The sequence below is a fragment of the Vagococcus fluvialis bH819 genome, assembly GCF_900163795.1.
GTDB lineage: Bacteria > Bacillota > Bacilli > Lactobacillales > Vagococcaceae > Vagococcus > Vagococcus fluvialis_A.
Genome location: NZ_FWFD01000009.1, coordinates 230,687 through 288,357, shown reverse-complemented (window position 1 = coordinate 288,357; position 57,671 = coordinate 230,687). Strand labels below are relative to the sequence as shown.

Genomic DNA, 57,671 nt, shown 5'->3' with positions numbered 1-57,671 from the left:
ATTGAAAAATGTAAAGCAGCGATTTTGTATCCTCCAATTGGCTTACCTTTATTATTGTGTGGTCCAAGTGGTGTGGGGAAAAGTTTTTTAGCCAAAATTATTTTTGATTACTTGAAGGAGCACAGAAAAGAGGAAGCAAAGACTTTTATTACATTTAACTGTGCAGACTACGCGAATAATCCAGAGTTATTATCGTCAATTTTATTTGGACACACAAAAGGTGCTTTTACAGGAGCCGAAAATGATAAAAAAGGCTTATTACTTCAAGCAAATGGCGGCGTCTTATTTTTAGATGAAGTTCATCGATTATCAAAAGAAAATCAAGAAAAATTGTTTCAATTTATGGATAGTGGGAAATTTAGACCCATGGGTGAAGAAAGCAAAGTTGTTTCTAGTCAAGTTCGTCTACTATTTGCTACAACGGAAGAACCAAAAGAAGTCTTATTGCCCACTTTTTACCGGCGGATTTCAGTTGTTGTTAAGCTACCTGCGCTTCATGAACGGTCTATTTTGGAGCGGATTTCTTTAGTCAATCATTTATTTATGCGGGAATCATTGCGTTTAAATTGTGATTTGAAAATTGAGAGTAAAATCTTTAAACAGTTACTGGATCAACAAATTCCAGGAAATGTTGGGAGTTTGATTAATGAAATTCAAATGTACTGTGCGAATGCTTTAAGAAAAAGTACCACACCAGAAGTCTTAGAAATAAGTGAAGGTAAACAAACAGAATTTACAATGATTTCTTATCAGACACATCAATGTAGCGATAAAATAGATTATATTAGTCAATTAAACGAGGCCTTTACCTCATTAATAAGTAGTGAGACAGCTATCATTGATTTAAAGGAAGAACTCTTACAGTTTGATACTCATTTTTTAGAAGGTAATTTTCATGTGGAAAATGATGTCTTAGGTAATCAACTAATGCTTCAAATAGATGAGAATAATCAACAAATAATTAACGACCTACAGTTAACTTGTCGTTGTGTTAAAAGTATTATTCGATTTCTCCAAATTAATAAAAATTCCTTATCGATCAAAACTCTTGAAGACCTTAAAAGAAAAGTCGCCAAAGAATATCCTCGGACAGCTTTATTTGCTCATTATGTGACAGAAAAAGTATCGTCTGAAATAAAGTTATTTGTGGAAGTTATGTTAAGTGTTTTGCTTATTGATAAGATTTCAGAGGATATTAGATACCATGCCTTGCTGGTCGCTCATGGAGATACGACAGCGTCAAGTATTCGTGGAGTGGCTAATAAGTTGTGTGGCGAGTATATTTTTGATGCAATCAATATGCCCTTAACTTCGTCTATTAGAGATGTTGTGGCTCAGGTGAAAATTTGGCTATCAGAAAGAGACACATCAGAAGGGGTTATTATGCTTGTTGATATGGGTTCCTTGACTCATTTATACAAAAGTCTCAAACCTCAAATATTAGGGGAATTACTTGTGATAAATAACCTAACAACGTCCTACGCACTTGAAATTGGACAGCAATTAGTCAACGGTCAGATGTTTTATGACGTCGCTAAACACGCAGAAAAAACATTTCAAACCAATGTTCAATATTTTGAAGGTTTTTCGGTTGAAAAAAATATTATTATTGCTAGTATCTCTGGTCATGATATTTCTAAGAAACTAAAAGAAATTTGCGAAAAAAACTTTAATCCTGATATAAAAATAATTACGTTAAATTTTAATGAATTAAGAAATATTTTAGATCGGGCCAGTAATGAGCAGGATTATTTGAAAGAAACCTCTCTCATCCTAACTACATCTTATTTAGATAATCAAACAGACGTTCCAAGTGTCAATTTACTTGATGTTTTAGATGAGGACGCAGAAAAACAATTGGATATAACCTTTAAAAATTTGATTCATCCAAATAATGTGGCAAATATTTTAAATGAGTTTATTCATTTTTTTTCAAAAGAAGGCTTGTCTGAAAAATTAGAGTTTTTAAACCCAGATGTGATTATTAAGCAAGTTGAAAATACCACTGAAAAATGTGAGAAACGCTTTAACTTGCAATTAAGTGCTAAAATGAAATTCAATTTTACGATGCATTTGGCTTTAATGATTGAACGAATGATGTTAGGAGATACTGATTATCCTGTTCCAAGTAATTTGTCGGAACTTAAATTAAATAATAAGTTTTTTTATCAGAATATGAAAGACATCCTCTATAATTTAGAACAATTTTACCGAATTCAAATTTCAGATTGGGAATTATTCGTTTTATATGAAATATTAAATGCTTAACAGAGAATGACAGGAGAGTAAAAAAAGCTCTTGCTGTCATTTTTTTTTATACCAATTTTTTAGTAGATACAGCGTTGTATCTATACCAATATATTTAAAAAAACATTTTTTTAATGGTTTTTATTGACTAAACGTTGAAATAGAGATAAGATATTCTTGTTTCTGTTATAAATATCACGAGGAGGATAGTGTACCAATTAATTGGATAGCGCCAGACCTGCTTTAGACAGGTGACGAGGAAGAACTTATCGAAGATTTCGGCGGGTAGTTCTAGGAAACTGCATCCTAAAGATGAACAGTAAAATTAGGCAGTAATGTCTTTGACAAAGTGTTGATCACGCAGAGCAGAAAACAATTAAATTTAAAATGAAAGTTGGATAATATAGTATGTGTGGAATCGTTGGAGTCGTAGGAAGTCAAAATACAAAGAATATTTTATTAAATGGATTACATAAATTAGAGTATCGAGGTTATGATTCAGCAGGAATTATGCTAAGTAATGAACAGGGCATGTATGTGTCAAAAACACCAGGACGCGTGGCTGAATTAGAAGCTTTAGTCTCAGATCAAAAAGATGCTGGAACAGGAATTGGGCATACTCGTTGGGCAACTCATGGTCAACCAACTGAAAATAACGCTCATCCTCATTTAGCAAAAAGTGGTCGTTTTGGTTTAGTTCATAATGGCGTGATTGAAAACTATGAAACTTTAAGAGATACATATTTAACAGATATTACATTAGCAGGCGACACTGATAGCGAAATTATCGTTGAAGTGGTTGATTATTTTTCAAGACAAGGTTTATCAACTTTAGATGCCTTTACAAAAATGTTAGGTGAAGTGAAAGGTTCATATGCCTTAGCCTTAATCGATGTGGAAGATGATCAAAAAATTTATTTGGCTAAAAATAAAAGTCCATTATTAATTGGTTTAGCAGATGGTTATAACTTAGTAGGTAGTGATGCTTTAGCAATGATTGCTGAAACAGATCGCTTTGTTGAAATTATGGATGGGGAAAGAATTATTTTAACAGCAACTCAAGTAACAATTTTAGATGTAAACAATCAAGAAGTCTCAAGAGACTTTTATGTAGCTGAAATTGATGCAAATGATGCAGAAAAAGGGTTGTATCCTCATTACATGGCCAAAGAAATTGATGAGCAACCAGCAGTTATGAGAACATTAATTCAAGAATATATGACAATAGATGGTAAGAGTACCATTGATTCAGCAATTTTAGATGAAATGACAGCAAGTGACCGTATTTATATTGTTGGTTGTGGAACAAGCTGGCATGCAGGGATTGTTGGTAAAAAAATTATTGAAGAGTTAACTGGTATTCCAGTTGAGATTCATTTAGCAAGTGAGATGGGATATGATATGCCGATTCTTTCTAAAAAACCTTACTTCATTTTCTTAACTCAAAGTGGAGAAACAGCTGATAGCCGTCAAGTATTGGTAAAAGTTAATGCTATGAAATTACCATCATTAACCATCACTAACGTAAAAGGGTCAACACTATCACGTGAAGCAACCCACACATTATTATTACATGCTGGACCTGAAATTGCCGTTGCCTCAACTAAAGCATACACATCACAAATTGCTGTTATGGCCTTTTTAGCCAAAGCAATGGGAGAAAAATTAAGTAACGCTTACGCACAAGCATTAGACTTAGTTCATGAGTTAGGGATAGTTGCTGCAGGTATGGAAACGTTGGTTGATATGAAAGAAGATTTCGCTAAATTGAGTGAAGATTTCTTTTTTGAAACAAGAAATGCTTTCTACATTGGACGTGGTTTAGATTACGCAGTTTCACTAGAAGGATCTTTAAAACTAAAAGAAATTTCTTACATTCAAGCAGAAGGATTTGCAGCTGGAGAATTAAAACATGGAACCATAGCATTAATCGAAGATAATACACCGGTTGTTGCGATTATTTCAAATGAAGAAATGGGAAGCCATACACGTGGTAACGTTAAAGAAGTAGAGTCACGTGGAGCTAAAACCTTAGTTATCGCTGTTGAAGGATTTGAAAAAGACACGGATGCGATTGTATTACCACATGTCCATGGCTTAATCAGTCCATTATTAACGGTGATTCCATTACAATTCTTAGCATACTATGCTAGTTTACAACGTGATTTAGATGTTGATAAACCAAGAAATCTTGCTAAGAGTGTAACAGTTGAATAAGTTTCATTTGCCTATGGGTTATGCTATACTGAATAAATAAAAAATGAAAGAGGTGATCATTCAATGGTTTGCATAGACAAGTTAAATAACAAAACTGAATTAAAGTTCTTGTACCTTTGTCGTGCAATTATTTCCGTATTTTTAATAAATTGGATTAGTGTGTCTAAATTTAATAAAAATATATGAAAACGGCCATTTTATGAGAAGCTTTTTATCAAGTTAAATAACGAGGTCGTAGATTTTGATTATCTACGGTCTCTTTTTTTCTCAGTGGTTAAGAAAGAGGAAAATAATATGTTGCAAATAAATCAAGTAACTAAAACGATGTTTGGAAATTTGTTATTCAACGATGTAACAGAACAAATAAATGATGGTCAAAAAATAGCGTTAGTTGGGGCAAATGGAAGTGGTAAGTCCACACTACTAAAGATTATTGCTGGAATAGAAGGAGTAGATAGTGGGTCTATTTCAATCTCTAAAAATCAGCAAATAAGTTACTTAGAACAGCATAGCATTGTTACTGCAGAAGAAACAGTTTACGATTACATTTATAATGGTCAAAAAGAAATTAAAGAGATGGCAATTCAACTAACAACTTTAGAAAAAAGATTATCAGATCCAGAAGAAACTAACTTTGAGAAAATTATGAACCGCTATGGTGAAATTCAAGAGAAATTCATGGAAAAAGATGGTTATGTTATTGAAGAGATGATTAAAAGTATAGCTACAGGATTAAGAATTGAATCGCTATTATATCATGGGATTTCTGAACTGAGTGGCGGACAGCAAACATTAGCTAAGTTAGCTCGTTGTTTACTAGAAAACAACGAAATTTTATTGCTAGATGAACCGACTAATCATTTGGATGAGGAAGGTCTTAATTGGTTAGAAAATCATTTGAAATATTGTAAACAAACAGTTATTATTGTTTCTCATGATCGTTATTTTCTAGATAAAGTTGCTGATTGCGTATTATTGATTGATCAGAAAAAAATAACGAATTATATTGGAAACTATACAAAATTTAAAGAACTTAGAGAATTAGAATTAATTGAGCAACAAAAAAATTATTTGATTCAACAAAAAGAAATTAAACAAACAGAAGAGGCTATTAGAAGATTTAGGCATTGGGGAGCAATTAGCGATGATGAGAAACATTTTAAAAAAGCTAAACGATTAGAATCACAATTAGAAAAAATGGACAAAGTAGACTCTCCTCAAAAGACAAATAATATTTCTTCAAGTCAAGGATTCAAAGAAAGAAGACGCTCAGGAAAAGAAGTCATTCAGTTAGTTGGTGTGAGTAAATCTTTTGAAGAAAAAGTAGTGCTTAGAAATATTAACATGATAGTTTATCGTCAAGATCGCTTGGTGATTACAGGTGTTAATGGTTCTGGAAAATCAACGTTGATAAAATCAATAATCGGTGCCGAGAAAATTAGTTCGGGGGAAATAAAAAGAGGTAATAGCGTTGAAATAGGTTATTTGTCACAAGTTATTTTGTATAATGAGGAAAATCAAACAGTACTTGACTATTTTAAAAATCATGTGGAGGTTTTTGAAGAAGATGCTAGAAGAATCTTGTCTTATTTCAAATTTTTCAAAGACGATGTTTTTAAAAAGGTAGTTAATTTAAGTGGTGGTGAAAAAGTGAGGTTGGAACTGGCGTGCCTAATGAATCAGCCAATCAACTGTTTGATTTTAGATGAACCGACTAATCATTTAGATATTGAGACACGTGAATGGTTAGAAGAACAGTTAATAAGCTTTAATGGCACTTTAATCCTAGTTAGTCATGATCGTTATTTTGTTCAGAAGTTGTCAAACAGAGAATTTAAAATAGAAAAAATGGAAGCAAAAAAATAGCTGTACCCTTGTTTTTGATGAATAAAGGATGTATAATTGGACTATACCAAAAATACGGAGGGTATCCTTATGAAAATAATAACTGTAAAGAATGAAGCTGAAGGTGGAAAAGTTGCTTTTGATATCATTAAGAATGAAATGATGACTGGAAATGTAAAAACCTTTGGATTAGCAACAGGTAGTACTCCAGAAACGTTATATCAGGAAATCGTAGCAAGTGATTTAGATTTCACTGAGATGAATTCAGTAAATTTGGATGAGTATGTTGGTTTAGTATCTGATAACGATCAAAGCTATCATTATTTTATGAAGAAACATTTATTTGAGGCAAAACCTTTTAAAACTAATTATTTACCAGACGGCACAGTAACAGATGCAAAAAAAGAATGTGAACGTTATGATCGAGTAATAGCAGAAAATCCAATTGATATCCAAATTTTAGGGATTGGTGAAAATGCTCATATTGGTTTTAATGAGCCAGGGTCTTCATTTGAAGGAACAACGAGTAAAGTAAAATTAACTGAATCAACAATTGCTGCGAACAGCCGTAATTTTGCTAAAAAAGAAGATGTGCCAACACATGCCTACTCTATGGGAATTAAATCAATTATGCAATCTAAGAAAATTATCTTACTTGCTTATGGTACTAAAAAAGCAGAAGCTATTTTTAATAGTTTACAAGGACCTGTGACAGAAAATGTTCCAGGTAGTGCATTGCAAAATCATTCTGATGTGATAGTTATTGTGGATGAAGCAGCTGCTAAATTATTGAAATAATTATGAAAGACTCTACAATCAAAATGATTGGGAGTCTTTTTTTGCAATTAAAGAATACTTTTGTAAGAAATAACAATTTTACCTTTATATGTCTGTTTTTCATAATAACTTAAATCAGGATTTGAAGTTATATCGATTAAACAACTATGAGTGTATTTTTTTAGAATAGTTCCCGTAAAAATACGTGGATCATTAGGATAACTAAAAGAAATAGTCTCGTTGGTATCGTACATGATATTGTAATTATTTTCTTTTATCTCGATATTTAAAGAATAGGGTTTGTTATTGTAAGCCATTATTTTTTCCTCCTAATAGATAAAAACCTAATAAGTTAATTATATCCTATGGGAATAATGAGTAAGCGATAATCTTAAGAAAAAATTAATTTTTATATTTTTTTATAAATGATCAAATTAATAAAAAGTGATGGATTATTAGGGGGTTATGTATCTATTATTTATTAATAAAAAATATTAGTTTTTTTTGTTTTTAAATTGACACTTACAGCTCTCAATGATACGTTTAACTAGTGTTTTATTGATCAAACAAATAAGAAGGAGATACATTTATTATTTAAATGATAATAAAGTGTTAGAAAACTATTCTAATTCAATTGATTGTATGGACATCAATAAGTAACTAAATAATGTGAACTGTTATTAAGATTAAAAAAATGGAGGAAAATTAAAATGAAAAAATTTAAAATGTTGGTGGTACCAGTAGTCTTAGGGATGATTTTAGTTGGATGTGGTGACAAAAAAAAGGACGAGTCAGGTTCGACAAAAACTTCAAAAAGCGATGTCGCAAATGTTGAAGTCAAAGAAGGAAATTACATTAAGCTTCCAAGTGATAAAGGAAAAGAAAGTATTGAATTAAATGTTAATGTGAAAAATAACTCAAAGTCAAAATTTTATGTAGCAGAAGATTCTTTTTATTTAATTGAAAAAGGTAAAGATGAAAAAATCTCAGCAAAAGAAATGATGGGATCGGATATGGGATCACTTGATATCTATAAAAGTATTATTAATGGGGATTTGTCTCCTGATAAAAGTTTAAGTGGAAAAATTTTCTTTGAAATAGAAGAGGGAAAAGAATACGTCTTGAATTTTTCTAGCCATGGTTTTGATGAAAAATCTGGTAAAGAATTAGAAGAAATTGAAGTACCATTAGATTTAAAGAAAATGGAAGACTCTAAAAAAACATTAGACGAGCCTGTTAAAGCTTTTGAAGCATATCTTGATGTAGTGTTTCTAAATAAAGAAAATGAAAATTACAAAAAATTAGTGAGTAACGATAAAGAGAAAGATCAAGAAATTCTAAAAAAAGAATTTTCAAAAGCAATGAAAGGTATGATTTTCTCATCTAACACAAGTGATGAAAAAATTAGTAAAGCATATGAACAATTTTATAGAGAGCAAGCTTCAAAATTTAAAGTTGAGACTGATTTGGAAACGAGATTAAGTGATGTCGCAATTATTGATGCTAAAATATCAGGAATCAACGACCAGTCTATTACGTCAGCAGCATCAAAAATTAAAGAGGAGTACTATGATAAAACAGGTGATTTTGATATGGAAAAAGAAAGTGAATATTTAGTTAATAATTTTGAAAAAGCGTTAAAAGAAGGTCAAGTGAATCATTTACAAGATACTAAAGTAACCATGATAAAAAAAGACAAAAAATGGAATTTAGAGCTTAATTCAGATAATTATTATGAAAATAAAAAAATGGTAAGTAGCTTCTTAGGGAATAACTATTAGTTAATCATTAGGAGGAAATACAATGAAAAAGAGATTAGGTTGGCCAATCGTTATTATATGGACATGTCTATTATTAGTTGGTTGTAGCAGTTCTTCTAAAAATAAATTTGTTAAATTCATTAAAACTAGTAGTGAAGGAAATGAATTTAATTATGATTTTAATTTAAAAATATCAGATTTGGAATTAGTTGATATGTCTGGTAGCAGAACACCGAATCCAATTATCAAAATAACGGAAACTCAAATTAAAGATTTTTCTATAAAAGGAAACTTACAAAGTAATATAAAAAATAAAAAATGCCAATTTGAAATAGATTCAAAAACGAAAATTTTAGGAACTGAAATACCTATAGAACTAGTCGGGAATATAGGCAAAAATAATGAAATTTATATGAGTACTAATTCATATTTTAGTGTTATCGACATGCTAAACTCGATGTTTGATGAACATATTATGGGAATGAAAATCGATAAAAAACAATTTGAAGGAAAATATATTGATTATACAAGCACTATTTCTGATACGGCTAAAAAAGAGATGACAGAAAATATGGAACCTTTCCTAGAGTCTCCAAAAAAGTTTAATCAAAATCTTGCCTTATGGTTATCAACTTTAGAGTCTGAAAATTTTCAGCAAAAAGAAGATGAAGTTACTTTATCACTTGAAAAAAAAGATTTAATTGAATTGATAAAGAAATCTGAAACAGATGACAATAAAAAAGAGGTCTATGACTTAATTGATATGTATGAAAATGAATTTAATCGTTTTGCCATCAAACATCATGTGAACTTAAAAACGAAACAGCAAAAAATGGAAATTATTATGGAAATTAAGGATAATAAAGCAATTGAAGCTGGATTCAAAAAAATGACAATCAATTTGGAATACAAAAATAAGGATAAAAAAGTTACTATTAAACAACCAGATAAACTTGATATTCTAGCAGTGGATGAATTATTTGATCAAGTTTTATCACAAGCGGATAGCTTGGATGATTTGTTAGGTGAGCGTGAGGATAATTCAAAAGAAGCTTTAAAAAGTGAGGTAGCTAAAAAAGATATTAACCTAAATATTTTTACTCCTAATCCTACTGACGATGAAGAAGTGCGTTATGAGTCTGATGGGGATAGAATAGTAGCGTGTGTTCCAGATTATGAGCACTATTCGGAAGATGAAGTGAAGGCGCTGTTAGGAGAGCCAAGCGTTATTTTAGATGATTCAAAAATTATTTCAGAGATGTTATCAGGAAAAGAGTTCGATTTAATTACTGAAGAATTTCAATTGGATAAATTAACAGAATCACAAGCAAAGGCCTTTGCTTTTTCGGCCAAAGATCTATCCATTGCTGTTGATATGGGGACAGAAGTAAAAGTATGGGTCTACGAAGATGATAAGCCAAACGTCTATTTTAAAGAGGGGCAAGTGGTCTTTATCACACCTAAAACAGAGTATATAAATTTTAAAGGAAAAATTGAAAATAAAAAAATTTAAGAAAAGCTTAATCCAAATAGTTGATATGTCCCTATTTTTAAAATAAAATTGTTTCAATACTAAAAAGAACGGGTGGAATTTAATTTTCAGCCGTTCTTTTGTCTTTTTTCAAAATGTCCGATAATCTTTTGATTTGTTGTCTCATGATTAAGTAAATGATGAACAGCTTTTTTACCGACTTCTTTTAAGTGGAAATCAAGACTATCTATCGAAAATATTTCACTAAATAGCTGATTATCTTCGCTGATTAAATAAAAATCTCGATTCATCTTATAATTCGTTTCTAAACTAGCTTTAAAAATACCAGCAGTAACCTCATCACCATTGCCATAAAGAATAAAAGGTTCTTTAAATTGATTAAATAATTGTTTTCCTAATTTGTAACCATCTTCAAAATTAGTTAAACCATCAAGAAAAGCATCCCCTTCTTTTTTTTCTGGGAAATACTCAGAAAAAATAGCCATTTTTCGCTCGGTACTATAGCTTTCAGATTTTGGACGGTGAACTGTAACGAAAATATCATTATATTGAGTTAACTGAGATAAATATTTAAAAGCAAGGTGAAACATGGCGACACGATCTGGATAGACAGAAGGCACACTACTAAACTTCGTCTTTTCTGTCGTCACGATTGGGCCGTATTGGCTTAGCTCAGATAAAAAAGTGTCATCTTGTGTCTTTGAAGTAACGATTATGCCATCTACTGTTTTATCACGAAGTAAAGTATAGTACGTTTTTTCTAGATCTTGATCAAAATATGTGGGCAATATCATTACTTTTTGATGTTGTTTTGTGGCCTCTTCAAGAACACTTTCAACTAATTGATCATAACAAGAATTTCTAATATAAGGAACGACTAATCCGATGACATTATTTTTTCCATTACTAAGATTAATAGCATTTTGATTAGGGACATAATCAATTTCTGCCATCACATCTAGCACACGTTGACGTTTATCTTCTTTAACGTAAGGATGTTGATTGATAACTCGAGAAACAGTGCTAGTTGATACACCAGCAAGTTTTGCAATTTTTCTGATACTCATGTGAACCTCCCATTAGCAAGCTAACAAATTTAATCTTTCATCTAATAGTTTACCAAAATATTTGATGGTGTGATTTCCATATTCAACAAATTTATATTGAAGCCCTTGATAGTAAAATGAAATTTCCTCTGTAGCAAAAATCGTTTGTGTTTTGAATTTTGTTATATCATTTAAAGGTATACTTAAGTTTAAAGGTTTTTTCCCATTTGAACGATCACTTAAGACAATATCATTTTCTACAATATCAATTGTAACAAAGTAAAAAGCAAGTGTGTTCCTATTTTCAATTTCAACCAATCCATACATTTCATTCATAAAAATTCTCCTTTATTGTTTGATGTAAGTAAACAATAATCTATGAAACGCGTCTCATAGCAAGAGAAAAGATTTAAAAATAAAAAAGAACTCAAAAATCGAGTTCTTTATACTAATTGAAGTGCCATCTCGTAAACTCTTCTTCGTTTCTCATCAGCACTAATATTCAAAATAAAACCAATCATAACTGAAAGAGTCAAGAGGTTGGATCCACCATAACTCATAAAAGGAAAAGGAACACCAGTCATTGGGATTAGGCTTAAGATACCACCTAGATTGATAAATACTTGAATTAAAATGGCAGAACCAACTCCGATACAAACAAGTGAATTGAAAGAGGATTGTGCTTTAATCCCAATAGCAAAAATTCTCAAAATTAAGAAAAGTAAGATGCCTAGAATAATCATTGAGAGAATAAGACCAAGTTCTTCAATAGTAACAGAAAAAATAAAGTCTGTTTCCGCGACAGGTAAGAATCCTTTTTTTTGAATACTCTTCCCCAGACCTAAGCCAAACCAACCACCATTAAAAATAGCAAAGTAAGAATTAACTAACTGAAATCCATTATCAAGTTGATCTTCAAAAGGATTTTTAACAACTGAAAAGCGATCATAAACATGATGATAGCGGTTTGGAATTAACCAACCATCCTTGAAAAGAACAAGTTGGGTCATGATAAAACTAAAGATAAGTGTAATACTGAATCCACCTACCATATAAGGATATGGAATCCCGCTTGCCATCAAAATGATTAAATAAATTAAGGTTAAGATAGTTGCCCCACCAACATTTGGTTGTGTAAAAACAAGTAAAATTAAGATACCGATAATAACACTTGGTGCAAGAACCGTTTCTTTAAAGTGAGAATTAATTTGATTTTGTTTTCTGGAAAAAATGTAGGATGCGTATAAAATAATGGTCACCATGATGAATTCAGAAGGTTGAATCGTAATAGGCCCAATATTTATCCACCTTTGAGCACCACCAACTGTGTTCCCTAATCCTAGAACAGAAGTGGAAATTAAGATTAAGGCAGAAGTACCAATTAATATTTTATGAAAAATAGCTGTTTGATACAGGCTTAATTTGGTTCGATAAATTAAAATAATCAGAAGGATGGAAATAACCAAAAAAAACGATTGTTTTGAAGCGATAGATATAGAGCTTTTTCCTCGTTGGTCTAAATTATAGGAACTTGCGCTAAAAATCATAATGATACCAGTAATATTCAAAATAATATATGGAATTAGAATTTTAAAATCGATAAATTTAAATTTATGTAACATAACTTTTTGACACTCCCTTTCGGTCAAAATTTAGTGTAACATATCCATTAAAAAGACACGAGTGTTTATAGAAATTACTTTCTAAAAAAAGGATATTTAAAAAAATATTAATATATTCTGTTTTTTTTGATGAGAAATTGTGCAAGTAGATTGAAAAAAAGGCTTATATTATTTATGATTGAGATAATAAAAATAAAGGGATGTGACAGCGTGGGTAATATTATTAAAGGTCAAGATGTTGCACAAAGTTTAATTTTAAATAACTATAAAAAAGTCTCTACAGAAATCAAACCAAGGCTAGCAGTTATTAGAGTTGGTAACCATCCGAGTGAAATTTCCTATGAACGTTCAGTTGTTAATAAGTTGGTGCCAATGGGAATTGAATGTATTTCTTATGTTTATGATCAAAATATTATACAGAAAGATTTTGACCAGGCTTTTGATCGAATAAATTTAGATGAAAGTGTTCATAGTATTCTTTTGTTAAAACCATTACCGAAACATTTATCATTAGAGCACGTTATTCAAACCATTGATCCTTTGAAAGATGTCGATTGTATTGGTATGATTAATATGGAAAAAATTTATCAAGAAGGTCCTAAAGGATTTCTACCGTGTACAGCAGAAGCAGTTTTGAATATTGTCTCTTATGAAGGGATAGAATTAAAAGGAAAATCAATTGTCATGATCGGTTTTGGAATGGTTATTGGTCGACCATTAACATTACTGCTACTAGAGGCAGGTAGTACAGTAACCGTATGTAATGAATATACAAAAGATTTAAAAGCAGAAAGTTCTCGTGCAGATGTTTTAATTGTAGCCACAGGAGTTATACACTTAATAAATGAGGAACATGTAAAAAAAGATGCTGTTGTAATTGATGTTGGAATAAATGTTAATGACAAAGGGCGTCTTGTTGGAGATGTTGATTTTGAAAACGTTTTAGAGAAAGCGGCTAGTGTAACACCTGTTCCGGGTGGTGTGGGCACCGTAACGACGTATGTATTAGCAACACATGTTTTTCAAGCTTATGAACAACAAAACAAATTGAGGTAGATTCAGAAAGTTGGATAATATGAATCAAAAAATAAATAAAGTAACACCTTTTGCAGTATCAGGAATATCATTACTTTTAACCAGCGGAATGTCCGTTAATGCAACGTTGCCTTACATTAAAGAACATCTATCTTTAAATCAAACACAAAGTGAATTACTCAGCACTATACCAAGTTTAACAGTCGTTACTTTTTTGTTATTATCAACGAGAATTATTAATAAAATAGGAATGAAAAAAACAGTCTTAATAGGCTTAATATTAGTTGCCGTTGGCGGTGTATTACCAGCTTTTACTCCAGATAGTTATAAACTAATTTTAGTTAGTCGTTTAATGTTAGGGGCTGGATTGGGTATGTATGTGTCATCGGCTGTCAACTATATTAATGAATTGTTTGTAGGTAAACAACGAATGACGCTATTAGGTATTAGAAATTCTATGGAAAGTATCGGGCAAATGATCTTAACTTTTGTAGCAGGAATTTTATTAGGTTTTGGTTGGCAATTTTCTTTTCTAGTCTATTTATTTGCCATTCCTGTGGGCATATTATTTTATTTTTTTGTACCAGATGTAAAAATAGATAAAGTTGTATCTGAAAAAAAAGTAAAAATTAAAGCATTACCCCTTTTAACTTTTTTCTTTGCTTCAATCATGGTAATGAACAGTATTGCTATTGCTGTAAGATTCCCGACTTTGGCGATAGATTTAAAAGGACCAGGCTACAACCCAAGTAATTATCTAGCTTTAATGCCAGTTTTAGGGATTATTGCTGGCTTCTTATTTCAAAAGTTGGCATCAACGTTGAAGTATCGAATTTTATATTTGGCAGTGTTTATTAATTTAGTTGCTAATTTATTTATTGCATTGTCATATCAATCATTTTTACTCTTAGTCATTGGCTTACTTATTTCAAGTATTCCAGTCGCTTGGGTATTGCCTTTTATTTTTAATCATATCGAAAGAATTGCAAGTGGAATGCCAACGAGATTTCTAACTTCCTTTATTTTTTTAGGGTGTAATTTTGGTGTTCTAACAGCACCACTTGTCATGCAGGGAATGACATACTTTGGAGGAACATCTAACCTATATTTCCCTTTTTATATTTTCACAATTATTTTTGGGATTTTATTAGTCTGTTTAATACTACTACGAAAAAAATTAACAAAAACGCTATGATATTTACATGGCGTTTTTATTAGATTAAAATAAGAAATTGCGAGATTAATTAAATATAAATTGCTCCTAACTCGATTTATGTGATAAGCTTAATTTGTGAAAGTAAGCGCTTTCTTTATTTAAGCTGATAAGGAGGAATACATTATGAATTTATTTGAAGAAATGGAATTTTACGACTATGAACAGGTGGTTTTTTGCCAAGACAAAGAATCAGGTTTAAAGGGAATTATTGCTATTCATGATACAACATTAGGACCGGCTCTTGGAGGCTGTCGAATGTGGCCTTATGAAACAGAAGAAGAAGCCTTAAGAGATGTTTTAAGATTATCTAAAGGAATGACATATAAAAATGCAGCAGCAGGTCTTAATATTGGTGGTGGAAAATCAGTTATTATAGGAGATCCTAAAACAGATAAAAGTGAAGCTTTGTTTCGTGCGATGGGGCGTTACGTAGAAAGTTTGAATGGTCGGTATATTATTGCTGAAGATGTAGGGACAACAGAGCAAGATATGAATGATATGTACCTAGAGACTGATTATGTGACTGGCAGTACAGCACGTGCAGGGGCATCAGGTAACCCTAGTCCTAAAACAGCCTTAGGAATTTATTATTCAATGAAAAGAACAGCTAAAGAGGTTTTTGGTTCAGATTCACTTAAGGGTAAAAAAATATCTGTTCAAGGTGTTGGAAATGTTGCTTATGAATTGTGTCGATTAATTCACGAAGATGGTGGTCAGCTGATTGTCACAGATATTAATCAAGATGCTGTTAAACGAGCGGTTGATGATTTTGATGCAGTAAGTGTAGGAATCAATGACATCTATGAAGTAGAAGCGGATATTTTCGCTCCCTGTGCGTTAGGAGCGGTTTTAAATGACGAGACGATCCCTAAGTTAAAAGTCAAGGCAGTATGCGGTTCTGCAAATAATCAGTTAGCAGAAGGCTTAAAACATAGTAAAATGCTAGAAGATAAAAATATATTATATGCACCAGATTTTATTGTAAATAGCGGTGGTGTTATTAATGTAGCTGATGAGTTAAGTGGTTATAATGAAGAGAGAGCACTATTAAAAATAAAGGCAATTTATGATCAGATGGGACATGTTTTTAGAATTGCAAAAGAACAAAATATTTCAACAGTAGAGGCAGCAGATCATTTAGCGGAAGAACGCATTGATCAAATACTAAAAGTTCGTAGTTCTTTTTTAAGAAGCGAGAAGTCTTCGATTTGTAAAAGATAAAAATAAGAACCTGAAACAGAAACATTTTCTCTGTTTTAGGTTCTTAAAATTGTGTGTTTAGTAACAGAGTGAAGTAATCGTTCTAGCTACAGATTCTTCTGTAATAGATATCCCTTTAAAGGTATTTTCTATTGTGTTCCCAATAATATAACTTTTTGATGCGTGTTCAAACATAGGAAGGTCATTAGCATCATTTCCGAACATAATGAAAGGTTCATTAAAATACAATGACTTAAAAGCTGTCCACTTTGATATTTCTTTTGGAGAAAGATCAATTAATTGTTCCGAACCATGAAGATAAATAGTAATTTGTAGTTTTTTTAGTTGCTGAATAATTTGTGGCTCAGTTGTAAAAAGAACTGCTTTAATAATTGGATACAATGAAGACAGTTCTTTATTTTTAGCTGTTTTTAGGGGATCAACACCTAAAAATAGTGGATGATTGGAGTCTCCTCTAAAAGAATAATCCCAACTACTATCAACCATATAGTCTAATTGATTAATTTCGATTAGTTTAAGAATAATAGTGGTTTCTTTTTCTGAAAATGAGGTTGCTGTGATTAGACCTTTATTTTTTATAAAAGCCCCATTACCACCAATTAACGTAAAATCATGAAAAGAAGGTGGTAAAACAGGCAACATGTCTCTAATGGGTCTTGCAGAAGCGAAAATTATTTTTCTTTGTTTACTTAGTTTTGCGATGGCTTGTTCAATATCTTTCGACATTTTTTTACCTTTAAAAATTGTCGTACCATCTAAATCAAAAACAACAGTCATTACATATTCTCCCTTCGACATTGTAACCATCGTTCATAGTTTACTCGGAGGGTATACTTTAACTCTAGGTAGGTTATTTTTTTTAAATTAGCTAAAAATTGAAGGTTTTTTTCTTGGATAGTAACATAATCAAGTTTATCTTCTTCTAGCTGATGAGCCCAACTTAAAGCACTTAAACCATCAGACTCAAAAAGTAATCTATCTAATGGTACTTTTGTGGCTATATTTTGAATAACAGGATCATTTATAATCGAAGGTCCGATGGTAAAATAACAATCTAAAGCAATATATCTATCTAAGTGAGAATCGGAAGAGTACCAATGAACTAAGTAACTATTTGGATAATCTTGAATGATTTCTGCAATCTCTAATTCTTGTCCTTTTGTATGAAGAATGACAGGTTTACGAAGTTTATAAGCAATTTCTAATTGTTGGACAAATACTTGTTCTTGAATTTCTAAGGGAATAGTAGTCCAGGTATTATCCATACCAATCTCACCAATGATTTCTGTTTTATTTAGCATTGGGAAGAATGTGTCGATATCAAGAAAGTCACTATCCCAGGGATGAATGCCAGCACTTAAATCTAAGAATGAGTGATCTTTTATCGCTATAGAATGATGATACCACTCGTTTTCATTTTGACAATTGATTGTCGCTGGAATTTTTTCTTGGATTAATAGATTTAGTAGGATTCCTTTAGAATCAAGATGACAATGAGCATCAATCATGATCACTAGCCATGATCTGTTTATTTTTAATGGTTTGATAAATTGTTTCTCTTAAATCACCTTGATGAGCAAGCCAGCTTCTTGTTTGTTCTTCTTCAGTTAAATTAATTTCAGAAATAATTTGACTAGGCGTTTGTCCCATAATAAGGATTCTATCGGATAGGTAGATGGCTTCATCAATGTCATGAGTGACCAAAATAATCGTTTTATTTAAGCTGTTTGCGATTGTTTTTAACCAATCTTGTAATGTTTGACGAGTAAAAATATCTAAAGCACCAAAAGGTTCATCAAGCAACAAGATATCTCGATCGACAAGAACTGTTCTTAAAAAAGCAACGCGTTGTTTCATTCCACCAGACAGTTCATCCGGATAACTATTTTTAACAGTAAATAAACCAAATTTTTTTAATAGCTGTTCATTTTTTTGGTTATCAATAGGAAGGTGATGAATTTTTTGATACAAAGAAATATTTTCTTGCACGGTTTTTGAGTTAAACAATAGATCGTCTTGGGGCATATAAGAAAAATAATGATTAAGTCCGATGATTTGTTTGTCATCAATAAAAACTTCACCAAGAGTTGCAGATAAAGTTCCGGCTAAAATATTTAATAAACTAGATTTACCACAACCACTAGGTCCAAGAATAGTAATGAATTCGTTTTGTTTAATCTGGAAGTTAAGGTCTTTAAAGACCCATTCATTTTTATAAGTTAGACCTAAATTTTTACAAACAATTTGTTTCATAATTAGTCATCCTTTGTAATAAATTGATTAGTAAATAATTTACTTGAGGTGATTTTTTGATCAATTAACTTGTTTTCAAACATGAAATCAGTATAATTTGTCCAAACTTTTTCTGTCATGACTCCCCAGTTTTCGGAGTTTGAGGTATAGTTCTTCGATAAAAATTCTTGCGATTTTTCTAAAAAGTCTAAATCTTGATCTGGTGTTGCTTGGTGGAGTATTTTAGCACTTTCTTTTGGTTCTTTGATGGCAAATTGATAGCCTTTTTTAGTGGCGTCTATAAATGATTGAACTAATTTGCTATCTTTTTCAATCGTTTCATCTCTCGTAACAATAATAGGTGTATAATAATCCAGTCGTGGATCTAAGTCTCTTAACGGTAAGTAGTTTAGGTCATACTTATCCATTTTAGCTTTGGTTAAATCCCATCCTTCAAAGAACCATTTTATATCAACATTCTTGCCTAAATCACTAGCGCCAATACCGGAATTGCCAACAGTTGTTAATTTTGAATAATCTGCATTGTCATTTTTCATAACGGCTTTTAACATAGCTTCTTCGCTAGGTGATTGCCAACCAGCGTAAACTCTACCTTCAAAGTCTTTAGGTGATTTTATATTTTCAGATTTTAAACTAACAAACCCAGAAGTGTTATGTTCTAATACCGTAGCAATTGCCTTAACAGGTATCGGTGAGTTAGAGGATTGAGCATAGGTAAGGTCCTCTTGATAACTTAAAGCAAACTCAGCCTTACCAGCACCGAGTAAAGCTAAACTGGTATTGTTCTCACCAGGTTCAATAATTTCTAGATCAATCCCTTGATCCTTATAGTAACCTTTTTCATTCGCAACATAGATACCTGTATGATTTGTATTTGGTAAATAATCCAATATCAGGGTTACTTTTTTTAAATTTTTAGTTGTTGTACCTTCTTTTTTAGTTTCAGAACTACAGGCGCCAACCAGAAATAAGAAGAAAGTTAATAGAATAATAATTGCTTTTTTATTAGATTTATACATTTGAAATCATCCTTTTTTTTATCAATATTTTTTCGATGCTTAAAACAAGATAGTTTAACAATAAACTCAAGCACATGATAACGACAACCGTCGCAAAAACTTTATCTAAAAGATAGCCATTTTTAGCACGAATCATATAATAACCAAGTCCAGAAGATGCGCTAAGCCATTCACCAACAATGGCTCCTCCCATACAATAAGTGGCCGATATTTTTAGACCAGAAAAAAAGGCTGGCATTGCTTCAGGAATTTTAACCATTTTATAAATTTGTCGATTACTCGCACCGTATGTTTTCAATAGATTTATTTTTTCCTGATTACTATTTTTTAAGGCATCTGTAAAAGCAACAACAATTGGGAAAAAGCACATTAGAATGACAATAAGAATCTTAGGTGTTAGGCCAAAGCCAAACCAAATGGAGAATATTGGCCCTAGAACGAGTACAGGAATTGTCTGTGAAATAACTAAGTGAGGTAGAAACATCAACCTCACTTTATTAAAACGATCCATCAAGATAGCAATAAAAAAAGCGAAAATAGCTGATAGTAAAAGCCCAATAATAGCTTCTTCCATTGTAACAACAGCATGTTTAAATAAAATAACACGTTCATTTATTAAGGATTGGATAATTTGAGAAGGAAGAGGAAGAATATATAAAGGGACTTTTAATAGTCTTCCGAGTATCTCCCAAAAACCAATAATGACCGAGAAACTAAAAATAGGATAGACCCATTTTTTATTCATTTTTTTCACCTCTTTCAATTTTTTTACATAAAAAAAGACAAGGAAGTATAACTCACCTTGTCGAAAATACATGTTATGTATTCGTAATTACTCCCTACGACGGTTCTAACCGACAGGTTCAAAGGGTCTAAACTTTAGCTTACTCTCAGGTCGTCACACGACCTCCCCTGCATATTCTAATGTAATTGGAGTGTATCATTTAAAATGAAAGCGGTCAACTCTATCAACTTAAAAAGAATTTTGCGTAATTTTAATAAAACGTTATACTAGGAATAGAAAAAATAAAGTAGATAAAGAGGGGTTAGAATGGGGAATCATCAAGGAATAGTAGCTGACCTACTAAAAATTAATTCTATTTTAATTAATGAAAATAATCGTCATTCATTTAGTTTGTTTTACGTCATTCATGGTGAATATACCTGTTATAAAAAAAATCAAAAACCGTTTATTTTAAAAGAAGGAAATTATATATTAAATAATAGCTCTGAAAAATTAATGATTGAGCAAATCACACAGTATAATGCTATTTTACATCTAACTTTTTATTTTTCGGAAATTGAAAAAATTATTGGACAAGACTGGCGTCCTTTTTTCAATGATGAACTTTTAGAATTTGTTAATGAAGAAGAGAAACAAGAATTAACTGAAAAAATGTTTCGCTTGATATTAGATAGTTCTGATATTACAGCAGAAAATCATCCATTTACTAGTATGAATTACTTACTATCATTTTTAGAACAATTAAATAAAATAGTTCTAACTGAACAATCTTCAAAAGAAAAAAAACTGCATTTAATAACTGAGCATCCTAAAGTGTTGTCTGTGATTAAATACGTTGAAGAATATTATCAACAAAAAATTACACTTCAAGAAATAGCACAAAAAGAATATTTATCTGAAGCTTATTTATCTCGGTTATTTAAAGAAGAAACAGGAGTAAATTTTACAGATTATGTGGATTATATTAGATTAAACCATGCTGTAGAGGAGTTGAGAAGTTCGAGATTACCTATTCTATCGATTGCTCTAAATAATGGTTTTTCTACTGGGAAAAGATTTTCAAAATTATTTAAAAAGAAATACGGCATGACGCCGAATTTTTATCGAAAACAAGAGGTTGCTAAGCAAGAAGATTCTAAACTAGAGATAACTGTTAAAGAAGATTATGAGATATTTCCCAAAGTAGAAATGCTTCAATTAATCGCACAGTTCATGTTAAATCAAAATATTCAAAAAGAAAGCGTTGATTTACCAGAACACTATCAATTAAAAATAAATAATGAAAAATGTAAAGTGTTAAAAAAACCAGAAAAAATTATTAATATTGGTTTAGCCGAAAACGGTATTTCGGAAGATGTTAGGCATCAAATCAGACAGATTCAAGAAAAAATTCCTTTTGAATATATTCGTTTTTCAGGACTGTGCGATGAAACAGATAAAAAACATTATGTCATTATGGATAAGCATGTTAATAATCATCGTCTATTCGGTTTTATTAATGAAATGCGATTGAAACCTATTATTGTTTTAGAGGTAACAAAAGAGATGACAATCCAATCCTTTAAAAAAGAATTAGCTTATTTAAAACGTGTTATTCAAGGTTATGTTCATTTTGAAGCGAGTTTTAAATCCGGATGGTACTTAGAATTAAAAATAACAGAAGATGTAAATTTTGAAGACTATAAAAAATTTTATAATTATTCTTACCATTTTTTAAATAATAATTTTACAACTGGCTTTTTTGGCATTACTCATTCTTACAAAAAACATGATTTCTTTAAAGAAGCTTATATATGGATGACAGAGGAAGAGCAACTCCCTAATTTTATTTCTTTTATTTACCGGGATTATGCTTTCAAAAAGACGAGGGAAGAGTCTGATCATTTAGAATTTATTGATAAGTTAGATCAATTATTAGAGTGGTTAAATACCGAAACACAAACTTCTTTTGTTCCAGATGTTTTGGTGACAGAATGGAATATTATTGCAAGTGATGGTCATGTTTTAAGTGGCACTTTTTTTAGGTCAGGAATAGTTATGAAATCTTTGGTTCAGCTCTCTACACGAGTGAAGGGTGTTGGCTTCTGGTTGAATTTAGAAAGTGAACTTTGTCAAGATATTAATAATCAGGACTCTAATTTATCAATTTTTCTGCACGGACCGTTACGAAGGCCTTTATTTTTTGTACTAACTTTATTTGAACGTGTAGGAGATCAAGTGATTATTGAAACGGATCGATATATTGTTACGAAACGATTCAATTCTTACTATCTTTTATTTTACAATTATTACTATCTTGATCCAGCAGATACAGCGTATGAAAATCTCTGGAAAACATCAAGAAAAGAAGCTGTTTTTAATTTTAGTGAATTAAAAAATGGTCATTATTTGGTTAAAAAATTTTTACTAGATAGTAATCATGGTGGGATTTATAATCAGTGGCTGAAAGCTGGTGGAACAATAGAAATGGATACGGATATCCAAGAATATTTACTTCAATCGGTTGTTCCTGACTTTCAAATGCGTAAAATTGAAGTGAAAAATGGTTGCTTAGAAGAAAGATCAGTATTAGAAATCAATGCTTGCTATTTATTGATCTTAAATCGAATTACGGGTGATTAAACAAGAAGTAAAAAAAAGAGGGCTTAATTTTGACCTTCATAAAAAAAACATTATAAATAAGAAAAATTAAACCATAGAGAGAACAAAAAAAGGCACGACAATCATGAGGGAACATTCTATGATTAAAGTGTGAAAACGTTAAAGAGGTGCGCAATTAATGAAAAAAGTATTGGTATTACACACAGGTGGAACCATTTCAATGACGCAAGAAAAAGATGGTGCTGTCAGTTTATCTAATCATCATCCGCTACAAGAAACCATGGATTTACTACCACAAAATATCAAGGTTGTTGTGGAGGAAACGTTTAATCTACCTTCACCACATATTACGCCAAAAGAGATGCTGATTTTAAAAAATCGTATTGAAAAAGCACAAAAAGAGAATTTTGATGGTGTTGTGATTACACATGGCACAGACACTTTAGAAGAGACAGCATATTTTCTTGATATTTCATTTAAAAAAGAAATCGCTGTTGTTTTGACAGGAGCGATGAGATCAAGCAATGAACTGGGAGCAGATGGTTTATACAATTATGTTCAGGCTATTATTACTGCTTCGGATGACAAATCAAAAGATCAAGGTGTCTTAGTTGTGATGAATGACGAAATTCATGCTGGCCGTTTTGTAACTAAAACACATACAACAAGCGTTGATACCTTCAGAACACCAACATTTGGACCTATTGGAATTATTTCTAAAAGTCAGGTGATTTTTCTAAAAGAAGTGGTAGAACACCATTCATTAACGATTACAGATGTTTCAGGGAAAGTTATTTTACTAAAAGCTTATGCGGGAATGGATGCTATGTTATTTGATGTTTTAAGAGAAGCAAAAGTTGACGGTGTGGTTGTGGAAGCTTTGGGAGCTGGAAACTTACCTCCGAAAGTTATTAAAAGCCTAGAAGAAATGATTGCTGAAGGAATACCAGTTGCTTTAGTATCGAGATGTTCTAACGGAATTGCTCAAGACATTTATGACTACGAAGGTGGCGGTATCCCGTTAAGAAAATTAGGTGTTATGTTTGTCAAAGGATTAACTGGTCCTAAAGCTAGATTGCGCATGCTAGTAGGATTAAATGCACGTTTATCACATCATGAATTACGTCAGTTTATGACAGAATAAACTAAAAATATAAAGGGGATAATTAACATGATGTATCGGACAGAAAGAGATAGTGTTGGGGAACTGGAAGTACCTGTAGATAGTTATTATGGTGTTCATTCTTTACGCGCAAAAATTAATTTTCCAATTACAAACCAAACATTGGATCAAGATTTTATCATTAGTTTGGCACAAGTAAAAAAAGCTGCAGCCCTTGCTAATCATAAGTTAGGTTTGTTACCTGACTTAAAAACAAAAGCAATTGTTCAAGCAAGTGATGAGATTATCTCAGGAAAATTACATGATCAATTTATAGTTGATCCGATACAAGGTGGTGCTGGTACCAGTAGCAATATGAATGTTAATGAAGTTATCACTAATCGTGCTATTGAACTTTTAGGTGGTGTAAAAGGCGATTTTTCAGTGATTCATCCCAATGATGATGTTAATAAAGGTCAATCAACTAACGATGTTTATCCAACGGCAGGAAAATTAACTATGTTAAAAAAAATTCCAGCTTTAATGGTTGAATTAGAGAGATTAAAAGACGTATTTGAAGAAAAATCAAATGAATTTAAAGATATTCTGAAATTAGGTAGAACTCAGTTAAGTGATGCTGTTCCGATTACTTTAGGACAAGAATTTCATGCCTATTATACGGTAACTAAGCGAAACATGAAACGTTTAGAACATGTGAAATCTGAAATGGAGACAATTAATTTAGGTGGAACTGCTATTGGAACCGGAATTACAGCTCATCCTGAATTATCAGAAACAGTTGTTCCTTATCTAAACACGATTACGGATGAAGTATTAGTAACTTCTGATGACTTAGTCGATGGTACACAAAATATTGAGCAGTATGTCATTCTTTCGGATGTATTAAAATCAATTGCCATCAGTTTATCAAAAATTGCAAATGATATTCGACTATTATCATCAGGACCTAATTCTGGTATCGGTGAGATTACTATTCCAGCAAGGCAAAATGGCTCTTCTATCATGCCAGGAAAAATAAATCCAGTCATTCCGGAAGTTGTTACTCAGTGTTCTTTTGTTGTTATGGGAAATAATGCAATTATTGGGTCAGCTGCAGAGGCTGGTCAATTAGAGTTAAATGCCTTTGAGCCAGTTGTTTTTTACAAATTATTAGAATCCTTCCAAGTCTTAACTAATGGGATTTCGACATTTGTGGATCATTGTGTATCGGGAATTGAGGCAAATGAGGCAAGATGTAAAGACAATTTAGAAAGAAGTACCTACTTAGCAACGGTTCTTTCTGAAACAATTGGTTACACAAAAGCTGCAGATATTGCTAAGGTTAGTCTGACAACAGGAAAAACGATTAGAGAAGTCGCAGAATCTCAAGGGATTCAGATTGAGATGAAAGAAAAGAAAGTTTCTTTAGTTAAATAGTTGGGAAGAAGGTTGAACTTTAAATGAATTTAAAGGAACAAGCATTAAAGGTGCATGAAGAAAATCATGGAAAACTAGCAATAAAAAGTAAATTAAGTGTAAAAACAAATGAAGAATTAGCTTTAGCTTATACACCGGGTGTGGCTGAACCTTGTAAAAAAATTGCTGAAAATCCAGAAGATAGTTATAAATACACATCGAGAGGCAATCTAGTAGCAGTTATTTCTGATGGTACAGCTGTCTTAGGTTTAGGAGATATAGGCCCAAGAGCGGCTATGCCAGTCATGGAAGGAAAAGCTATTTTATTTAAAGAATTTGCTGATATTGATTCTTATCCACTCGTTTTAAATGAAACCAATCCAGACAAATTAGTTGAGATTATTTCAGCACTTCAATATAGTTTTGGTGGAATTAATTTAGAAGATATTTCAGCGCCACGATGTTTTGAAGTTGAACAGAAACTGAAAAAAAGAGTTGATATTCCAGTTTTTCATGATGATCAACATGGAACGGCCATTGTTGTTGTTTCTGGTATTATTAATAGTTTAAAGATAGTTGATAAGAAAATAGAAGAGACGAAAATTGTTCTAAATGGGCCTGGTGCTGCAGGAACAGCGATTATCAAACTTTTACAAGTTTTAGGTGCTACTGACATTATTGCATGTGATCAGTTTGGAATTTTAGATCTTGAAAGTGACAACTTAACAGAAACTCACAAAATTGATTTAGCCCACACAACAAACCCAAGAAGAATTAAAGGTAATTTAGTTGATGCTATTAAAGGGGCAGATATTTTTATTGGTGTATCTGTTCCTGGTATTTTAACAAAAGAGATGGTTAAAACCATGGGTAAAGACCCAATTGTTTTTGCGATGGCTAATCCAGTTCCTGAAATCATGTATGAGGAAGCTATTGAAGCAGGTGTTAAAGTGATGGGAACTGGCAGATCAGATTTTCCTAATCAAATTAATAATGTACTAGCATTTCCTGGTATTTTTAAAGGTGCATTATCTGTTCGTGCCAGTGAAATTAATGAAGAAATGAAGAAAGCAGCAGCCTATGCGATTGCTGGATTAATCACTGAAGAAGAGCTATCTAACGAGTACGTTATCCCTGATCCATTTGATAAACGAGTGGTGGAAGCAGTAGCAAATGCCGTAGCAAAAGCAGCCCAAGAAACAGGAGTTGCAAAAAATACAGGAGGAATGTGATGTGTCATTTCGAATTGAGAAAGATTCATTAGGAGAAGTAAAGGTTTCAATGAATCATAAATGGGGTGCGCAGACACAGCGCAGCTTAGAAAATTTTAAAATTGGAACTGATATAATTCCGATTTCTGTAGTCTATGGTTTAATTGAAATAAAACGTGCCGCAGCAATAGTTAATCATAATTTAGGGAAATTATCACAAGAAAAATCAGAAATGATCGTTCTAGTGTGTGATGAGATTTTAGCTGGAAAATGGGATGAAGAATTTCCACTCAAAGTGTATCAAACAGGAAGTGGCACTCAAAGCAACATGAATGCAAATGAAGTTATTGCTCACTTATGCCAAGAAAAAGGAATTCCTATTCATCCCAATGACGATGTCAACATGTCTCAAAGTTCTAACGATACTTTTCCAACAGCAATGCATATTGGCGCATCGTTAGAATTACAGCCGTTATTTAAAGAATTAGATAATTGGATTAAACTATTAGCTGAATTAGAGGACATTAACAAAAATATTATAAAAATTGGTAGAACACACTTACAAGATGCAACACCGCTGACTTTTGGACAAGAAATTAGTGGTTGGAAAACCATGATTGAAAAATCAAAACAATTTATTAAAATAAGTAGTGAGTCCTTACATTTTCTAGCGATTGGCGGCACTGCTGTGGGAACTGGATTGAATGCTCCTAAAGATTTTGATGTGAAGATGGCTAAAGAAATTACGAGTCATACTAAGTTTCCTTTTGAAACAGAAAAAAATAAATTTTATGGTTTGACGAGTCATTCGGGTATGTCATTTACTCATGGTGCTTTAAGAGCCTTAGCGAGTGACTTGATGAAAATAGCTAATGATATCCGCTGGTTAGCTAGTGGACCAAGAGCTGGGCTGGGTGAAATTAATATCCCAGAAAATGAACCAGGTAGCTCGATTATGCCGGGGAAAGTTAATCCAACTCAAGCTGAAAGTTTAACGATGATAGCTTGTCAGATTATGGGGAATGACACAACGATTCAAGTTGCTAGTAGTCAAGGTAATTTTGAGTTAAATGTATTTAAACCAGTTATCATTAATAATTTTTTAGAAAGTGTTACGCTATTAGTAGATGGCATGACTTCATTTAGACTTCATTGTTTAAGCGGATTAGAAGCAAAAAAAGAGGCAATGGCGGAAGGTGTTAACCGTTCGTTAATGTTAGTAACGGCACTTAGCCCTTATATTGGCTATGAAAAATGTGCTGAAGTTGCTAAATATGCTCATAAAAATAAGCTCTCATTAAAAGAAGCCGTATTGCAATTAGAATATGCTACAGAAAAAGAATTTAACAATTGGGTTAGACCTGAAAGTATGATATAAAAAATAACAAGAGCTATCAGACACATTTTGTGAGTTGATAGCTTTTTTGAGTCGGAACAGAAAGTGTAGTAAACTAAAGAAAAAAAGTTGGTGAATGAATGAAAATTTTCCTTGTAGAAGATGACATGAAGTTAAGAAAATTAATAAAAATGCAACTTGAAAAATTTCAATATGAGGTTAAAGCTGCTGAAAAATTTGATAACATTACTGAATTATTTAAAAAAGAAGGGCCAGATTTAGTGTTAATGGATATTAATTTACCTTATTTTGATGGGTTTTATTGGACAACTCAGATAAGAATAATATCTAAATGTCCGATTATTTTTATTTCGGCAAGAGATGGTCAAATGGATCAAGTCATGGCTCTTGAATATGGAGGCGATGACTATATTATCAAACCATTTTCTTCTGAGTTACTCATAGCAAAAGTTAAGAGTCAGTTAAGAAGAGCTTATGGTGAATATTCTAGCATTAAAGAAGAACGTATTTTGAGTCAAAGAAATTTAATCTTTTATCCTGAAAGATTTGAAATGGAAGTGCATCAAAACACAGAACGTTTATCACAAAAAGAAGCACAACTTTTGGAAATTCTTCTGGAGCGATTTCCAGAAGTTGTTTCTAGGCAAGAACTATTGAAACAAATATGGGATGTCGAATCTTTTGTAGATGATAATACGCTATCAGTTAATATCACGAGACTCAGAAAAAAATTGATGCATCTTGGATTAGAAAATAGTATTATCACTATTCGAGGAAAGGGGTATCGATTGGTTTTATCAATTGATTAAATACATATGAAATTATTTATGAAACATCAGTTACCTTACTTAGTTGTTATTGCTTTAACTTTTAGTCTATTTATCAGTTTAATTTGGTTGGATGGTTATCGAAAAATTAATATACTCATTTATGGTTCCGTATTATGCCTTTTTTTATGGATAATTTTTTTAAGCCTTAGTTGGTTTAGACAAAGAAATTTGTATCAACTTTTTTCCAAACAGACTACTTACTTTGAAGAATTATCTCAAGATAGCTCAGAATTATCAAACGAAATTTATCACTTGATATCCTTAGAAAAACAAAGGCACTACCAAGATATTAAAACTTATAAAAATAAAATGAATGAACACCAAACATTCATGTACGAGTGGGTTCATCAGATGAAGACACCTCTTTCAATTATGGAACTTATGATTGAAGAAGAAGAATTAGATAAAGCAAGTTTACTTGAAGAGACTGATAGAATAAAAGAAGGGTTAAATTTAGCCTTAAATATGGCTCGACTAGATTCGTTCTCTCAAGATTTTATCATCGAACAAGTTGATTTGAGAAAAATTGCCATTGAAGTCATGAATGAACAAAAGCGTCATTTGATTCGTAATGAAATTTTTCCAAAAGTAATTATAGCGGAAAATTTAATGATAGAAACGGATAAAAAATGGTTGAATTTTTGTTTAACTCAAATTATTTTAAATAGTATTAAATATACAGAACCAGTCGAAAAACGCTTGCTTATTTCATCAGAGGAAACAGAAACAGAGGTGAAAGTGAGTATCAAAGATTATGGCATTGGTATTTCCAAAGTTGATTTACCAAGAATTTTTAATCCATTCTTTACTGGTAAAACAGGCAGAATTACTCGAGAAGCAACAGGAATGGGCTTATATTTAGTCAAGCAAGTATGTCAAAAATTAACTCATACACTCACAGTTGAATCGGAGCTTAATGAAGGAACACAAGTTACTATTCATTTTCAAAAGAGGGGGAGTAAATAATATGATGACAAAGTTTATCTTAGAAGGAACAATAGAAAATAAACTTCCGATGGAAAAATATATGAGAAACCGCTATTCATTTGTAGGAGTGAAAGCCCCGATTAGGCGTGAACAAAGTAAAGAAATTATTCAAAAGAGTAAGGAAGTTAGTTTGGATCAGCTTTTTACTTGGATAGAAGAATTATATAGTAGGCATGAGCGAGAGTATCAGAACGTTGCAATTGACATGTGTGAAGCTAATATCAAGCGATTAAGTTGGAATGAACTAGAAAAATACTCACAATTTATTAGTAAAAAAGCTTGGTGGGATACAGTGGATGCTTGGCGAAAAATTTATGGTTTATATATTAAAAAGAATCCAAAAGAGAAAGAAAAAGTTTTTGATTTCTTTTTTGGACATGAAGATTTCTGGATGAGACGAGTAGCTATAACATTGCAATTGATGGAAAAAGGCCAGACAGATCTTGATTTATTAACTAAAGCTATTATGTTTGATTTAACAACTGATGAATTTTTCATTCAAAAAGCAATCGGTTGGTCTTTGAGACAATACGGCAAAATAAATGAAAAATGGGTGGTCACTTTTACTGAAGAAGTGGAGCTGACACCGTTTGCGAAAAAAGAAGCTTTGAAATTAATAAAATAAAATATTGCAATGAGATTCTGAATGTCTTATAGTGATTAAGTGTACAAACTTGCGAAAGTAGGAATTAAAAATGAAACCATCAATTTATGGATTGACTCAAGAAGAATTGAATGAATGGCTTGTAGATAACGGTGAAAAAAAATTTAGAGGGACTCAAATTTGGGATTGGTTATATCAAAAGAGAGTCCAAAATTTTAGTGAAATGAGAAACTTATCAAAAGACTTAATTAATAAGTTAGAAATCGAATTTATTATTAACCCTTTAAAAGAAGTGATCGTTCAAGAATCAAATGACGGTACTGTTAAATATTTATTTGAATTAGAAGATAAACACATGATTGAAACTGTATTGATGCGTCAAAAATATGGATTATCTGTTTGTGTAACAACTCAAATTGGCTGTAACATTGGTTGTTCTTTTTGTGCTAGTGGACTACTCAAGAAGCAACGAAACCTAACAGCAGGAGAAATTGTTGCTCAAATTATGCAAGTTCAACATTATTTTGATCAGCGTGAAGAAGACGAGCGTGTGAGTCATATTGTAGTCATGGGAATTGGCGAACCTTTTGACAACTATGATAATGTGATGAATTTCTTACATATTATGAATGATCCGAATGGTTTGGCAATTGGGGCTAGACATATGACTGTTTCAACTAGTGGATTGGTGCCAAAGATTAAACAATTTGCAAAACTTGGCTTGCAAGTTAACTTAGCTATTTCACTTCATGCGCCAAATAATGACGTAAGAACAGCTATGATGGTAATTAATAAAGCCTATCCTTTAGAAAAATTAATGGATGCAGTGGATTACTACATTGCAGAAACAAATCGTCGTGTAACGTTTGAATATATTATGCTATCAAATGTAAACGATCGACCAGAACACGCCCAACAGCTAGCTGATTTATTAAGTGACAAGAAAAAATTGACGTATGTTAATTTAATTCCTTACAACCCAGTGAGTGAACATGATAATTATCAAAGAAGTACAAAAAAAGATATTGTTGCATTTTATGATATTCTCCAAAAAAATAATATCAATGCTGTTATTCGCCAAGAATTGGGAACAGACATAGATGCAGCATGTGGTCAGTTAAGAAGTAAACAAATGAAAAAGAAAAAAGAAGCTAAATAGTCAAAGAGGCTGACCAAAACGTCAGCCTCTTTTTTGTTTATTCATTGACTTATAGTAAGCAATTTGTTAAGCTCTTTCCAATACATTAAAATCAAATGAGACGTTATTCATATTTTGTTTTTGGTGATAACATTAAAGGGGTGGTTTATTTGAAAAAAATGACGCAATCATTATTCATTGCTTATTTTATTAGTCGTTTGTGTATCAAATTTAAGGACTTTTCTGTCCAAGAATCGGAAGACCATCAATGTTGTTGCATCTTTTTCTAAATAAAAATAAATTTGAAAAAAGAGGAAAACGAATGACGAAGAAACCAATAGTTGGTATTTCAGCCAATGATATAGAAGATTCAGGAAATAAATTACACAATTTACCAATTAGTTATATTCCATCAGGATATGTTAAAGGGGTTCAGTTGGCAGGAGGTTTACCAGTCCTGTTACCATTAGGTACAAAACAAGATGCTACTATGTATGTTACACAAATTGACAAATTAATTTTAACAGGTGGTCAAAATGTTGACCCAAAATTTTATAATGAAACACCAAAATTTGATCATTCTCTTATGATGACAAAGCGTGATGAATTTGAGATGGCTTTGATTGAAGAGGCGATGAAACAAAAGAAACCAATTTTTGGTGTCTGCCGTGGTCTACAACTTTTGAATGTCACTTTAGGTGGTAGTTTACATCAAGATATTAGTGTAAGAGAGAATCAAAAAATTCAACACATGCAAGATCCTGTTCCAAGACAAACTCCGACACATAAAATTCAGACAGAAAAGGACAGTATTTTAAGAAATATTTACGGAAAAACAACATTTGTTAATTCCTTCCACTTTCAATCGATTAATCAACTAGCTTCGTCTTTAAAATTGACAGCAATGAGTGAGGATCAAATTATTGAAGGTGTGGAAAGTATTTCGAAAGAACAAAGATTACTGGGTGTTCAATGGCATCCTGATTTTTCTTATGAAGAATTAGAACAGGAACGACGAATGTTTCAATATGTTGTGAATGAATTGTAATGGAGGGAAATAGAATGAAAAAAATATTAGGTCTCGTATTGGTTGCATCAATGGCATTACTTGTAGGTTGTGGTACAAAGGATAAATCAGGTTCTAAAGAAAATAATCAAGAGGTCAAACAAGAAATTAATGTTATTTCAAATGGTGAATTATCAACGTTAGACAGTGCCTTTTACACCGATGTTAACAGCTCAGATATGATTGGGCAAACGACGGAAGGCTTGTATCGATTAGATGCTAAGGGACAACCAGAACTTGCCATGGCAAAATCAGAACCTAAAGTAAGTGAAGACGGCTTAGTTTATACATTTACGCTAAAAGATGATCTTAAGTGGTCAAATGGTGATCGAGTAGTTGCTCAAGATTTTGTGACATCATTTAAAAATGTTGTTGATCCGAAGTACGGATCAACAAGTAGCAATCAAATGGATATTTTTAAAAATGGAAGAAGTATTCGTGAAGGTTCTAAAACCTTAGAAGAGTTTGGTGTTGTTGCAAAAGATGAAAAAACATTAGAGTTAACTTTAGAATATCCAATCCCCTACTTGTCTCAGGTCTTGATTGGAACTCCCTTTATGCCGAAAAACACAAAATTTGTCGAAACTAAAGGTAGCGATTATGGGACAACTGCTGATAATTTTGTTGGGAATGGACCATTTTTGATAAAAGGTTGGAATGGAACAAACGATACGTGGCAGTTAGAAAAGAATCCTGATTACTGGGACGTTAAAAATGTTAAGTTAGACAAAATAAATGTTCAAGTTGTTAAAGAAGTTGCCACAAGTGTGCAATTATTTGAAGCAGGTGAAGTAGATTATACAACTATATCTGATACTTATGCGCAACAATATAAAGATTCAAAACAAGCTACTTTTGTTCCTAAAGCGATGGTAGGTTATTTAAGCCCTAACCATAAACGTGAAGTGACAGGTAATGTCAATGTTAGAAAAGCCATGATTCAAGGGATTGATAAGGAACAATTTGCTAAAGAAATCTTAGGTGATGGTTCTATTGGTTTAAATGGTTTTATTCCAGAAAATTTTGCTAAAGATCCTAAAAATGGTAAAGATTTCAGAAAAGAAAATGGGGACCTACTAATTTTTGATGCTAAAGAAGCAAAAAAAAGCTGGGAATTAGCGAAAAAAGAATTAGGAAAAGATAAAATTGAATTGGAATTATTATCTGCTGACACAGGTAATGCTAAGAAAACAATTGAATTTGTTCAAGGTCAATTAGAACAAAATTTACCTGGGCTCAAAATAAATATTAAATCAATGCCGCTTCAAAATAGATTAGATTTACAAAATAAAGGTGAATTTGATTTAGTTTTTGGAACATGGACACCAGATTATGCAGATCCAATCAATTTTTTAGAATTTTATGATTCTAAAAGCGGACTAAATACAGCAAAGTATGACAATGCTATGTATGATAAAGGCTTAGATGAGGCTCGATTTGATTTAGCCAATAATCCAGAGAAACGTTGGGAAAAATTACGTGATTTAGAAACGATTTTAGTAAAAGAAGATGCTGCAGTGTTACCTTTATATCAAGGAGCAGTTGGTTACTTAAAATCTGATAAATTAGAAGGAATCCAAGTCTTTCCGTTTGGGAGGACAGTGTCTTATCGTTTGGCACATGTTAAATAATTGCTTTAAGTAAAAAATACTTTTATCTTCTTGACTTTTATGTGAAATTTACATAAAATGATAAAGTAGAATAAATCGTACAGATAACACAAAGAAATTTGTGTCGAGATAGAGGCGAAATTTATCATTGGATAAGTTTCGTCTCTTTTTTATGTAAGGAGTGGAAAAAATGGAAACAAAGAAATTTCATGTTAATTTAGCAGTCTTAGCAACGGGAATGATGGCTTTTTCAGGGGTATTAATTGAAACCGCTATGAATGTGACATTCCCAACGTTAATGGAACAGTTTGGTATTACAACAAGTCAAGTACAATGGGTGACAACCATCTATCTATTAATGATCTCAATCGTTGTTCCACTATCATCTTATTTAATGAAAAATTATAGTAAGCGTCAACTATTTATTGCTTCAAGCTTATTTTTTGTAGCAGGTGTTTTAGTAGATGCGTTTGCTTTTTCATTCAGTATGTTATTAGTTGGTCGTCTGTTACAAGGGGTAGCAACAGGGATTGCTTTACCACTGATGTTCAATATTATATTAACAAAAGTTCCAATAAAAAAACGCGGAATGATGATTGGAATTGGTAACTTAACAACTTCTATCGCACCAGCAATGGGTCCAACGTATGGTGGTATTTTAACAACTAACTTAGATTGGACTTACATTTATAAATTTTTAATTCCCGTATTAATTATTTCAACTATTGTTGGTTTATACGCTATTCCAAAAGAACCACAAGGTAAAACAGATAAGATTAATAGTAAAGCAGCATTATATTTATCTGTTATGTTTACCGGGTTGTTATTCTTCTTTAGCTATTTACAATCACCAATTGGCTATGTTTCGTTGTTGGTCGGATTAGTAGCATCTTACTTGTTCTATCGTTCAAATAAAGAAAAAGAATTACTGAATTTATCAGTCTTTTCAAATAAAATGTTTACAGTTTACTTAGTATCATTTTTAGTTTACCAAGTATTATTATTAGGAGTTTCATTTGTTCTACCAAACTTTATCCAAATAGTAAGTGATGTTCCAGCATCAAAAGCTGGTTTAATGATGTTCCCAGGAGCGCTAGTAGGAGCCTTATTCGCACCGGTTTCTGGTAAGATACTTGATAAAATGGGATATAAAAAACCAATTGGATTAGGTATATTATTTGCGGTTGTTGGTTGGCTAAGCTTAATTTTAGTGATTCAAACAGGTAATATGCTTCTGATTACAGCTTCTCATGTTATCTTTATGATTGGTGTTGGCTTATCTTATAGTAATGTTATGACAGTTGGCTTGTCATCAATTGATCCATTGTTACAAGATGATGGAAATGCGATTTTTAGTACGCTACAACAATTCATGGGAGCTGTTTCTACTTCCTTTGTAGCAATCATTGTTGGATTGTTCCAAAGTAATGCAACAAACTATCAACATGGCACAAGTGCAGGGTCAAAAGTGGCTTTAATTTGTTTATTTGTTTTACTTGTATTGAGTGGACTAGCTGTTATTAAAACTTTCTCAAAAAAAAACAGATATGAATTAAAATAAATACCTTGTTGGAAAAAATATTTTACTTAGTTTGTTGAAAGTGACATATTTTTATCTCCTGACTATTAAAAATTATTCATATAAATAAAAAGGAGGCTGACAATTATGTCAGTCTCTTTTTTTGTGAAATAAATAGTTATATTTCTTTACTAATTTTAATTTTCCAACCTTTAAAGTATGTTATGATTAATATGTAAAGCGGTTACATTACTTTTTATGTTTTAATATGGAGAGGATGGATGTTATGGATAAAAAAACACCACTTTATGAAACACATGTTTCACTAAAGGGAAAGATAGTACCTTTTGGTGGCTACTTATTACCAGTTCAATATTCTGGTTTAGGTTTGGTAAGTGAGCATAACGCTGTTAGAAAATCAGTAGGGATGTTCGATGTGTCTCATATGGGAGAAATCGTTATTCAAGGAAAAGAAGCTTTAAAAAATGTTCAAAGATTATTCACAAATGATTTTGAGAACATGACAAATGGTCAGATTAAATATACCCTAATGTGCAATCAAGAAGGTGGTATCATTGATGATCTGATTCTTTATAAGTATCATGATGAGAAATTCATGGGTGTGGTAAATGCTTCAAACAAGGAAAAAGATTTTAAATGGATTACGGAAAATTTAGTAGGTAAGGCAAAAGCAATAGATAGTTCTGAAGAGATTGCATTAATTGCGATTCAAGGCCCTAATGCTAAAGCTACTCTACAGAAGTTAATAGCTAAAGAAGATTTTCCAGAAAAATATTACACATTTAACGAAAATATTGACATAAAAGGAATGGACATTGATTTTTCTGAAACTGGTTATACAGGTGAGGAAGGATTTGAACTTTATACAAAAGCAGATGATGTCACCAAAATATGGGAACTATTAATGGATGCAGGAGCAGAATTTAATATTGTTCCATGTGGCTTAGGCTCTCGTGATACTTTAAGATTAGAAGCAGGTATGCCTTTATATGGTCATGAAATGAATGAAACAATTAATCCTATACAAGCAGGACTTAAATTTGCAGTAAAATTAAATAAAAAAGATTTTATTGGAAAAGAAGCCCTTGAGAAATCAGAAATAAGTCAAAAAAGAGTGGGCCTTAAAATATTAGGTAAAGGAATTGTTCGTGAAGAGGCTCCTGTATTTATTGATGATCAGCAAGTTGGAATGAGTACTTCCGGAACACATGCACCATATTTAGGTTATGCAATTGCGATGGCATATCTAGACAAAGAATATGCTTCAATCGGGCAGAAAGTAGAAGTAGAAGTCAGAGGAAGAAGAATTCAAGCAGAAGTAACACCTATGCCATTTTACAAAAAATAATATTTAGGAGGAAATGAATATGTCAAGACCAAAAGAAGTTAGCTATTTAAAAACACATGAATGGGTTAAATTTATTGATGAAACTACAGCACAAGTGGGGATCACAGATTTTGCCCAAGAACAGTTAGGCGACATTGTTTTTGTTGAACTCCCAGAAATAGGTCAAGAAGTAACAAAAGGAGATCAAATTGCGGAAGTAGAATCAGTAAAAACAGTTTCTAACATTTATACACCATTTACAGGTGTGATTTCTAAAATCAACGATAACCTGGAAGATGCACCAGAAAGTGTAAATGAAGCACCTTTTGTCAATTGGTTATTTGAAGTTAAAGAAATTACAGACAAGGAAGATGTCTTAACTGCTGATGAGTATGAGCAAGTAGTTGAAGAGGAGGCTTAAAAACAGATGGGAAACTATAACTACATTCCTTCCAGTCAAAAAGAGCAAGAAGAGTTAGTTTCTATCTTAGGTCTGGAAAGTATAGATGATTTATTTAAGGACATCCCAGAGGAGCTGAAAATATCTGAATTAAACATACCAAATGGAAAATCAGAATTAGAAGTTCGTCGGATTATGGAGCAAATTGCTAGTAAAAACCAAGTATTTCGTTCGATTTTTAGAGGTGCCGGCGCCTATAATCACTATATTCCGTCTATTGTTAAGCAAATAACAACGAAAGAAGAATTTTTGACAGCCTATACTCCTTATCAGGCAGAAATTAGTCAAGGGATTCTACAATCTATTTTTGAATTTCAAACGATGGTCTCTGAGTTGACAGGTATGCCCATTGCGAATGCTTCAGTTTATGATGGATCAAATGCAGCAGCAGAAGCAGTTAATATGTGTTTAGACAAAAAAAGAAAAAAAGTGTTAATATCTGAAACAAGTCATCCTATGACAATTGCAACAATAAAAACTTATTGTCATGGTATGGGAACTTTAGTTGAGATGGTTCCTGAAAAAAATGGTGTGACAGATACAGACCTTCTCAATCAAATGATGGATGAGACAGTTGCTTGTTTCTATATGGAGCATCCAAATTTTTATGGTTGTTTAGAAGATGCTGAAACAATTGAAAAAATAGTTCATGAGGATAAAGCAAAATGGATTATGAGAGTTTCCCCTATCGCAACCTCTTTATTAAAAACACCTTTTGAATATGGTGCTGATATTGCTACTGGTGAGGGACAACCTTTAGGCCTAGCAATGAGCTTTGGGGGACCTTATCTTGGCTTTATGGCAACAACTGAAAAAATGATGAGAAAGTTACCTGGTAGAATCGTAGGTCAGACAATGGATAAGAATGGAGAAAGGGCCTTTGTTTTGACGTTACAAGCTAGAGAACAACATATTAGACGTGAAAAAGCTTCTTCTAATATTTGTTCTAATCAAGCTCATTGTGCTTTAACAGCGAGTGTTTATCTTTCGGCTATGGGACCAGACGGATTGCGAGATATTGCCGAACAGAGCTATAGTAAAGCTCATTATCTTCAAAATGAATTAAGTAAAATTAATGGTTTTCAAAAAGTGAACAATAGTGAATTTTTTAATGAGTTTATGACGCATTCACCTATACCACCAATAGAACTAAATGAAAAATTACAAAAAAAAGGAATATTAGGTGGTTTACCTATTGAAGAAAATATTCTTTGGTGTACAACCGAAATGAATAGTAAAGCTGAAATAGATGAATTAGTGGCGATAGTAAGGGAGGCTTGTCAAGCATGAAACTAGTTTTTGAAAGAAGTATGGAAGGTAGAAGAAATGACTTTATTCCTGAATTAGATGTGGAACACTACTCTTTACCTGTTGAACTAACAAGAAAACAAGCGTTACGTTTACCTGAAATTTCCCAAGTTGACATGAGCCGTCATTATACAGAATTGGCTGACAATAGTTTTGGTGTTAATAATGGTTTTTATCCATTGGGGTCATGTACCATGAAATATAATCCTAAAATTAATGATGAGATGAGCCAGTTACCAGGATTTGCTAACATTCATCCCTTGCAACCAATTGAAACGGCTCAAGGATCACTTGAAGTCTATTATACGGCTGAAAAATTATTAACAGAAATTACCGGAATGGATGCTATGACCTTTCAACCAGCTGCTGGTGCTCAAGGTGAATTGACTGGTATCATGTTAATTAAAGCGTATCATGAAAATAATCAAGATTTAAAACGAAATAAAATAATTGTACCTGATTCAGCTCATGGTACTAACCCAGCAACAGCATCAATGGTTAATTATGAAACAATCAACATTCCGTCTAAACCAAATGGTCGAGTTGATTTAGAGAAGTTAAAAGAAGTGGTTGGAGATGATACGGCAGGGTTGATGCTTACTAATCCAAGTACCGTTGGTTTGTTTGAACATGATATTATTGAAATCACTAAAATCATTCATAATGCAGGCGGACTTTGCTATTATGATGGTGCCAATTTAAATGCTATTATGGGAACTGTCAGACCGGGAGATATGGGCTTTGATGTGGTTCATTTAAATATACATAAAACTTTCTCAACACCTCATGGAGGAGGCGGTCCAGGAGCCGGACCAATAGGTTGTAAAGAATTTTTAAAACCTTATCTTCCAAATTATCACGTGGTTAAAGAGGGTGAGCATTTTTCATTTGAGATGCCTGAAAAATCAATAGGTAATGTAAAAACATTCTATGGACATTTTGGTGTCGTTGTTAGGGCATTAACTTATATTTTGACTTTAGGAAAAGAGGGAATTCCTCAAGCGTCCCAAACAGCAGTGTTAAATGCTAATTATATGAGAGAACAACTAAAAGATAGTTTCGAGATGGCTTATGAAGGCCCTTGTATGCATGAATTTGTCATGACACTAGATAAATTGAAAAAAGAGACTGGCATTACAGCTTTAGATGTATCAAAGGCTTTACTTGATAATGGCATGCATCCACCTACCATGTATTTCCCGGATGTAGTAAAAGAAGCTTTAATGTTAGAACCAACAGAAACGGAAAGTAAAGAAACTTTGGATCAAGTTATCGAAGTCTTTAAACAAATTAAAGAGCAAGCGTACAAAGAGCCACAAAGTATTAAAGAAGCACCAAGCAAAACATTAATTGGAAGGGTAGATGAGACAAGCGCTGCTAGAAATCCGATTTTAACGTATCAATATTAAAAAAATAAAACACAATTCATTATTTCTGAATTGTGTTTTTTTGTCTCAAAAATATTAAGCAACCTATTTTGAACATAAATTGAACAAAAAAGTTATAAAATATTAGTATTTAGAAATTTGTTTTTGTGAAAAAGTATAGTAAAATAGGTAGCATTACTTATTTTAACTAAAATTAAAATTTAGTAAATATTAGATAAAGGGGAGATAATATAAGTGGAGTGGATTAAGTTAATAGGTATCGTTATTATCGTTTTAGGGTTTATTTTTAAATTTGATACGATTGCCGTAGTTGTTGTGGCAGGTCTTGCGACAGCATTAGTTTCAGGTATTACACCTGTTGAGTTTTTAGAAGAATTAGGAAAGGCTTTTGTTGATCAACGTATTGTAACGATTTTCTTTATTACTTTACCGTTAATTGGTTTAGCGGAATCTCATGGTTTAAAGGAACAAGCAGTTAATCTAATAAAAAAAGTCAGTGGTTTAACCACAGGGTGGTTCTTGTCGATTTATTTAATTATTAGAGAAATTGCAGGTGCGTTGTCGATTCGTCTTGGTGGTCATCCGCAATTTGTTAGACCACTCGTTCAACCAATGGCAGAAGCTTCAGCTGAAGCTAAATATGGTGAATTAGAAGAAGAAGATAAAGAATTAATTAAAGCAAAATCAGCTGCTATGGATAACTATGGTAACTTTTTTGGTCAAAATACCTTTTTAAGTGCCGGAGGAGTTTTATTAATCGTTGGTACATTAGATTCAATGGGCTACAAGGTGAGCGGTTTAGATATTGCTAAAGCGTCAATACCAGTAGCGTTAATCATGATTTTAATGGGTATTTTATCCAATATTTATTTTGATAAAAAATTAGCTAAAAAATATAGAAATAAAGGAGAACAAAAATAATGGAAATATTTTTTAATAATTTATTAGAATTCTTCTTTATTTTGATTGGTTTGCAATTAGTTTATACAGGCTATAAAGTATTTAAGGATCTAAATAATACGAAAAGAATCGGAACATCTCTTTTTTGGTTAGATTTAGGCATTTTATTTATGTTAGGTAAATTTTTACCAAATGTTGTTAATGGTGGATTGGTAGCATTTTTAGGTGTTATCTCACTATTTAAACAATTTGAAATAAGTAAATTTACACCTGTCAAGCAAGAAAAATTGGAAGCAGATGCTAAGAAATATGGAAATGCAATTTTTGTACCTGTATTGGCGCTAGCTATTATCTCAGTTTTGTTAGCCATGTTTATTAAGCCATCAAGTAAGGCTGCAATTGGTGTAGCTGCAGTAATTGGTATTATTTTAGCAATGGCTATCTTTAAATCAAAACCTAAAGAAGTAGCTTATGAAAGTGATCGCATGATGCAAGCGATGGGAACATCTGGTATTTTACCACAACTTTTAGCAGCTTTAGGGGCTATCTTCACCATCGCTGGTGTGGGTGACGTAATTGCTCAAATGATTGGTGGTTTTGTTCCGGAAGGCAATCGTTTAGCAGGTTCTATTGCTTATGTTCTAGGTATGGTTATTTTTACAGTTATCATGGGGAATGGTTTTGCGGCTTTTACAGTGATTACTGCTGGTGTCGGTGTTCCTTTTGTCATCATGCAAGGCGCTGATCCGGCTATTGCGGGAGCATTAGCTTTAACTGCAGGCTATTGTGGTACTTTGCTAACACCAATGGCTGCTAATTTTAACGCGCTACCTGCATCACTTCTTGAAATGAAAAATCCTTATGGCGTTATTAAAGAGCAAGTTCCTATTGCGCTTATGATGATTATTGTACACATTGCTTTAATGTATTTCTGGGCATTTTAATTAAGAGAGGAAGAAAAAAATGAAAATTTTAGTTACTGGATTTGATCCATTTGGAACAGATACAATGAATCCTGCAATCGAGGCAGTTAAAAAATTGCCAAATACAATTGCAGGTGCAGAAATTATAAAGTTAGAAATTCCAACTGTTTTTGGTAAAAGTGCTGAAGTGACACGTGAAGCACTAAATAAACATGATGTGGATTATGTTTTAAATATTGGACAAGCCGGTGGACGTTTTGATTTAACACCTGAAAGAGTGGCGATTAATTTAGACGACGCTCGTATCCCGGATAATGATGGCAATCAACCAATAGATATGATGATTAAATCTGATGGAGAGAGTGCTTATTTCACACAACATCCTGTTAAAGCAATGGTTACTGCTATTAAAGAAGCTGGATTACCAGCATCAGTATCAAATACAGCAGGAACATTTGTCTGTAACCACATTATGTATCAATGTTTATACATGGCTCACACTGAATTTCCAAAAGTTAAAGCTGGATTTATGCATGTGCCATTTTTACCAGAACAAGTAGTAGAAAGACCGGGAATGCCAGCAATGAGTCTAGAAGATATTACTAGAGGTATTGTTGCTGCTCTTGAAGCGATTGTTGTATTTGACGGTAAAGAAGATTTAAATATTGTTGGTGGGCAAACTCACTAGTTTAATATTTTTTAATAATAAACAAGCCATCTCACCTAAGTTTAAAGTGAGGTGGCTCTTTTTAAATTAAATTGTTTTTTGAAACTCATGACTAATTTGTTTAATGTAGCGTTTAAAGTATTTTATTTCTTGTTGTTTATTAAAGTATAAATAAAAATCCCTAGTTATTTTAGGAGAGTTTTCAATCACAACTTGCTGAAATTTACCAGAATCAATTAATGACTTTGCTTGAATGCTAGAGCATAGGTAAAGACCATTTTTATATTCACATAAAAGCAATGCTTCGGCATGAGTTGCTACTTGATTTGAAAAAGTGACATTAGGCTGTTTCCAATTATTTAAAATTTCTTGAATAAAACTTCCTGCTTCTCGTTTAATAAATTGATAATCAGATAATTGGCTTTTAGAAAGATGATTTTCGCAATAATCTGGATGAGATAAAAAGATTAATTCATCAGAAAATAATTTTTCTTTCTCAAAATGAGCGAAAGAGTCTGATTCTGGAAGAATAGCGACATCGATTAATTCATTCACTAATAATTGAGCGATTTTTTTTGTATTACCTGTCGTTAATTCAATTTTAATAGAATCAAAGGAATCGTTTATCAAAATATTCTTAATGAACTCCTCACTATTAAGTTGCGTAAGACCTACTTTTAATGGATAATGAGTACTTTTTTGATTAAGAAAACATTCGATTTTATCCGCTTGTTGGAATAAAATATGGCATTCTTTGATTAATTCATTACCGATAGAAGTTAAAGTGATATGACGACCATTTTTTTCGTAAAGCTTAACACCATAGTCTTCCTCTAAATTTTTGATGTGTTTTGTTAAGGCTGGTTGGCTGATATGTAGATGGTGACTGGCTTCGGTGAGACTTGGATAGAAAGAAGCGTCATAAAAATATCGTAGTGAGTGTAAGTTCATTATTTCCTCCTATAACTTTTTATTATGGGTAAAGGTGATAAAAGTATTATAAATCAAATCAGCTTTCTTTTAAACTGTTAGGTAGGTATTAAGTAAGAAGGGAAGAGAAAAAATGAAAACAACACTCTATTTAATTAGACATGGTCAGACGGTTTGGAATGAGATGAAAAAAATGCAAGGATTGAAAAATTCAGATTTAACAGAAAGAGGAATTCAGCAAGCAACGTTACTAGGAGAAAAATTAGCTAGTGAACCTATTGATTTGATTTGTACAAGTCCTAGTATTCGAGCGATAAAAACAAGTGAGCTAGTCAATCAACAGTTAAAAGTTCCTGTTATTAAGGACGACGGCTTTCAAGAAATCGATATGGGACTTTGGGAAGGAAAGACATATACCGAAATTGAAAATAAATACCCAAAAGAATGGGATTTATTTTGGCATAATCCGCTGAATTTTCAAGCAGAAAATAAAGGCGAAACATTTGCTGAATTAAGTGAAAGAAGTGCTAATAGTTTAGATGGGATAATTAAGTCGCTTCCTGAAAAACATGTCGCTGTTGTCTCACATAGAATTACGATTAAAACGATGGTTTCCGATTTACTAGATATTCCATTGACTGAATTAGAAGATGTTTTACCTAATAGTTTGACTAAAATTATTGTAGAAGATGGAAAAGCTAGCTTAATCGATTATAGTAATATATCACACTATCAAGAACAGAGTGTTTAGAAAAAACAAAGAAACTCAAAATCGATTGAAAGAGTCGATTTTGAGTTTCTTTGCTTGAAGTTACCCGCCCTATCTAAAGACATCGTCCAAACATTTTCCGTCAGTTTTTTTAGGAAAGGTTTTTAAATTTAATAATTTGGCGAATGTTGGAGCTTCGTCTATTAGGTTAGCATGCTCGATAATATGATTTTCTTTGATTGTTGGTCCAAAGAAGCAAGCGGTTGTTTCATAATTGGGTTTATCTGGATGAAATCCATGAACGCCAAAGTAGCGGTTAATTTTACCTATATCTTGTTTGGTCACTTTCTCAAAAAGTGTTCCTTGTGCCTCATCGTTAAAATAAAAACCTGGTTTAGCCTCTACCATCAGAGTCGCGTTAGGATCGGCTCCCATCTTCTTGATTTCATCTGCGAGATAAACATGTTCGATACCGTCTAAATGAATAATACTTTCCTTGATTATTTCAGTCGCAACCCGACAGTTTTGACTACAATAGATGTAAGTTGATCCATCACAACTTTTAGCGTAAACTTGCCAATTTGGTTTGATTGAACCATTTTTTTTGAGTTTGGACCACCCTTTTTTGACAAATAGAGCATTCAATTTGATCATAGTCGCAACGTCTATTTGATAATGGTCACCTAAAACAACAAAATGAGTTTGATCAAATGTTCCGTTGTCTTTAGTGGCTTGAATAATTTTTTCTAGACGAGCATCCTGTCTTTGAAGGGCATCAATTGCTTCTTTAGATTGAACACCATAAGCATGACGCATAGAATCCATATCGACTAAATGAACTAAAGTTAAATTAGGCGATTTAGTCAGGATAGTATCAACAGTACATGCTGTAATGAAATCATCAAGAAAAGGTTGCATGATTCCTTTTCGCAAGTGTCCATATTTTTGATTCATTGTTAATAAGAATAAAGGAGAACTTGCTTTTAGAGAAATCATAACTTGGTTATTCCAAATTCGGTTAGGAAAAATTTCTGCGATATTATAATCAATGGAACTACTAGCAGTAACCGGCCAAAGAAAAGAAGCAGTTGTTAAGCCTTCTTTTCTTGCAGTATCATAAACGGTGGGAACCTTGATTTCTCGGTCATACCAAAACCAGTCTGGAGATAAGCGAGCCGATTGGTTTTTAGTATTATTTATAATCCCGTGATTCTTAGGATACATCCCTGTCATTAAAGTAACGTGAGAGGGGTAAGCTAGTGTTGGATAAATTCCTTTTATTTTTTTGACAAGAGTTCCTTTTTTGATAAGTGAATATAAAGTGGGGATTTTTTCTTGATGTAAGTCAATATCAATAGCACCAAGTGCATCAATAGAAATAACGATTAGTTTGGTAGTCAATTTTCTTCACCTTCCTTTTGTGATAGTATACCAAAAAAATGAATTAGGAAAAATAAATTGACATTGAAAATATTTATGGTTATACTGTGAACAATTATTAAATAAAAAACCCGTTGGAGTGAATGACATGAATAAAAATAATATCCGTCTTACCTCACAACTGAATAACTTTTACTTTAGCTATTATAGATGATGTTTGTGCCCTATTAACGGATACAAACAAAGACAGTTTGTATCTATGAAGGCTAAAGATCTTTAAATTGACTTTAAAGAGCCACATAGATGATTAAAAATCTATAGTGGCTTTTCTTATATTTTGAATCGATGTATTCAAGAAAGACGGTAACTATAGATTTGATTATTCAATCTATGAAAAGTTATCGTCTTTTATTTGTAATTAGAGGGGAGAAATTATGGAAGATTATATATCGGGATATACACGATTAGCTGGTGTAATAGCTAATCCAATAAAGCATAGTTTATCACCTAGAATTCACAATACTGCTTATTCTTTGACTCAAACAAATGCTGTTTATTTAGCCTTTGAAACAACTGAATCTGATTTTGAAAAGGTGATGGCTTCTGTAAAAGCATTAGATATGCTAGGTGTTAATATATCAATGCCTTATAAAAAAAAAGCTTACCAAATGTGTGATGAGTTATCACCAGTAGCAAAACTGATTGGTGTCGTCAATACTGTTGTACAGAAAAACAAACTATTATATGGTCACAATACTGATGGATTAGGATTTATCAAAAGTTTAGAAGAACAAGATGTGATGATTAAAAATAAAACAATGACTATTTTAGGTGCAGGTGGAGCATCAAGAGCCATCATTTGTCAATGCGCCCTAGATGGTATTTCTGAAATTAATGTTTTTAAAAGAAAAAACGAAACATTCGAAACAGTGGCTCATGAATTAAAAGAAATAGCAGATAAAACAGAAACTATAATCCGAGTCTTTGATTATGCTGACACGACGGAACTTATTCAAAAAATCAAAGAAAGTCAAATTCTGGTTAACGCTACACAAATCGGTATGGGAGATAGTTGTGAGCTTCCTATAAGTCAGATAAATGCTATAACACCGGAACATATTGTGGTTGATTTGATTTATCATCCACTAGAGACTCAGTTTTTAAAAGAAGCCAAAAAGCAAAATGCTGTAACAATCAATGGCTTAGGGATGTTGATATATCAAGCAGCTATTGCATTTGAATTAATGACAAATAAAAAAATGCCAGTTAAAGAAATCAAACATATATTATTATCAGAACTTAATGAAAAGGGGAAAAATAAATGATCGTTATAATGAAACCAGAGGCAACGAAAGAACAAGTGAATGCAGTGATTAAACGAATTAAAGAAGAAGGATTAGAGGTCCATTTAAGTGAGGGGAAAGATCATACAGTCATTGGTTTAGTGGGCAATGTCGAAAAAATGATTGATGTGCCTTTTAGAAGTTATGATGGGGTTTCTGACACAGTGAAAATTACCAGCAGTTACAAATTAACAAGCCGTGAATTCCATCCAACAGATACAGTGGTGGATGTTGATGGTGTAAAAATTGGTGGAGAAGAAAATTTTGTAACAATGGCAGGCCCTTGCTCGATTGAAGGTTTGGAACAAATTATGGAGTGTGCTCGAATAGCTAAAAAAGGTGGAGCGACTATCCTAAGAGGAGGAGCGTTTAAACCAAGAACATCTCCTTACGCATTCCAAGGATTAGAAGAAGAAGGTTTGAAATACATTCGTCAAGCAGCTGACAAATACGATATGAAAGTTATCACAGAAGTCATGGACGAAGCTAATTTAGAGTTAGTGGCAAAGTACACAGATATTTTGCAGATTGGCGCACGTAATATGCAAAATTTCAAATTGCTTCAAGCCGTTGGGAAAACAGGACTTCCAGTTGCATTAAAACGTGGTATTTCAGGAACAATTGATGAATGGTTAAATGCGGCAGAATATATTGCTGCTACAGGAAACCAAAAGGTGATTTTTGTTGAACGTGGTATTCGAACTTATGAAACAGCAACACGTAATACAATGGATTTAAGTGCCGTACCAGTGATTCAAAAATTAAGTCATTTCCCAATAATTGTGGATCCAAGTCATGGTGTAGGTGTTTGGGATTATGTGACGCCAATGGCTGTAGCAGGGATTGCAGCAGGTGCTTCAGGTATGATCGTTGAAATTCATCCGGATCCAAATAACGCATGGTCTGATGGACAGCAATCTCTAAATGAAAAACGTTACATGAATATGATGGAACAAATCCACGTGATGGAAAAAACGATGAAAGAAATCAAAAAAATCAGAGAAAAAATTTAGAGGTGTAAAAAATGAAGTTAAGTGTGACACTACCAAATAAAAACTATGATTTATTAATTGAAAAGGGCGGTTTAACTCATGTTGGAACATGGGTTAAATCACTTTGGAAACCTCAACAGATTGTGATTATTTCAGATGACAATGTGGAAAATCTTTACGGTGAACAAGTGGAAAAAGCGATTCGAGAAGCAGGATTTGAGGTTTCTTTAATTGCGGTTAAACCAGGAGAAACAAGTAAAAATTTAGCGACTGCAGAAAAAATTTATCACTATTTAGCAGAATGTGGGATGACTAGAAAAGATGGTGTGATTATTCTTGGTGGAGGTGTTGTGGGAGACTTAGGGGCATTTGTAGCATCTACTTATATGAGAGGTATTCATTTCTTGCAAATTCCGACAACACTTTTAGCACAAGTAGACAGTAGTATTGGTGGTAAAACAGCAGTTAATACAAGTGTAGCTAAAAATTTAGTGGGAACTTTTGCTCAACCAGATGGCGTATTAATTGATCCTAACACCTTGTTAACTTTAGAAGATAGACGTCTGCAAGAGGGAATGGCTGAAGTCGTAAAAGCAGCAGCTGTTGCAGATAAGGAACTCTGGGATTTACTAAGTACTATTAAAGATGAAAAAGATATTTTAAACTACTCTGAGGAAATTATTTTTGCTTGCTGCAAAGTAAAACGAAACGTTGTGGAAGAGGATGAATTTGATACAGGTATTAGACTTATTCTGAATTTTGGACATACAATAGGTCATGCTATCGAACAAACACAAGGATTTGGAGTTATTACGCATGGTGAAGCTGTTGCTATCGGGATGTGCCAGCTTACTAAAAATGCTGAGAAGCTAGGAACTATGCCGAGTGGCTTATTAAATGAATTAGAAAGTATGTTAACTAAATTTCATTTGCCAATACACTTAGAAGAGTGGGAAGAGGATAAACTATTCGAAGCTTTGACTCATGATAAAAAAACAAGAGGAGATAGTATCCATATTATTCTTTTAGAAAAAATTGGGAAAGCTAAAATTGAAACCATATCAATAGAAGAAATGAAAAATTATTTAGAAAAATAAATTGGGGGAATGAGTATGCGTTATTTTACTGCAGGAGAATCACATGGACCAGAATTAACAGCCATTATTGATGGGATGCCAGCCGGAATTACATTATCGATTGAAGATATAAATGATGATTTAAAAAGACGTCAAGGTGGTTATGGACGTGGCGGACGAATGTTAATTGAAACAGATACAGTCGAAATTACATCAGGCGTCAGACACGGTAAAACGTTAGGTTCACCTATCACACTGGTTGTTAAAAATGATGATTTTAAAAATTGGGAAACAGTTATGGGAATCGAACCAGTAGACGACCGAGCAAAAAAAATACGGCGTTTAGCAAAACCAAGACCAGGACATGCAGATTTGGTAGGTGGCATCAAATACAAACAGGATGATTTAAGAAATGTTTTAGAAAGATCTTCTGCTAGAGAAACAACTATGCGTGTTGCTATTGCGGCTGTTTGTAAAAGAATGCTTAAAGAATTAGAGATAGATGTGGCTGGCCATGTTTTAGAAATTGGTGGTGTTCGTGGCACAATACCAGAGACCATGACTGTTGCTGAAATTAAAGAAAAAGCGGAAAAATCAGCCGTAAGATGCGTAGATCCAAAAATTGAAGAAGCAATGAAAGAAAAAATTGATGCGACTAAAAAAGAAGGAAATACCATTGGTGGTGTTGTAGAGGTTGTTGTGGGTGGTGTTCCGATTGGATTAGGTAGCTACACACAGTGGGATCAAAAATTAGATGGAAAAATCGCCCAAGCAGTCGTTTCAATTAACGCGTTTAAAGGGGTTGAATTTGGCGTTGGTTTTGAAGCCGCTAGACTTTATGGCAGTGAAGTGATGGATGAAATCATTTGGAGCAAAGAAACAGGTTATACTCGCACGAGCAATAATTTAGGTGGATTTGAAGGTGGCATGACAAATGGAATGCCTGTTGTGGTTCGTGGTGTCATGAAGCCAATACCAACACTTTACAAACCATTACAATCAGTAAATATAGATACTAAAGAGCCTTATAAAGCAAGTGTAGAACGCTCAGATAGCTCTGCTGTTCCTGCGGCTTGTGTGGTGGCAGAAGCGATGGTGACGATTGAAATTGCCAAAGCAATGTTAGATAAATTTGAAAGTGATTCTTTTGAAAGAATGAAAGATGAAGTAAAACGTTATCGTGACTATACTCTTAATTTTTAAAAAAATATAAGGAGGAACGAAACGTGAAAAATATTTTAATGATTGGCATCGGCTTGATTGGTTCATCCGTTGCTTTATGTTTAAAAGGAAAAAATAAAGAATTGCGTATTGTTGGTTTTAGTGAAAATATTGAAGAGCTAATAGGTGCTTATCAGCATAAAATTATTGATGACTATACTCAAAATTTTAAACAAGCTTGTGAACAGGCGGATGTAATCTTTTTTTGTACACCTGTTTCAATTACTCTATCTTTAATGCCCAAAATAGTCCATTTTAATTTAAAAAAGAATGTATTGATAACTGACGTGGGAAGCACCAAAGGTGAAATATTAGAAACAGCTAAAGAAGTGTTTAAAAATAAATATGATTTTATCGGAGGGCATCCGATGGCGGGATCACATAAGTCAGGTTTTATAGCAGCTGATATAAATTTATTTGAGAACGCCTATTATATTTTAGTACCAAATGATGGTGTTTCAGCTGAAAAAGTAGCTCAGTTAAAATCATTATTAAGGTTAACTAAGGCAAAGTTTATTGAACTAGATGCTTCTGAACATGACAAAATGACAGGTATTTTAAGTCATATGCCTCATATTATTGCCTCTCAACTTGTGACACAAGCTGATAATTTAATGGAAGAGTTACCTATGGCTAAAAAATTGGCAGCTGGTGGTTTTAGAGATATTACTCGCATTGCTTCTTCTAATCCAAAAATGTGGGTAGATATTTCAATCAGTAATCGTTATATTTTAATAGAAGAAATCGAGCGTTGGATAAACGAACTAGGTGGTATAAAAGTAAAATTAGCTACTGGTGATCGTAAAGAATTATACCAATTTTTTGAAGAGGCAAAAAAAGTTAGAGATGAGATACCTGTTCATAAGGAGGGCGTTATTCCAGGGTTTTATGATTTATATGTCAATGTACCGGATTACCCTGGAGCAATTGCTGAAGTGACTAGTATTTTAGCGAAGGAAAAAATAAGTTTGATTAATATTAAAATCATGGAAACAAGAGATGATATCTTTGGTATTTTACGTATCTCATTTAAAAATGAAAAAGATTTGATGCAAGCAAAATCAGTTATTTCTACACAGTCAGTTTACACCTGCATGATATCTTAGGAGGAAAGTAATGAAATTAAAAATAAATGCGACTTCTTTAAATGGCGAATTAAAAGTACCGGGAGATAAATCAATTTCTCATCGTAGTATTATGTTTGGTTCACTAGCAGAAGGTGAGACGGTTATTACTGATTTTTTAAGAGCAGATGATTGCCTTGATACTTTGAAAATTTTCAGGCAGTTAGGTGTCCCAATTCATGATGATGGTCATAAAATCACAATTGAAGGTCAAGGGATGAAAGGTCTTAAAAAGCCAAAAGAGGTTCTGGATGTAGGCAATTCAGGGACAACAATCCGTTTACTAATGGGGATTTTAGCGGGACAAGGGTTTGATGTAACGTTAACAGGAGATTCTTCTATTCAAAAAAGACCCATGAATCGAGTAATGCTACCGTTAAGAGAAATGGGCGTCTCTGTAATGGGTTATGAGAGCACGGAGTTTCCGCCAATAAAATTAAATGAAAATTCCGATTTAAAAGCGATTAAGTATCAATTACCTGTCGCCAGTGCTCAGGTAAAATCAGCTCTTTTATTTGCAGCTCTTCAAGCAGAAGGAGAAACTGAATTAATAGAAAAAGAAAAAACACGTGATCATACAGAAGTCATGATTAAGCAATTTGGTGGACAGATTAAAGTAGAGGGGAAAAAAATTACGCTAAGTGGGGACCAACGATTTACTGGACAAAAAGTGAATGTACCTGGTGATATTTCTTCTGCTGCTTTTTTTATTGTAGCTGGTTTAATTGTTCCGAATAGTCATATTGTTCTTAAAAATGTTGGCTTAAGTGAAACTAGAACAGGGATTATTGATGTTGTAAAAGCAATGGATGGAAATATTAGTCTCACAGACGTCGATGAGCTAAATGATTCTGGAACGATTACGGTAACTTCAAGTACTTTAATTGGTACTGAAATTTCTGGAGATATAATTCCGAGATTAATTGATGAGCTACCAATTATCGCTCTTTTAGCAACTCAAGCGACAGGTGAAACGATCATCAAAGATGCTGAAGAGTTACGAGTAAAAGAAACAGATCGTATCCAAGCTGTTTCTGATGAGTTAACAAAAATGGGAGCCAATATTGTGCCGACCATTGATGGAATGATTATCCAAGGAAATACAACATTGTCGGGTAGTAGAGTAACTAGTTATGGAGATCATCGGATTGGTATGATGCTTCAAATAGCTGCACTGCTAGTTAAAAAGGATGAGGTTATTTTAGATAAAAGCGACGCTGTCTCTGTATCGTATCCTCATTTCTTTGATGATTTAGAAAGTTTGATGAAATGATGTCTATTATATTGATTGGTTTTATGGGGTCTGGAAAATCTACGACCGGTAGAGAATTAGCCAACAGATTAGCCTGTAGTTTTAGTGAGATGGATCAGTTAATCGAGTTAAAAGCTCAAAAAAAAATTCCTGAGATTTTTAAAAATCAAGGAGAAGCAATCTTTAGGCAAATGGAATATCAAGTCTTAATTGAGAATCTAATAACAGAAACGGTAATCGCTACAGGCGGTGGCATTATTACATTTGAAAAAAGTTTGGCAGAACTTAAACATCAAAGGTGTGTAATTTATTTAAAAGGCAATCTTGAAACATTAATCAAAAGAATTCAAGAAGATCAAGAAAATAAGCGCCCTTTAGCAGATGATTCCTCTCGTGAAGAAATAGCTGAGTTATTCTTTTCACGAGAACAAAAATATAGAGAGGCAGCCACTATTATTGTGGATATAGAAGATAAATCAGTGGGAAAGATTGTAAGCGAGATAATGTTGAAAATCAAGGAGGTGGAGTAATGACTATTGGTTACTTAGGTCCTGTGGGTTCTTTCACCTATTCAGCCACTAAATTTATATTTCCTTCTGAGATGCTAACTCCGTTTCAAACGATTGTTGCTTGTCTAAAGGGAGTGGAATTGGGACAAGTTGATTATGTAGTAGTTCCGATTGAAAACAGCATTGAAGGAACAGTCAATCAAACACTAGACTATTTATATCATTATTCGAGTCTGCCCATTCAAGCAGAGATAATCTTACCTATTAATCAAAATTTAATGGTTCATCCAAATTGGAAAGAATCGTGGAAAAGTATAAAAATAGTCAAATCTCACCCACAAGCGTTGGCACAAACACAACAATTTATTTCTGAGTATTTACCTAATACAAAGCAAGAAATAACAAATTCTACAACAGAGGCAGCAGAATGGTTGAAAAACAATCCGAATGAATGTGTAGGGGCTGTTGCCTCAAAAGAAGCAGCAGAAAGATATGGTTTATCTGTTGTTAACGCCAATATTCAAGATATACCTAACAATCAAACGAGGTTTTGGGTAATTGGTAAAGATCAATTACATCATGGAAAATTCAAAAGTCAGATTCAGCGAAAAACAATCGCTGTCGAGATGGAAAAAAATAAACCCGGTAATTTACATAAGATACTCTCTACTCTTAGTTGGAGAGAAATTGATTTAACTAAAATTGAATCAAGACCTTTAAAAACTAAACTAGGTGACTATTTCTTTCTATTGGATATAAAATGCGAGGATTTATCATTAATCAATTTAGCATTAGAAGAAATGAGCACTTTAGGAGCAAAAATTAAAGATTTAGGTTGCTATCCTGTTTATTTAAAAAAGTAGTGTAAAAATATGATAAGATTCAGAGCTTTCTATTCCTTTATTTTTCAAAATAGTTTATCCTTAATTAGATTTTATTTATAGACTAAGAGAGGGATCTAAATGGCGAATATGACAAGAATGGATAAAAGACGTCAAGAAGAACTTGAAAAAGAAGCAAAAAAGAAAACCAACAAAAAAATTGAATCGGAAGTAAAAAATCAATCACAACAACCAATTGAAAAACAGATAAAAAAACCTAAGAAAAAGAAACGAAAAGGTCGAATAGTTCTGTGGTTTCTAATAATTCTTCTGGTATTAGGTTTATTTGGTTATTTAAAAGGTATAATGGCTACTAAGTTTGATAAAAATAATAAACAAGCAGATGTAGGGACTTTTTTAGGAGAAAAAAGTGGCGATGGCTCGACTAATATTTTACTCCTTGGAAGTGATTCTCGTGGTGAAGATCAAGGGCGATCAGACTCAATCATGATTGCTCATTATGATAAGAAAAATAGGCAACCAAAATTAGTTTCTATTATGCGTGATACCTATGTCTCAATTCCAACTGATAATGGTTTGGAAAGTAATAAAATAAACGCGGCTTATTCGTATGGGGGACCTGAATTGGTTCGGAAAACTGTCAAAGAAACATTTGGCATTCCAATTCAATATTACGCTATTGTTAATTTTGACTCTTTTCCCAAAATTGTTGATACATTAGCGCCATCAGGTTTACAAATTGATGCTGAAAAAGACTTGGAAGTCGAAGGGACTGTTATCAAGAAGGGACCACAAAAAATGAGTGGGGAACAAGCACTTCAATATGCCCGTTTTAGAAAAGATGAGGAAAGTGATTTTGGTCGAGTAAGGCGACAACAACAAGTTATGACAGCTTTATTAAAACAAGGATTTAATCCGCTAAATGCCTGGCGTTTTCCTGAAGCGGTTGGGAAAGTTCAAGGCTATACACAAACTGATATCCCATTTAGTTTCTATCCAGGTGCAGGATCAAGTTACTTATTTAGTAGTCACAAACCCTTAGAAATATTAACAGTACCTGTTGAAGGCACTTGGAGTGATGGTTATTACGATCATGCAGGAAGTGTTTTAGAAATCGATACAGCTGCTAATAGCGAAGCAATTAAGAGTTTTTTGAGTAAATAATTCGTCATTCTTTTTCTTTACATTAAGAAAATAGAACTCTATAATGAATGCTAGGTGTAATTTACCCGAAAGATAAAAGAATAGAGGAATAATAATAATGAAAATTGCAGTCGTCACGGATAGCACCGTTTTCTTAAAAGATGACTATCGAAGTCGTGAAGATCTATTCATCGTACCAGTACCATTGATTATTGATGAAACTGTTTATAATGAAGGAATAGACATTCATGTGGATGGCTTCTACGATCTATTAAATAATGCCAAAAATTTTCCTAAAACATCACAACCATCAATTGGTGAACTTTTTGAACTTTACGAAAAAATTGCTAAAAAAGGCTATGATGCGGTTATAAGCATTCATATGTCATCAGGTATCTCTGGATTTATTAGCTCTTTGAAGAGTATTGCTAGTGAAGTAGAGGATATCACCATTTATCCATTTGACTCACTATTAACGAGCGGACCAATGGGGAAAATGGTGGAAATTGCTCTTGATATGGTAAATGAACCGGAAATGAAACCGGAATTAATTACAGATAAATTAACAGTCGTTAGAGAGCTGGTTGAAGGTTATATTGTTGTAGATGATTTAAACCACTTAGTTCGTGGAGGTCGTTTAAAAAATGGAGCAGCAGTAATTGGCACCCTTTTAAAAATAAAACCAATACTTTGCTTTAAAGAAGGAAATATTATTTTAAGTGAAAAAATACGTTCACAAAAAAAAGCTTTAAATAGAATTGAAGAAATCGTTCTAAATGAAATAAAAAGCAACCCCGAAAATAGTTCTTTTTATGTTATTCATTGTAATAATTACGAAATAGCCACACAAGTTGAATCTAATTTATTAGAGAAATATCCAGATTTAGATGTAGTTATATGTGATTTTGGTCCAGTGGTAGGGACTCACCTTGGAGAGAAAGCTGTAGCAATAGGTGTTGCACCAAAGAATTAACCAAAAGAGGCTGACCCAAACGTCAGTCTCTTTTTTATTGATATGGTAGACAAACTAACTAACCATTCTATTAAAATAGTAAAAGTGAAAAGAGGAGAAGAGGATGATACCAAGTACTTATCGATCAAGTCGATTAAAAATAAATTTAGATGCCATAGATTTTAACATCAAAGAAGAAATAAAGAGACTAAATTCTTCTCAAACGTTATATGCTGTTGTAAAAGCTAATGGCTATGGACATGGAGCCGTCGCAACTGCTAAAACTGCAATAAAAGCTGGGGCGAGAGGTTTATGTGTTTCTAATTTAAATGAGGCCCTAGAATTACGAGAAGCTGAGATAAAGGAACCGATTATTGTTTTGAGTTATGTGGAAATTGAATACATAAATAAAGCTATTCAACATGATATTACATTAACAGCAACTTCTCTAGAATGGTTAATGTTACTAGATAAAAAAGTAAAAAGCCCGATTAAAATTCACTTAAAAATTGATACTGGTATGGGAAGAATAGGATTAAGAGAAGAATCAGAAATGAAAGAAGCCAAAAAAATATTAGAGAATAATCCTTTAATAGAGTTTGAAGGGATATTTACTCATTTTTCTAAGGCAGATTCTCAAGATTTTTCTTATGTAGAGCTACAGAAAAAAAGGTTTGTTAATGCGTTAGACATTTTTGGAAGAGAAATGAAGTATATCCATACTTCTAATTCAGCAACAGCTTTATGGCATGGTGCTTGGGAGAGTAACTTGATTCGTTTTGGAGATGCCATGTATGGAATGAATCCTTCAGGTAATGAATTAGAAGAACCATTCAAGTTAAAGCAAGCGCTAAGTTTGGAAACCAAAATCATTCATATAAAAAAATTACCGAGAGGTGAAAAAATAGGTTATGGAGCAACGTATGAAACATTAGAATCTGAGTGGATAGCAACACTGCCAATTGGTTATGCTGATGGTTTGGTTCGTGATTTTCAAGGATTTCATGTTTTAGTAGATGGAAAAAAATGTCCAATTGTTGGGCGGATTTGTATGGATCAATGCATGATTAGATTAGATCAAGAATATAAAACTGGAACAATAGTAACCATTTTTGGTGAAAACAAAGGAACGTTCAATTCAATTCAATCGGGAGCTGAATTTGTTAAGACAATTAATTATGAAATAACATGTGGTTTAACCGATAGATTGCCAAGAATCTATATAAAGAATGGTCAGGAGGTTGAATTAAACTAAATGATTGCAGCTT

At 32.6% G+C, this 57,671-nt stretch carries 53 protein-coding genes and 1 riboswitch (2 of these 54 running past the window's edge); of the genes, 42 read left to right on the top strand and 11 right to left on the bottom strand.

Features of this window, described 5'->3' with window-relative positions:
* The 5 genes from FM121_RS07650 to FM121_RS07635 form a co-directional block, all read left to right on the top strand.
* Window positions 1-2,268: the 3' portion of a sigma 54-interacting transcriptional regulator gene (locus FM121_RS07650; protein ID WP_086951581.1), read on the top strand. It extends 258 nt beyond the left edge of the window; the window shows 2,268 of its 2,526 coding nt (coding positions 259-2,526); its start codon lies off the left edge, out of view; it ends in the stop codon at window positions 2,266-2,268.
* Between the two features lie 387 nt (window positions 2,269-2,655).
* Entirely contained in the window at window positions 2,656-4,464 is a 1,809-nt protein-coding gene (glmS, locus tag FM121_RS07645) for a glutamine--fructose-6-phosphate transaminase (isomerizing) (protein ID WP_086951580.1), read from the top strand.
* A gap of 63 nt (window positions 4,465-4,527) precedes the next feature.
* The gene (locus FM121_RS14760; protein WP_366372330.1) at window positions 4,528-4,650 is read left to right on the top strand and encodes an RAxF-45 family protein; all 123 of its coding nucleotides are present in this window, start codon (window positions 4,528-4,530) and stop codon (window positions 4,648-4,650) included.
* Between the two features lie 108 nt (window positions 4,651-4,758).
* Window positions 4,759-6,330 (top strand): ribosomal protection-like ABC-F family protein, encoded by a 1,572-nt coding sequence (abc-f, locus tag FM121_RS07640; protein WP_086951579.1) that lies wholly within the window; start codon window positions 4,759-4,761, stop codon window positions 6,328-6,330.
* 69 nt (window positions 6,331-6,399) lie between these two features.
* The gene (locus tag FM121_RS07635) at window positions 6,400-7,107 is read left to right on the top strand and encodes a glucosamine-6-phosphate deaminase (RefSeq protein WP_086951578.1); all 708 of its coding nucleotides are present in this window, start codon (window positions 6,400-6,402) and stop codon (window positions 7,105-7,107) included.
* A 47-nt stretch (window positions 7,108-7,154) separates the two neighbouring features.
* On the opposite strand, the gene FM121_RS07630 is transcribed toward FM121_RS07635, so the two are convergent.
* Entirely contained in the window at window positions 7,155-7,403 is a 249-nt protein-coding gene (locus FM121_RS07630; RefSeq protein ID WP_086951577.1) for a hypothetical protein, read from the bottom strand.
* A gap of 393 nt (window positions 7,404-7,796) precedes the next feature.
* Here FM121_RS07630 and FM121_RS07625 point away from each other — a divergent pair, with 393 nt between their 5' ends.
* A complete protein-coding gene (locus FM121_RS07625; protein ID WP_086951576.1) occupies window positions 7,797-8,867 on the top strand; it encodes a DUF5105 domain-containing protein in 1,071 nt (356 codons plus the stop codon).
* A 22-nt stretch (window positions 8,868-8,889) separates the two neighbouring features.
* On the top strand, window positions 8,890-10,359 hold the full coding sequence (locus tag FM121_RS07620; protein ID WP_086951575.1) for a DUF4947 domain-containing protein: 1,470 nt from the start codon (window positions 8,890-8,892) through the stop codon (window positions 10,357-10,359).
* A gap of 86 nt (window positions 10,360-10,445) precedes the next feature.
* Here the strand turns inward: FM121_RS07620 and FM121_RS07615 are convergent, their stop codons facing one another.
* From FM121_RS07615 to FM121_RS07605, 3 genes are all read right to left on the bottom strand, one after another.
* The gene (locus tag FM121_RS07615) at window positions 10,446-11,405 is read right to left on the bottom strand and encodes a LacI family DNA-binding transcriptional regulator (RefSeq protein ID WP_086951574.1); all 960 of its coding nucleotides are present in this window, start codon (window positions 11,403-11,405) and stop codon (window positions 10,446-10,448) included.
* A gap of 12 nt (window positions 11,406-11,417) precedes the next feature.
* Complete coding sequence (locus FM121_RS07610) at window positions 11,418-11,720, bottom strand: hypothetical protein (protein WP_086951573.1); 303 nt, start codon at window positions 11,718-11,720, stop codon at window positions 11,418-11,420.
* A 107-nt stretch (window positions 11,721-11,827) separates the two neighbouring features.
* Window positions 11,828-13,006: an FtsW/RodA/SpoVE family cell cycle protein gene (locus FM121_RS07605; RefSeq protein WP_086951572.1), complete on the bottom strand. Its 1,179-nt coding sequence runs from the start codon at window positions 13,004-13,006 to the stop codon at window positions 11,828-11,830.
* A gap of 210 nt (window positions 13,007-13,216) precedes the next feature.
* On the opposite strand from FM121_RS07605, the gene FM121_RS07600 reads away from it, so the two are divergent.
* The 3 genes from FM121_RS07600 (at window position 13,217) to FM121_RS07590 (ending at window position 16,478) form a co-directional block, all read left to right on the top strand.
* The gene (locus FM121_RS07600; protein ID WP_179203820.1) at window positions 13,217-14,062 is read left to right on the top strand and encodes a bifunctional 5,10-methylenetetrahydrofolate dehydrogenase/5,10-methenyltetrahydrofolate cyclohydrolase; all 846 of its coding nucleotides are present in this window, start codon (window positions 13,217-13,219) and stop codon (window positions 14,060-14,062) included.
* A gap of 19 nt (window positions 14,063-14,081) precedes the next feature.
* Window positions 14,082-15,236: an MFS transporter gene (locus FM121_RS07595; protein WP_086951570.1), complete on the top strand. Its 1,155-nt coding sequence runs from the start codon at window positions 14,082-14,084 to the stop codon at window positions 15,234-15,236.
* 144 nt (window positions 15,237-15,380) lie between these two features.
* Window positions 15,381-16,478 carry a Glu/Leu/Phe/Val dehydrogenase dimerization domain-containing protein gene (locus tag FM121_RS07590; protein WP_086951569.1) on the top strand — a complete coding sequence of 366 codons (1,098 nt, stop codon included), beginning with the start codon at window positions 15,381-15,383 and terminating at the stop codon, window positions 16,476-16,478.
* A 57-nt stretch (window positions 16,479-16,535) separates the two neighbouring features.
* Here the strand turns inward: FM121_RS07590 and FM121_RS07585 are convergent, their stop codons facing one another.
* The 5 genes from FM121_RS07585 to FM121_RS07565 are packed head-to-tail and all read right to left on the bottom strand — an operon-like array spanning window position 16,536 to window position 20,495.
* Window positions 16,536-17,255, bottom strand: coding sequence for an HAD-IIB family hydrolase (locus FM121_RS07585; RefSeq protein WP_179203819.1), 720 nt, complete (start codon window positions 17,253-17,255; stop codon window positions 16,536-16,538).
* Window positions 17,255-17,986: a TatD family hydrolase gene (locus tag FM121_RS07580; protein ID WP_086951567.1), complete on the bottom strand. Its 732-nt coding sequence runs from the start codon at window positions 17,984-17,986 to the stop codon at window positions 17,255-17,257. The genes FM121_RS07585 and FM121_RS07580 overlap by 1 nt, the downstream gene beginning before the upstream one ends.
* Window positions 17,979-18,731: an ABC transporter ATP-binding protein gene (locus tag FM121_RS07575; protein WP_086951566.1), complete on the bottom strand. Its 753-nt coding sequence runs from the start codon at window positions 18,729-18,731 to the stop codon at window positions 17,979-17,981. Before FM121_RS07575 ends, FM121_RS07580 begins: the two co-directional genes overlap by 8 nt.
* A gap of 2 nt (window positions 18,732-18,733) precedes the next feature.
* On the bottom strand, window positions 18,734-19,750 hold the full coding sequence (locus tag FM121_RS07570) for an ABC transporter substrate-binding protein (RefSeq protein WP_086951565.1): 1,017 nt from the start codon (window positions 19,748-19,750) through the stop codon (window positions 18,734-18,736).
* Window positions 19,743-20,495 carry an ABC transporter permease gene (locus FM121_RS07565; RefSeq protein WP_086951564.1) on the bottom strand — a complete coding sequence of 251 codons (753 nt, stop codon included), beginning with the start codon at window positions 20,493-20,495 and terminating at the stop codon, window positions 19,743-19,745. Before FM121_RS07565 ends, FM121_RS07570 begins: the two co-directional genes overlap by 8 nt.
* A 74-nt stretch (window positions 20,496-20,569) precedes the next feature.
* Window positions 20,570-20,674, bottom strand: a riboswitch (TPP riboswitch).
* Window positions 20,675-20,801: 127 nt separating this feature from the next.
* Between FM121_RS07565 and FM121_RS07560 the strand changes: the two genes are divergently transcribed.
* From FM121_RS07560 to pcp, 19 genes are all read left to right on the top strand, one after another.
* Entirely contained in the window at window positions 20,802-23,117 is a 2,316-nt protein-coding gene (locus FM121_RS07560; protein ID WP_086951563.1) for an AraC family transcriptional regulator, read from the top strand.
* A gap of 157 nt (window positions 23,118-23,274) precedes the next feature.
* A complete protein-coding gene (locus tag FM121_RS07555) occupies window positions 23,275-24,240 on the top strand; it encodes an asparaginase (RefSeq protein WP_086951562.1) in 966 nt (321 codons plus the stop codon).
* Between the two features lie 27 nt (window positions 24,241-24,267).
* Window positions 24,268-25,635, top strand: coding sequence for an aspartate ammonia-lyase (locus tag FM121_RS07550; protein WP_086951561.1), 1,368 nt, complete (start codon window positions 24,268-24,270; stop codon window positions 25,633-25,635).
* 23 nt (window positions 25,636-25,658) lie between these two features.
* Entirely contained in the window at window positions 25,659-26,846 is a 1,188-nt protein-coding gene (locus FM121_RS07545) for an NAD(P)-dependent malic enzyme (RefSeq protein WP_086951560.1), read from the top strand.
* 1 nt (window position 26,847) lies between these two features.
* Window positions 26,848-28,203, top strand: coding sequence for a class II fumarate hydratase (gene fumC, locus FM121_RS07540; protein WP_086951559.1), 1,356 nt, complete (start codon window positions 26,848-26,850; stop codon window positions 28,201-28,203).
* 98 nt (window positions 28,204-28,301) lie between these two features.
* A complete protein-coding gene (locus tag FM121_RS07535) occupies window positions 28,302-28,991 on the top strand; it encodes a response regulator transcription factor (RefSeq protein ID WP_086951558.1) in 690 nt (229 codons plus the stop codon).
* An 18-nt stretch (window positions 28,992-29,009) separates the two neighbouring features.
* The gene (locus FM121_RS07530; RefSeq protein WP_179203818.1) at window positions 29,010-29,978 is read left to right on the top strand and encodes a sensor histidine kinase; all 969 of its coding nucleotides are present in this window, start codon (window positions 29,010-29,012) and stop codon (window positions 29,976-29,978) included.
* 1 nt (window position 29,979) lies between these two features.
* Complete coding sequence (locus FM121_RS07525; protein WP_256958428.1) at window positions 29,980-30,624, top strand: DNA alkylation repair protein; 645 nt, start codon at window positions 29,980-29,982, stop codon at window positions 30,622-30,624.
* Window positions 30,625-30,694: 70 nt separating this feature from the next.
* Window positions 30,695-31,762, top strand: coding sequence for a 23S rRNA (adenine(2503)-C(2))-methyltransferase RlmN (gene rlmN, locus FM121_RS07520; RefSeq protein WP_086951556.1), 1,068 nt, complete (start codon window positions 30,695-30,697; stop codon window positions 31,760-31,762).
* A 301-nt stretch (window positions 31,763-32,063) separates the two neighbouring features.
* A complete protein-coding gene (locus FM121_RS07515) occupies window positions 32,064-32,789 on the top strand; it encodes a gamma-glutamyl-gamma-aminobutyrate hydrolase family protein (RefSeq protein ID WP_086951555.1) in 726 nt (241 codons plus the stop codon).
* A gap of 14 nt (window positions 32,790-32,803) precedes the next feature.
* The gene (locus FM121_RS07510) at window positions 32,804-34,438 is read left to right on the top strand and encodes a peptide ABC transporter substrate-binding protein (protein ID WP_086951554.1); all 1,635 of its coding nucleotides are present in this window, start codon (window positions 32,804-32,806) and stop codon (window positions 34,436-34,438) included.
* A 169-nt stretch (window positions 34,439-34,607) separates the two neighbouring features.
* Window positions 34,608-35,978, top strand: coding sequence for an MFS transporter (locus FM121_RS07505; RefSeq protein ID WP_086951553.1), 1,371 nt, complete (start codon window positions 34,608-34,610; stop codon window positions 35,976-35,978).
* Window positions 35,979-36,222: 244 nt separating this feature from the next.
* Complete coding sequence (gene gcvT, locus FM121_RS07500; protein WP_086951552.1) at window positions 36,223-37,305, top strand: glycine cleavage system aminomethyltransferase GcvT; 1,083 nt, start codon at window positions 36,223-36,225, stop codon at window positions 37,303-37,305.
* A 19-nt stretch (window positions 37,306-37,324) separates the two neighbouring features.
* Complete coding sequence (gcvH, locus tag FM121_RS07495; RefSeq protein WP_086951551.1) at window positions 37,325-37,705, top strand: glycine cleavage system protein GcvH; 381 nt, start codon at window positions 37,325-37,327, stop codon at window positions 37,703-37,705.
* 6 nt (window positions 37,706-37,711) lie between these two features.
* The gene (gcvPA, locus tag FM121_RS07490) at window positions 37,712-39,034 is read left to right on the top strand and encodes an aminomethyl-transferring glycine dehydrogenase subunit GcvPA (RefSeq protein ID WP_086951550.1); all 1,323 of its coding nucleotides are present in this window, start codon (window positions 37,712-37,714) and stop codon (window positions 39,032-39,034) included.
* Window positions 39,031-40,461, top strand: a complete 1,431-nt coding sequence (gene gcvPB / locus FM121_RS07485) for an aminomethyl-transferring glycine dehydrogenase subunit GcvPB (protein ID WP_086951549.1) — start codon at window positions 39,031-39,033, stop codon at window positions 40,459-40,461. The genes gcvPA and gcvPB overlap by 4 nt, the downstream gene beginning before the upstream one ends.
* A 213-nt stretch (window positions 40,462-40,674) precedes the next feature.
* On the top strand, window positions 40,675-41,361 hold the full coding sequence (locus tag FM121_RS07480) for a DUF969 domain-containing protein (RefSeq protein ID WP_086951548.1): 687 nt from the start codon (window positions 40,675-40,677) through the stop codon (window positions 41,359-41,361).
* Window positions 41,361-42,284, top strand: a complete 924-nt coding sequence (locus FM121_RS07475) for a DUF979 domain-containing protein (RefSeq protein WP_086951547.1) — start codon at window positions 41,361-41,363, stop codon at window positions 42,282-42,284. Before FM121_RS07480 ends, FM121_RS07475 begins: the two co-directional genes overlap by 1 nt.
* Before the next feature lie 19 nt (window positions 42,285-42,303).
* Window positions 42,304-42,951, top strand: coding sequence for a pyroglutamyl-peptidase I (gene pcp / locus FM121_RS07470; RefSeq protein ID WP_086951546.1), 648 nt, complete (start codon window positions 42,304-42,306; stop codon window positions 42,949-42,951).
* A 66-nt stretch (window positions 42,952-43,017) separates the two neighbouring features.
* Here the strand turns inward: pcp and FM121_RS07465 are convergent, their stop codons facing one another.
* Window positions 43,018-43,881 (bottom strand): LysR family transcriptional regulator, encoded by an 864-nt coding sequence (locus tag FM121_RS07465; RefSeq protein ID WP_086951545.1) that lies wholly within the window; start codon window positions 43,879-43,881, stop codon window positions 43,018-43,020.
* A 112-nt stretch (window positions 43,882-43,993) separates the two neighbouring features.
* Here FM121_RS07465 and FM121_RS07460 point away from each other — a divergent pair, with 112 nt between their 5' ends.
* The gene (locus FM121_RS07460) at window positions 43,994-44,611 is read left to right on the top strand and encodes a histidine phosphatase family protein (RefSeq protein ID WP_086951544.1); all 618 of its coding nucleotides are present in this window, start codon (window positions 43,994-43,996) and stop codon (window positions 44,609-44,611) included.
* Window positions 44,612-44,680: 69 nt separating this feature from the next.
* Here the strand turns inward: FM121_RS07460 and FM121_RS07455 are convergent, their stop codons facing one another.
* Complete coding sequence (locus FM121_RS07455) at window positions 44,681-45,970, bottom strand: alkaline phosphatase family protein (RefSeq protein ID WP_086951543.1); 1,290 nt, start codon at window positions 45,968-45,970, stop codon at window positions 44,681-44,683.
* 413 nt (window positions 45,971-46,383) lie between these two features.
* On the opposite strand from FM121_RS07455, the gene aroE reads away from it, so the two are divergent.
* The 12 genes from aroE to FM121_RS07395 all read left to right on the top strand — a co-directional run.
* Entirely contained in the window at window positions 46,384-47,274 is an 891-nt protein-coding gene (gene aroE, locus FM121_RS07450) for a shikimate dehydrogenase (RefSeq protein ID WP_086951542.1), read from the top strand.
* Window positions 47,271-48,305, top strand: a complete 1,035-nt coding sequence (gene aroF, locus FM121_RS07445) for a 3-deoxy-7-phosphoheptulonate synthase (RefSeq protein WP_086951541.1) — start codon at window positions 47,271-47,273, stop codon at window positions 48,303-48,305. The genes aroE and aroF overlap by 4 nt, the downstream gene beginning before the upstream one ends.
* Before the next feature lie 11 nt (window positions 48,306-48,316).
* The gene (gene aroB, locus FM121_RS07440; RefSeq protein ID WP_086951540.1) at window positions 48,317-49,381 is read left to right on the top strand and encodes a 3-dehydroquinate synthase; all 1,065 of its coding nucleotides are present in this window, start codon (window positions 48,317-48,319) and stop codon (window positions 49,379-49,381) included.
* 15 nt (window positions 49,382-49,396) lie between these two features.
* Window positions 49,397-50,563: a chorismate synthase gene (aroC, locus tag FM121_RS07435; RefSeq protein WP_086951539.1), complete on the top strand. Its 1,167-nt coding sequence runs from the start codon at window positions 49,397-49,399 to the stop codon at window positions 50,561-50,563.
* A 23-nt stretch (window positions 50,564-50,586) separates the two neighbouring features.
* Window positions 50,587-51,687, top strand: coding sequence for a prephenate dehydrogenase (locus FM121_RS07430; RefSeq protein WP_256958427.1), 1,101 nt, complete (start codon window positions 50,587-50,589; stop codon window positions 51,685-51,687).
* Between the two features lie 10 nt (window positions 51,688-51,697).
* Entirely contained in the window at window positions 51,698-52,978 is a 1,281-nt protein-coding gene (gene aroA / locus FM121_RS07425) for a 3-phosphoshikimate 1-carboxyvinyltransferase (protein WP_086951538.1), read from the top strand.
* Window positions 52,975-53,487 carry a shikimate kinase gene (locus tag FM121_RS07420; protein ID WP_086951537.1) on the top strand — a complete coding sequence of 171 codons (513 nt, stop codon included), beginning with the start codon at window positions 52,975-52,977 and terminating at the stop codon, window positions 53,485-53,487. Before aroA ends, FM121_RS07420 begins: the two co-directional genes overlap by 4 nt.
* On the top strand, window positions 53,487-54,329 hold the full coding sequence (gene pheA / locus FM121_RS07415; RefSeq protein WP_086951536.1) for a prephenate dehydratase: 843 nt from the start codon (window positions 53,487-53,489) through the stop codon (window positions 54,327-54,329). The genes FM121_RS07420 and pheA overlap by 1 nt, the downstream gene beginning before the upstream one ends.
* A gap of 99 nt (window positions 54,330-54,428) precedes the next feature.
* Window positions 54,429-55,472: an LCP family protein gene (locus FM121_RS07410; protein ID WP_256958426.1), complete on the top strand. Its 1,044-nt coding sequence runs from the start codon at window positions 54,429-54,431 to the stop codon at window positions 55,470-55,472.
* Between the two features lie 97 nt (window positions 55,473-55,569).
* Window positions 55,570-56,424, top strand: coding sequence for a DegV family protein (locus FM121_RS07405; RefSeq protein WP_086951535.1), 855 nt, complete (start codon window positions 55,570-55,572; stop codon window positions 56,422-56,424).
* Window positions 56,425-56,527: 103 nt separating this feature from the next.
* Window positions 56,528-57,658 (top strand): alanine racemase, encoded by a 1,131-nt coding sequence (alr, locus tag FM121_RS07400; protein ID WP_086951534.1) that lies wholly within the window; start codon window positions 56,528-56,530, stop codon window positions 57,656-57,658.
* Window positions 57,659-57,671: the start of an AEC family transporter gene (locus FM121_RS07395; protein ID WP_086951533.1), read on the top strand. Its footprint extends 929 nt past the window's final position; 13 of the gene's 942 nt are visible here — the first part of the coding sequence; its start codon is at window positions 57,659-57,661; the stop codon falls past the right edge of the window.

Bases quoted from the DNA above. Each gene is read 5' to 3' on its own strand.
- FM121_RS07505 (WP_086951553.1), top strand. From the start codon at position 34,608: ATGGAAACAAAGAAATTTCATGTTAATTTAGCAGTCTTAGCAACGGGA.
- FM121_RS07465 (WP_086951545.1), bottom strand. From the start codon at position 43,881: ATGAACTTACACTCACTACGATATTTTTATGACGCTTCTTTCTATCCA.
- gcvH (WP_086951551.1), top strand. From the start codon at position 37,325: ATGTCAAGACCAAAAGAAGTTAGCTATTTAAAAACACATGAATGGGTT.
- FM121_RS07635 (WP_086951578.1), top strand. From the start codon at position 6,400: ATGAAAATAATAACTGTAAAGAATGAAGCTGAAGGTGGAAAAGTTGCT.
- FM121_RS07475 (WP_086951547.1), top strand. From the start codon at position 41,361: ATGGAAATATTTTTTAATAATTTATTAGAATTCTTCTTTATTTTGATT.
- FM121_RS07515 (WP_086951555.1), top strand. From the start codon at position 32,064: ATGACGAAGAAACCAATAGTTGGTATTTCAGCCAATGATATAGAAGAT.
- FM121_RS07590 (WP_086951569.1), top strand. From the start codon at position 15,381: ATGAATTTATTTGAAGAAATGGAATTTTACGACTATGAACAGGTGGTT.
- FM121_RS07560 (WP_086951563.1), top strand. From the start codon at position 20,802: ATGGGGAATCATCAAGGAATAGTAGCTGACCTACTAAAAATTAATTCT.
- FM121_RS07620 (WP_086951575.1), top strand. From the start codon at position 8,890: ATGAAAAAGAGATTAGGTTGGCCAATCGTTATTATATGGACATGTCTA.
- aroF (WP_086951541.1), top strand. From the start codon at position 47,271: ATGATCGTTATAATGAAACCAGAGGCAACGAAAGAACAAGTGAATGCA.
- FM121_RS07545 (WP_086951560.1), top strand. From the start codon at position 25,659: ATGAATTTAAAGGAACAAGCATTAAAGGTGCATGAAGAAAATCATGGA.
- pheA (WP_086951536.1), top strand. From the start codon at position 53,487: ATGACTATTGGTTACTTAGGTCCTGTGGGTTCTTTCACCTATTCAGCC.
- FM121_RS07585 (WP_179203819.1), bottom strand. From the start codon at position 17,255: ATGACTGTTGTTTTTGATTTAGATGGTACGACAATTTTTAAAGGTAAA.
- FM121_RS07550 (WP_086951561.1), top strand. From the start codon at position 24,268: ATGATGTATCGGACAGAAAGAGATAGTGTTGGGGAACTGGAAGTACCT.
- FM121_RS07605 (WP_086951572.1), bottom strand. From the start codon at position 13,006: ATGTTACATAAATTTAAATTTATCGATTTTAAAATTCTAATTCCATAT.
- FM121_RS07570 (WP_086951565.1), bottom strand. From the start codon at position 19,750: ATGTATAAATCTAATAAAAAAGCAATTATTATTCTATTAACTTTCTTC.
- FM121_RS07555 (WP_086951562.1), top strand. From the start codon at position 23,275: ATGAAAAAAGTATTGGTATTACACACAGGTGGAACCATTTCAATGACG.
- gcvT (WP_086951552.1), top strand. From the start codon at position 36,223: ATGGATAAAAAAACACCACTTTATGAAACACATGTTTCACTAAAGGGA.
- FM121_RS07575 (WP_086951566.1), bottom strand. From the start codon at position 18,731: ATGAAACAAATTGTTTGTAAAAATTTAGGTCTAACTTATAAAAATGAA.
- aroE (WP_086951542.1), top strand. From the start codon at position 46,384: ATGGAAGATTATATATCGGGATATACACGATTAGCTGGTGTAATAGCT.
- FM121_RS07410 (WP_256958426.1), top strand. From the start codon at position 54,429: ATGGCGAATATGACAAGAATGGATAAAAGACGTCAAGAAGAACTTGAA.
- FM121_RS07615 (WP_086951574.1), bottom strand. From the start codon at position 11,405: ATGAGTATCAGAAAAATTGCAAAACTTGCTGGTGTATCAACTAGCACT.
- FM121_RS07610 (WP_086951573.1), bottom strand. From the start codon at position 11,720: ATGAATGAAATGTATGGATTGGTTGAAATTGAAAATAGGAACACACTT.
- FM121_RS07530 (WP_179203818.1), top strand. From the start codon at position 29,010: ATGAAACATCAGTTACCTTACTTAGTTGTTATTGCTTTAACTTTTAGT.
- pcp (WP_086951546.1), top strand. From the start codon at position 42,304: ATGAAAATTTTAGTTACTGGATTTGATCCATTTGGAACAGATACAATG.
- abc-f (WP_086951579.1), top strand. From the start codon at position 4,759: ATGTTGCAAATAAATCAAGTAACTAAAACGATGTTTGGAAATTTGTTA.
- FM121_RS07595 (WP_086951570.1), top strand. From the start codon at position 14,082: ATGAATCAAAAAATAAATAAAGTAACACCTTTTGCAGTATCAGGAATA.
- FM121_RS07510 (WP_086951554.1), top strand. From the start codon at position 32,804: ATGAAAAAAATATTAGGTCTCGTATTGGTTGCATCAATGGCATTACTT.
- FM121_RS07405 (WP_086951535.1), top strand. From the start codon at position 55,570: ATGAAAATTGCAGTCGTCACGGATAGCACCGTTTTCTTAAAAGATGAC.
- rlmN (WP_086951556.1), top strand. From the start codon at position 30,695: ATGAAACCATCAATTTATGGATTGACTCAAGAAGAATTGAATGAATGG.
- aroC (WP_086951539.1), top strand. From the start codon at position 49,397: ATGCGTTATTTTACTGCAGGAGAATCACATGGACCAGAATTAACAGCC.
- aroB (WP_086951540.1), top strand. From the start codon at position 48,317: ATGAAGTTAAGTGTGACACTACCAAATAAAAACTATGATTTATTAATT.
- FM121_RS07565 (WP_086951564.1), bottom strand. From the start codon at position 20,495: ATGAATAAAAAATGGGTCTATCCTATTTTTAGTTTCTCGGTCATTATT.
- FM121_RS14760 (WP_366372330.1), top strand. From the start codon at position 4,528: ATGGTTTGCATAGACAAGTTAAATAACAAAACTGAATTAAAGTTCTTG.
- FM121_RS07525 (WP_256958428.1), top strand. From the start codon at position 29,980: ATGATGACAAAGTTTATCTTAGAAGGAACAATAGAAAATAAACTTCCG.
- aroA (WP_086951538.1), top strand. From the start codon at position 51,698: ATGAAATTAAAAATAAATGCGACTTCTTTAAATGGCGAATTAAAAGTA.
- glmS (WP_086951580.1), top strand. From the start codon at position 2,656: ATGTGTGGAATCGTTGGAGTCGTAGGAAGTCAAAATACAAAGAATATT.
- gcvPB (WP_086951549.1), top strand. From the start codon at position 39,031: ATGAAACTAGTTTTTGAAAGAAGTATGGAAGGTAGAAGAAATGACTTT.
- gcvPA (WP_086951550.1), top strand. From the start codon at position 37,712: ATGGGAAACTATAACTACATTCCTTCCAGTCAAAAAGAGCAAGAAGAG.
- FM121_RS07420 (WP_086951537.1), top strand. From the start codon at position 52,975: ATGATGTCTATTATATTGATTGGTTTTATGGGGTCTGGAAAATCTACG.
- FM121_RS07535 (WP_086951558.1), top strand. From the start codon at position 28,302: ATGAAAATTTTCCTTGTAGAAGATGACATGAAGTTAAGAAAATTAATA.
- FM121_RS07460 (WP_086951544.1), top strand. From the start codon at position 43,994: ATGAAAACAACACTCTATTTAATTAGACATGGTCAGACGGTTTGGAAT.
- alr (WP_086951534.1), top strand. From the start codon at position 56,528: ATGATACCAAGTACTTATCGATCAAGTCGATTAAAAATAAATTTAGAT.
- FM121_RS07580 (WP_086951567.1), bottom strand. From the start codon at position 17,986: ATGATTGATGCTCATTGTCATCTTGATTCTAAAGGAATCCTACTAAAT.
- FM121_RS07625 (WP_086951576.1), top strand. From the start codon at position 7,797: ATGAAAAAATTTAAAATGTTGGTGGTACCAGTAGTCTTAGGGATGATT.
- FM121_RS07630 (WP_086951577.1), bottom strand. From the start codon at position 7,403: ATGGCTTACAATAACAAACCCTATTCTTTAAATATCGAGATAAAAGAA.